General features: G+C 61.6%; 41 protein-coding genes and 1 pseudogene. 32 read left to right on the top strand and 10 right to left on the bottom strand.

From position 1 onward, the window contains the following. Nucleotides 1-255: 255 nt before the first annotated feature. The 17 genes from ABDK06_RS12080 (at nucleotide 256) to ABDK06_RS12000 (ending at nucleotide 15465) form a co-directional block, all read left to right on the top strand. Nucleotides 256-738 (top strand): SRPBCC domain-containing protein, encoded by a 483-nt coding sequence (locus ABDK06_RS12080; RefSeq protein ID WP_394941296.1) that lies wholly within the window; start codon nucleotides 256-258, stop codon nucleotides 736-738. Between the two features lie 192 nt (nucleotides 739-930). Beyond that, complete coding sequence (locus tag ABDK06_RS12075) at nucleotides 931-1767, top strand: hypothetical protein (protein ID WP_394941294.1); 837 nt, start codon at nucleotides 931-933, stop codon at nucleotides 1765-1767. Beyond that, entirely contained in the window at nucleotides 1764-2432 is a 669-nt protein-coding gene (locus ABDK06_RS12070) for a tetratricopeptide repeat protein (RefSeq protein ID WP_394941292.1), read from the top strand. Before ABDK06_RS12075 ends, ABDK06_RS12070 begins: the two co-directional genes overlap by 4 nt. After that, nucleotides 2425-3402, top strand: a complete 978-nt coding sequence (locus ABDK06_RS12065) for an HAD-IIA family hydrolase (RefSeq protein ID WP_394941290.1) — start codon at nucleotides 2425-2427, stop codon at nucleotides 3400-3402. The genes ABDK06_RS12070 and ABDK06_RS12065 overlap by 8 nt, the downstream gene beginning before the upstream one ends. A gap of 17 nt (nucleotides 3403-3419) precedes the next feature. Then, nucleotides 3420-3656 carry a hypothetical protein gene (locus tag ABDK06_RS12060; protein WP_394941288.1) on the top strand — a complete coding sequence of 79 codons (237 nt, stop codon included), beginning with the start codon at nucleotides 3420-3422 and terminating at the stop codon, nucleotides 3654-3656. Further along, nucleotides 3643-4464 carry a TlyA family RNA methyltransferase gene (locus tag ABDK06_RS12055; RefSeq protein ID WP_394941286.1) on the top strand — a complete coding sequence of 274 codons (822 nt, stop codon included), beginning with the start codon at nucleotides 3643-3645 and terminating at the stop codon, nucleotides 4462-4464. The genes ABDK06_RS12060 and ABDK06_RS12055 overlap by 14 nt, the downstream gene beginning before the upstream one ends. Beyond that, nucleotides 4461-5504: an NAD kinase gene (locus tag ABDK06_RS12050; protein WP_394941284.1), complete on the top strand. Its 1044-nt coding sequence runs from the start codon at nucleotides 4461-4463 to the stop codon at nucleotides 5502-5504. The genes ABDK06_RS12055 and ABDK06_RS12050 overlap by 4 nt, the downstream gene beginning before the upstream one ends. After that, on the top strand, nucleotides 5501-7204 hold the full coding sequence (gene recN / locus ABDK06_RS12045; RefSeq protein ID WP_394941282.1) for a DNA repair protein RecN: 1704 nt from the start codon (nucleotides 5501-5503) through the stop codon (nucleotides 7202-7204). The genes ABDK06_RS12050 and recN overlap by 4 nt, the downstream gene beginning before the upstream one ends. Before the next feature lie 62 nt (nucleotides 7205-7266). Further along, nucleotides 7267-9009 carry a CTP synthase gene (locus ABDK06_RS12040; RefSeq protein WP_394941280.1) on the top strand — a complete coding sequence of 581 codons (1743 nt, stop codon included), beginning with the start codon at nucleotides 7267-7269 and terminating at the stop codon, nucleotides 9007-9009. Continuing rightward, complete coding sequence (locus tag ABDK06_RS12035; RefSeq protein WP_394941278.1) at nucleotides 9009-9695, top strand: NUDIX domain-containing protein; 687 nt, start codon at nucleotides 9009-9011, stop codon at nucleotides 9693-9695. Before ABDK06_RS12040 ends, ABDK06_RS12035 begins: the two co-directional genes overlap by 1 nt. Then, nucleotides 9692-10669, top strand: a complete 978-nt coding sequence (gene xerD, locus ABDK06_RS12030; protein ID WP_394941276.1) for a site-specific tyrosine recombinase XerD — start codon at nucleotides 9692-9694, stop codon at nucleotides 10667-10669. The genes ABDK06_RS12035 and xerD overlap by 4 nt, the downstream gene beginning before the upstream one ends. 136 nt (nucleotides 10670-10805) lie before the next feature. Beyond that, complete coding sequence (locus tag ABDK06_RS12025; RefSeq protein ID WP_394941274.1) at nucleotides 10806-12122, top strand: sensor histidine kinase; 1317 nt, start codon at nucleotides 10806-10808, stop codon at nucleotides 12120-12122. After that, nucleotides 12115-12813 carry a response regulator gene (locus tag ABDK06_RS12020; RefSeq protein WP_394941272.1) on the top strand — a complete coding sequence of 233 codons (699 nt, stop codon included), beginning with the start codon at nucleotides 12115-12117 and terminating at the stop codon, nucleotides 12811-12813. Before ABDK06_RS12025 ends, ABDK06_RS12020 begins: the two co-directional genes overlap by 8 nt. Before the next feature lie 47 nt (nucleotides 12814-12860). Next, nucleotides 12861-13430, top strand: a complete 570-nt coding sequence (locus tag ABDK06_RS12015; protein WP_394941270.1) for a hypothetical protein — start codon at nucleotides 12861-12863, stop codon at nucleotides 13428-13430. A gap of 3 nt (nucleotides 13431-13433) precedes the next feature. After that, complete coding sequence (locus ABDK06_RS12010; protein WP_394941268.1) at nucleotides 13434-13934, top strand: 8-oxo-dGTP diphosphatase; 501 nt, start codon at nucleotides 13434-13436, stop codon at nucleotides 13932-13934. A gap of 81 nt (nucleotides 13935-14015) precedes the next feature. Then, on the top strand, nucleotides 14016-14543 hold the full coding sequence (locus tag ABDK06_RS12005; RefSeq protein ID WP_394941266.1) for an RNA polymerase sigma factor: 528 nt from the start codon (nucleotides 14016-14018) through the stop codon (nucleotides 14541-14543). 1 nt (nucleotide 14544) lies between these two features. After that, a complete protein-coding gene (locus tag ABDK06_RS12000) occupies nucleotides 14545-15465 on the top strand; it encodes a hypothetical protein (protein ID WP_394941264.1) in 921 nt (306 codons plus the stop codon). Nucleotides 15466-15556: 91 nt separating this feature from the next. Here ABDK06_RS12000 and ABDK06_RS11995 read toward each other — a convergent pair whose 3' ends face one another. From ABDK06_RS11995 to ABDK06_RS11965, 7 genes are all read right to left on the bottom strand, one after another. Next, complete coding sequence (locus ABDK06_RS11995) at nucleotides 15557-16675, bottom strand: bifunctional 2-methylcitrate synthase/citrate synthase (protein ID WP_394941262.1); 1119 nt, start codon at nucleotides 16673-16675, stop codon at nucleotides 15557-15559. A gap of 69 nt (nucleotides 16676-16744) precedes the next feature. Next, a complete protein-coding gene (gene prpB, locus ABDK06_RS11990) occupies nucleotides 16745-17662 on the bottom strand; it encodes a methylisocitrate lyase (protein WP_394941260.1) in 918 nt (305 codons plus the stop codon). A gap of 19 nt (nucleotides 17663-17681) precedes the next feature. Next, complete coding sequence (locus ABDK06_RS11985; RefSeq protein ID WP_394941258.1) at nucleotides 17682-19196, bottom strand: MmgE/PrpD family protein; 1515 nt, start codon at nucleotides 19194-19196, stop codon at nucleotides 17682-17684. A gap of 40 nt (nucleotides 19197-19236) precedes the next feature. Then, complete coding sequence (locus ABDK06_RS11980; protein ID WP_394941256.1) at nucleotides 19237-19887, bottom strand: GntR family transcriptional regulator; 651 nt, start codon at nucleotides 19885-19887, stop codon at nucleotides 19237-19239. Nucleotides 19888-20152: 265 nt separating this feature from the next. Beyond that, nucleotides 20153-20557 (bottom strand): RidA family protein, encoded by a 405-nt coding sequence (locus tag ABDK06_RS11975; protein WP_394941254.1) that lies wholly within the window; start codon nucleotides 20555-20557, stop codon nucleotides 20153-20155. Continuing rightward, nucleotides 20550-21314, bottom strand: coding sequence for an IclR family transcriptional regulator (locus ABDK06_RS11970; RefSeq protein WP_394941252.1), 765 nt, complete (start codon nucleotides 21312-21314; stop codon nucleotides 20550-20552). Before ABDK06_RS11970 ends, ABDK06_RS11975 begins: the two co-directional genes overlap by 8 nt. After that, nucleotides 21311-22324, bottom strand: a complete 1014-nt coding sequence (locus ABDK06_RS11965) for a sugar kinase (protein ID WP_394941251.1) — start codon at nucleotides 22322-22324, stop codon at nucleotides 21311-21313. The genes ABDK06_RS11970 and ABDK06_RS11965 overlap by 4 nt, the downstream gene beginning before the upstream one ends. Nucleotides 22325-22448: 124 nt before the next feature. Between ABDK06_RS11965 and ABDK06_RS11960 the strand changes: the two genes are divergently transcribed. Genes ABDK06_RS11960 through ABDK06_RS11945 form a run of 4 tightly spaced genes read left to right on the top strand, consistent with a single transcriptional unit; the run spans nucleotide 22449 to nucleotide 27464 of the window. Then, nucleotides 22449-23729, top strand: coding sequence for an alanine racemase (locus tag ABDK06_RS11960; RefSeq protein WP_394941250.1), 1281 nt, complete (start codon nucleotides 22449-22451; stop codon nucleotides 23727-23729). A gap of 6 nt (nucleotides 23730-23735) precedes the next feature. Beyond that, nucleotides 23736-25403: an N-acyl-D-amino-acid deacylase family protein gene (locus tag ABDK06_RS11955; protein WP_394941249.1), complete on the top strand. Its 1668-nt coding sequence runs from the start codon at nucleotides 23736-23738 to the stop codon at nucleotides 25401-25403. Then, nucleotides 25393-26073, top strand: a complete 681-nt coding sequence (locus ABDK06_RS11950; protein WP_394941248.1) for a bifunctional 4-hydroxy-2-oxoglutarate aldolase/2-dehydro-3-deoxy-phosphogluconate aldolase — start codon at nucleotides 25393-25395, stop codon at nucleotides 26071-26073. Before ABDK06_RS11955 ends, ABDK06_RS11950 begins: the two co-directional genes overlap by 11 nt. Further along, entirely contained in the window at nucleotides 26070-27464 is a 1395-nt protein-coding gene (locus ABDK06_RS11945; RefSeq protein ID WP_394941247.1) for a GntP family permease, read from the top strand. The genes ABDK06_RS11950 and ABDK06_RS11945 overlap by 4 nt, the downstream gene beginning before the upstream one ends. A 100-nt stretch (nucleotides 27465-27564) precedes the next feature. Here ABDK06_RS11945 and ABDK06_RS11940 read toward each other — a convergent pair whose 3' ends face one another. Next, entirely contained in the window at nucleotides 27565-28104 is a 540-nt protein-coding gene (locus ABDK06_RS11940; RefSeq protein ID WP_394941246.1) for a hypothetical protein, read from the bottom strand. Between the two features lie 905 nt (nucleotides 28105-29009). On the opposite strand from ABDK06_RS11940, the gene ABDK06_RS11935 reads away from it, so the two are divergent. Beyond that, a complete protein-coding gene (locus ABDK06_RS11935) occupies nucleotides 29010-29291 on the top strand; it encodes a helix-turn-helix domain-containing protein (RefSeq protein WP_394941245.1) in 282 nt (93 codons plus the stop codon). Between the two features lie 257 nt (nucleotides 29292-29548). Here ABDK06_RS11935 and ABDK06_RS11930 read toward each other — a convergent pair whose 3' ends face one another. Beyond that, complete coding sequence (locus ABDK06_RS11930) at nucleotides 29549-30247, bottom strand: response regulator (protein ID WP_394941244.1); 699 nt, start codon at nucleotides 30245-30247, stop codon at nucleotides 29549-29551. Beyond that, complete coding sequence (locus ABDK06_RS11925; RefSeq protein ID WP_394941243.1) at nucleotides 30244-31842, bottom strand: sensor histidine kinase; 1599 nt, start codon at nucleotides 31840-31842, stop codon at nucleotides 30244-30246. The genes ABDK06_RS11930 and ABDK06_RS11925 overlap by 4 nt, the downstream gene beginning before the upstream one ends. A gap of 150 nt (nucleotides 31843-31992) precedes the next feature. On the opposite strand from ABDK06_RS11925, the gene ABDK06_RS11920 reads away from it, so the two are divergent. The 10 genes and pseudogenes from ABDK06_RS11920 to cmk all read left to right on the top strand — a co-directional run bounded on the left by ABDK06_RS11920 (nucleotide 31993) and on the right by cmk (nucleotide 44568). Continuing rightward, on the top strand, nucleotides 31993-33363 hold the full coding sequence (locus ABDK06_RS11920; RefSeq protein ID WP_394941242.1) for a cation:dicarboxylate symporter family transporter: 1371 nt from the start codon (nucleotides 31993-31995) through the stop codon (nucleotides 33361-33363). An 88-nt stretch (nucleotides 33364-33451) separates the two neighbouring features. Continuing rightward, a complete protein-coding gene (locus tag ABDK06_RS11915) occupies nucleotides 33452-35122 on the top strand; it encodes a pyridoxal phosphate-dependent decarboxylase family protein (RefSeq protein WP_394941241.1) in 1671 nt (556 codons plus the stop codon). A 3-nt stretch (nucleotides 35123-35125) separates the two neighbouring features. Continuing rightward, the gene (locus ABDK06_RS11910) at nucleotides 35126-36565 is read left to right on the top strand and encodes a lysine N(6)-hydroxylase/L-ornithine N(5)-oxygenase family protein (protein ID WP_394941240.1); all 1440 of its coding nucleotides are present in this window, start codon (nucleotides 35126-35128) and stop codon (nucleotides 36563-36565) included. Beyond that, entirely contained in the window at nucleotides 36562-38979 is a 2418-nt protein-coding gene (locus ABDK06_RS11905; RefSeq protein WP_394941239.1) for a GNAT family N-acetyltransferase, read from the top strand. The genes ABDK06_RS11910 and ABDK06_RS11905 overlap by 4 nt, the downstream gene beginning before the upstream one ends. 162 nt (nucleotides 38980-39141) lie before the next feature. Next, nucleotides 39142-40050, top strand: a complete 909-nt coding sequence (locus ABDK06_RS11900) for a ParA family protein (RefSeq protein WP_394941238.1) — start codon at nucleotides 39142-39144, stop codon at nucleotides 40048-40050. Continuing rightward, nucleotides 40034-40987, top strand: coding sequence for a segregation and condensation protein A (locus ABDK06_RS11895; RefSeq protein WP_394941237.1), 954 nt, complete (start codon nucleotides 40034-40036; stop codon nucleotides 40985-40987). Before ABDK06_RS11900 ends, ABDK06_RS11895 begins: the two co-directional genes overlap by 17 nt. Further along, nucleotides 40984-41676 (top strand): SMC-Scp complex subunit ScpB, encoded by a 693-nt coding sequence (scpB, locus tag ABDK06_RS11890; protein WP_394941236.1) that lies wholly within the window; start codon nucleotides 40984-40986, stop codon nucleotides 41674-41676. Before ABDK06_RS11895 ends, scpB begins: the two co-directional genes overlap by 4 nt. Before the next feature lie 11 nt (nucleotides 41677-41687). Further along, the gene (locus ABDK06_RS11885; protein WP_394941235.1) at nucleotides 41688-42656 is read left to right on the top strand and encodes a pseudouridine synthase; all 969 of its coding nucleotides are present in this window, start codon (nucleotides 41688-41690) and stop codon (nucleotides 42654-42656) included. A 42-nt stretch (nucleotides 42657-42698) separates the two neighbouring features. Further along, nucleotides 42699-43837, top strand: a pseudogene (locus ABDK06_RS11880) (prephenate dehydrogenase). After that, on the top strand, nucleotides 43834-44568 hold the full coding sequence (gene cmk, locus ABDK06_RS11875; RefSeq protein ID WP_394941234.1) for a (d)CMP kinase: 735 nt from the start codon (nucleotides 43834-43836) through the stop codon (nucleotides 44566-44568). Before ABDK06_RS11880 ends, cmk begins: the two are co-directional and overlap by 4 nt. Nucleotides 44569-44592: the final 24 nt, after the last annotated feature.

Below are 44592 nucleotides of genomic sequence, written 5' to 3'. Positions count from 1 at the left end.
CATGGTACTGCACTCGGAAGGGTGTGGGAGAGTAGGACACCGCCGGACAACACCTCAAAAGGATCAACCCCTAGCAACGACGCTAGGGGTTGAACCACTTAAAACACAACACACCACCCGGGCACCCGGCCACACAACCCCGGAACAAAACCCCCACCACCCGCGCCAAACACCAAACCAAAGCCACAACGCGCGCACCACATCGGGACAGAACACCCACCACCCGCGCGAAACAACCGGATATCCTTGAACACTATGGATGGACTGTTCTCTCACCCAGAGCCAAACGATCCTCCGGCGACCTCAGCTCCACCGCCCCGTCAGGTCAATGTTCTGGTGCGGGTACCTCCAGAACAGGCCTTTGAAGCATTCACCGATCTGATCCATCTCTGGTGGCCGCTCGCTGATTACAGCGCTTTCGGGGTAGATTCGCACCTCGGTTTTGAGAGGCAATCCCTGCTCGAAGAGGCCCTGGACGGAAGGCAGCATCTATGGGCCAATGTGCTGGACTGGCAACAGCCAACAACGATCGCCTTGGACTTTTATCTCGGCGGTGATCCGACGATGCCCACCAGACTTTCGGTGCGCTTTGCAGCACAGCACGAGGGAACGACTGTCAGTCTGCTTCACGAGGGCTGGGCGGTGGGTTCCGCCGGACAAGAACAGTATGCGAAGTATGCTGATTGGCCCTTCATCATTGGCTGCTATGCCCGTTTCATGGGTGGGCCAGTTTCCTGAGCAGAGCGTTCCAGCGTGCCGCAAGAGTGCAGGACGCCGATGCAATTCGGAACACGCAGGAAGCCTTATTTTCGTGGAGCCGGCCCCAGATGTTGAAGCTAGGATGAGTCGACTAGAATAGAGATCTAATCAATAGGGGAGAGCGGACTACCAGTGCTGCTCGCGGGTGAGGAGTACTAATGGCTGAATACGGTGGCAACGACCGGAGCCGCGGATCTCGCGAAGGCGGTTCGCCTCACGGTCGCGGCGGTGAGCGGGCCTCTTCTCGTTCAGCCCACAACTCTCCCCGCAGCGGCGGAACACCTCGCAAAGATTGGCGAACTGAAGACGGAGAGCGCAGAGCGCCCCGTGAAGGCGGCTACCGTGGTGGTCAGAGTAGCAGCGGCCACAATAGAAATGACCAAAACAAAAATGGTCAGTCAAGAGAAGCGCAAAGCAGAGACGGCAGCGGTGAGCAGCGTCCTGGTAACGGACAGCCGGCCCGGGAAGGCTCTCGGGCAGACCGGCCTTGGGCGGATCGAAACAGCGCGGATCGCAATAGATCAGACAGCCCTCGCTCTGCTAAACCAAGGTTCGACCGCTCCGGAACCGACAGACCAAGATCCGAACGGACCCGCTCGGATCAACCGCGAAGCGACCGGTTTGGTGCTGCTCAACGTTCCGATCGAACTTCCGGAGGCGAACGCCGCGCTCCCTGGAAAGACCGTCAGGATCGTCCAGAGCGCTTCGAACGCCCGGATCGGCCAGGCTACTCGGCCCGCCCTGAGCGCAGCGACCGCCCAGAACGTTTCGAACGCTCTGACCGTTCGACGTCCGGAAGCCGTCCCGAGCGCAAGTTCCCCCAGGACCGTGACTCGAATGGTTACCGCCGGTTCAACTCCGGGGGCCCGTCTCGCTCTGCCGAAGGCGGTGAACGTGGGGAGCGCCGTGAACGGTCGGACGCTCCCGCTAAGGTTCACAACCCGCGGGATCTGCGCAGCGCGAACCGCCCTGACCGTGAGCGTTCGCCAGACATTGAGGAAGGCGTGACCGGTGCAGAGCTGGATAAAGTCACTCGCGCGCAACTGCGAACCTTGGAAACCCGCAACGGTGAATGGGTGGCAAAGCACTTAGTGATGGCCGGTCGTTTGATCGACGAGGATCCGGAACTGGCCTTCCAGCATGCCCTGGCGGCGAGCCGTCGCGGTGGCCGGCTCGCCGCGGTCCGAGAAGCCGTGGGTCTGACCGCCTATGCTGCTGGGCATTACGGCGAAGCCTTACGCGAGTTCCGCACCTTCCGAAGGATCTCGGGCTCGAATGTGCATTTGCCTTTGATGGCGGATAGCGAGCGCGGGCTGGGACGCCCCGATCGAGCGCTCGACATGGCACGTGGCGAAGAAGCCGCCGACCTGGACGCCGCAGGACAGGTGGAATTAGCCATGGTGGTCTCCGGGGCACGAGCCGATCTGGGCCAGCAGGACGCCGCCCTAGCTGCTCTGGAAATTCCACAGCTGGACAAGAACCGCGCCTTCTCTTACTCGCCCCGGCTATTCCGTGCTTATGCGGACGCTCTCGAAGCTGTGGGCCGCGCTGAGGAAGCCGCCTCTTGGCGCCGTCAAGCAGCACTCGCTGATCAGGCGCTGACCGGTGACGAAGATCCTGAGATCATCGATCTTGGTGACGAAGACGACGAAGACCAGCAGCCGAGTGACTGAAAACCTGATCAGCGCCTTCGACGCCTTGCTGAGCGATCTTGACGGCGTGATCTATGCCGGGCCGACGGCCATCCCGGGTGCTGTTGACACCTTGCAAAGCCTGCACCGGGCCGGGTTGGCACTCGGATACGTGACCAATAATGCTTCGCGCACTCCGGCTCAGGTGGCTCAGCATCTCAGCGATCTCGGTGCACCGGCTAATGCCGAACAGGTTTTCGGCTCAGCTCAAGCGGGTGCTGCGCTGCTTGCTGAGCAGGTTTCCCCGGGCGCCACGGTTCTGGTCACCGGGAGCCAGGCATTGATAGCCGAAGTGAAAAGCCAGGGTCTGACGGTGGTGAGCAGTGCAGATGATCGGCCGGACGCTGTGATTCAAGGCTTCGACCCTTCCCTGGGGTGGAAGGATCTGGCTGAGGCCTCTTTCGCGATCAGTGCCGGAGCAGTGTGGATTGCCACTAATACCGATCTGACCATTCCTCAGGCCAGGGGGATAGCCCCCGGTAACGGCTCTTTGGTCAGCGCCGTGAGCAATGCGACCGGGAAGACCCCGATCGTGGCGGGCAAGCCGCAGGCGGCGATGTTCAAACTCGCTGCGCGACGCTTGGGCGCCAGCCGCCCGCTGATGGTCGGAGATCGCCTGGACACCGACATCCTCGGTGGCAATAACGCAGGTATGCCGACCGCCCTGGTACTCACCGGGATCGACAGCGCCTGGCACGCCTTGATAGCGCGCAGTGCCGAGCGGCCCAGCTATTTACTGCCGGACCTTCCGGGGTTGCTGAAACCTTACCCCGATGTCCTCCAGCAGGGCGATCACTGGTGGTGCGCTCAGGCTAGCGCCGTGGTTCGGGGCACCCACATCACGGTGGACGCGCCACAGGACTCACTGGACGGTTGGCGAGCGGCCTGCGCTGCCTGGTGGGCGCAACACCCCGAGACGGAGCAGCCCACCGAGCCCCAGTTGAAGTGGTGACCGGCTAAACTGGCAGCATGGCTGAAACCGAAGAATTCAAGGCCCCGAGCGGGCAGAGTTCCTTGCTTGACGCGGAACCAGCGAGTTGGCCGGAAGCCGTCGCGGCAACCGGAGACTCAGCCGTTGACCAGCTTTTGAGCAGCTTGGCAGAGCTACCGACAAGCCCGGTCGCTGAGCACCCGGCGATCTACCAGCAGCTTCACGACGAGCTGCTCACCGAGCTCGAATCCGGCCCTGATAATGCCCCGTCTTGATCAGGAACTGGTCAACAGAGGACTGGCCCGTTCGCGGACTCAGGCTGCCAAATTGATCACCGAAGGCGCTGTTCTGATCGATGCCGAGCCGATCAGGAAAGTCTCCCAGCAGGTGACCGGCGAGCAAGCGATCGAGGTGAAATCCAGCGAATCAAACCGTTTCGTCTCCCGGGCGGCCCATAAGCTTCTTGGTGCTTTACAAGCCTTTCCCGAGGTGACCGTGGCAGGACAACGCTGTCTCGACGCCGGCGCTTCCACCGGTGGGTTCACCCAGGTGCTCTTGGAAGCCGGTGCGCTTGAGGTGTGCGCGGTGGACGTCGGCCACGACCAGCTGGTCAGCGAATTGCGTCAGGACGAACGAGTCAAGGTCTATGAAGGACTCAACATCCGGGATCTCAGCCCAGAGCAGCTCGGCGGCCGGGTCGCGCTCACGGTCGCCGACCTGTCCTTCATCTCCTTGACCTTGGTGATCGCTCAGCTGGCCGAAAGCACTCAGCCGGGCGGCGATCTGCTGCTGATGGTGAAACCGCAGTTCGAAGTCGGCAGGGAACGCCTGGCGAAGAGCGGGGTAGTGAGCTCCGAGGCCGAACGGCGTCGTGCGGTCAGCGGGGTGGTGCAAGCAGCGGTTCAGCAGCAACTCATGGTACGGGGACTGGCAGCCAGCCCACTCCCCGGGCAGGACGGGAATGTCGAGTACTTTCTCTGGCTGACCAAGCCGATGCCGGGGGAGCAGTCTAAGCTCGAAGTGCACGACTTTATCGAACAACAATGGCCCAGCGGCAGAGCAGCTGCGGAAGGAGAAGCATGAGCCAGGAGCGTCGGGTTCTGATCCTCGCCCATACCGGTCGGGAAGACTCGATGACGGCGGCCCTGCAGGTCTGCGAGCAATTGCGGGCCTCCGGCCTGCAAGCGGTGATGACCGCGGAGGACATCGCTGATCTATTGGCGCATTTCGGTCCGCTCACGGTGCCGGCGCGGACCCTGGGTGAAGGCGTTGAGCTGACCGACCTGGAACTGGTCATGGTGCTCGGCGGCGATGGCACCATTCTGCGTGCCGCCGAGCTGGTGCACGGCCTGGAAGTGCCGCTGCTGGGCGTCAACCTTGGCCATGTGGGTTTTCTGGCGGAGAGCGAGCGCGCTGATCTGGCGCAGACCGTGGAGTGGGTGGTTCGCCGGGATTACACCGTTGAAGAACGCATGACCATCGACGTGACGTTGTGGGTGGCGGGTGAGAAAGCCGCCCATACCTGGGCGCTCAACGAAGTCTCGGTGGAGAAGAGCGACCGGGAACGAATGCTCGAAGTCGTCACCGAAGTCGATGGTCGCCCGCTGAGCGCTTTCGGTTGCGACGGGGTTGTGATGGCGACCCCCACCGGTTCAACGGCATACGGCTTTTCCGCTGGTGGGCCGGTGATCTGGCCCGACGTCGACGCCATGCTGATGGTGCCGATCAGTGCCCATGCCCTGTTCGCCCGGCCCCTGGTGGTCTCTCCGCAGTCTCGGCTCGCCGTCGAAGTTCTGGAACGCAATGGTGCACACGGGGTGATGTGGTGCGACGGACGCCGATCCTGGCCGCTGCCACCCGGATCACGCATCGAAGTGACCCGGTCCAGCACCCCGGTGCGATTGGCCAGGATCTCTCATGTGCCCTTCTCAGCGCGATTAGTGCGTAAGTTTCAGCTCCCGATCCAAGGCTGGCGAGGGCCAGTACCGGAAGCCGATCGGGTCGGCACCAGGCCGATACCCGTGGTGCAAGCCAAGCGTCGCGTCCCCTTCGCCCAGAGCGGCCCCACCTCGGGCCCCACCGCGATCAATCCTGTCAGCCCGGAGGAAGAACCCGCGCCGTGATCGAAGAACTACGAATCCGCGACCTCGGAGTCATCGCCGAAGCCACTCTGCCACTGGAACCCGGGTTCACCGTGGTGACCGGCGAAACCGGAGCCGGTAAGACCATGGTGGTGACCGCCGTCGGCCTGTTGCTCGGTGCCCGTGGAGACTCTGGAACCGTTCGTTTGACGGCGAAAGCCGCCTCCTCTGAAGCGACAGTGCAGTTGCCCTCGGGACACCCCGCTTTGCTCCAAGCAGAGGAAGCCGGCGGAGAGCTGGAGAACTACGACGGCGGCTCCGAACTGCTGCTGACCCGGACCGTTTCGGCGGACGGCCGAAGCAGAGCTATCGTCGGTGGTCGGGCGGCACCCATCGCTGTGCTCGCTGAAATTGGTCAGCAGCTCGTGGTGGTGCACGGCCAATCCGATCAGATTCGGCTGAAGAGCGCCACGGCGCAACGCGAAGCCCTGGATTCCTTTGCCGGAGCGGACTTCACCGTGCTCCTGCGGGACTACCGTGGCAGGTACGAGCGCTGGCGAACGGTGCAGCAGGAGCTTGAGGAATTGCGCACTCAGGGCCGCGAACGGACTCTCGAAGCGGAGCAACTGAGCCGGGCGCTCGCTGAGATCGAGGCACTCGACCCGCAGCCCGGTGAGGACGCCGAGCTGAAGGCGGAAGCCATTAAGCTCTCCAATGTGGAGGCCCTGCGGCTGGCTGCCGGGCAGGCTCATCAAGCACTGATTTCCGAGGACTTCGGTGAGGCGCCCGATGCCACCACCCTCGTGGACAGCGCTAAGCGGGCCCTCGAACAGGTCGCCGAGCACGACGAGGTGCTGCGCGCCTCAGCAGAACGGGTTTCCGAGCTCGGGTATCTGTTAGCTGATGTGGCCGCGGAGCTGGCCAGCTACGTTTCAGGGTTGGACGCCGATGCGCCCGGCCGGCTCGCAGCGATCGAAGACCGGCGCGGTGAACTCGCAGCGCTCACCCGGAAATACGCGCCGAGTGTCGATGAGGTGCTGCTCTGGGCGGAGACTTCGCGGCGTCGGCTGGACGAGCTGCAGGACGATTCGGCCAGAATCGAGGAATTGCAGGCTGAGCTGGAGGCGGCGGATGCCGAGCTGAACGGGCAGGCCGCGGAATTGAGCGAACGGCGGCGTCAGGCCGCGAAGCAGCTCAGCGAACGGGTGACTGCTGAGCTGGCCGCCCTGGCGATGGCCGATGCGAAACTGCAGATCGAGGTCAAGGATGCCTCTCGCGGTCCGTATGGCGCTGATGAGGTGGCCTTCCTGTTACAGCCCCACCCCGGCGCTCCCGCCCGCGCGGTGGGCAAGGGCGCCTCCGGGGGCGAGCTCTCCCGGGTGATGCTGGCCATCGAGGTCGTGCTGGCAGCCGTTGATCCGGTGCCCACCTTCGTCTTCGACGAGGTCGACGCCGGAGTGGGTGGCAAGGCCGCGGTCGAGATCGGACGTCGGCTGGCGATGTTGGCGCAACACGTTCAGGTGCTGGTGGTGACCCACCTGCCTCAGGTCGCGGCCTTCGCCGATAGCCACATCCGGGTGCTGAAGACTTCCGATGGCGGGTTTACCTCCTCCGATGTGCACACCCTGGACGAGGCGGAGAGGGTGCGGGAACTGGCCCGAATGCTGGCGGGGCAGGAAGATTCCGCCAGTGCTCAGGCTCATGCTCAGGAACTCCTGGACGAGGCGCGGAGCTCGGCCTGACGGTCAGTTGCGGAATGCCCGGCGTTTCATTGCGACAAATCGGTACTCCACCGGCCGAGCACATGATAGGCTTGAATTCCGTGGTGCAGCGATCATTCTCCCGGTTCTCAAGTCCCTCCAACAGCTCTTCGGCGCCTATAACGCGCCATATTTTCGTCACTGGCGGTGTGGCTTCCTCTCTCGGCAAGGGATTGACTGCCTCCAGCCTGGGACACCTCCTTCGAGCTCGTGGTCTTTCGGTGACCATGCAGAAGCTCGATCCCTATCTCAATGTTGACCCCGGCACGATGAACCCCTTCCAGCACGGTGAGGTCTTCGTCACCGACGACGGGGCGGAGACGGATCTCGACATCGGGCACTACGAGCGCTTTCTGGATGAAAGCCTCGAAGGCTCAGCCAATGTGACCACCGGTCAGGTGTATTCCACGGTGATCGCCAAAGAGCGTCGCGGTGAGTATCTCGGCGACACCGTGCAGGTCATCCCGCATATCACCGATGAGATCAAACGCCGGATGCGTTTACCCGCCGCTGAGCAGCCGGACGGCTCCTCCTCGAGCAAAGCACCCGACATCATCATCACCGAAATCGGTGGCACGGTGGGCGATATCGAATCGCAGCCCTTCCTGGAAGCGGCCCGACAGGTCCGACAGGACATCGGCCGCGCCAATGTTTTCTTCCTGCACGTCTCCCTGGTGCCCTATATCGGTCCGTCCCAGGAACTGAAGACCAAACCCACCCAGCACTCAGTGGCCGCGCTGCGTTCCATCGGCATTCAGCCCGACGCCATCGTGATCCGTTCGGACCGTGAAGTGCCGGACGCGATGCGCGCCAAGATCGGCAGGATGTGCGACGTCGATACTGACGCGGTGATCAATGCGGCGGATGCTCCCAGCATCTACGACATCCCGAAGACCCTGCACTCTCAGGGCCTGGACGCCTATATTGTGCGCGCCCTGGACCTGCCCTTCACTGATGTGGACTGGAGCACCTGGGACAAGCTGCTCGACGCGGTGCACAACCCCTCGCATCAGGTCGAGGTAGCGCTAGTTGGCAAGTACATCGACCTGCCGGACGCCTACCTTTCGGTCACCGAGGCGCTGCGCGCCGGTGGCTTCGCCAATAGCGCCAATGTCAAGATCCGCTGGGTGCCCTCGGACCTCTGCTCCACCCCGGAAGGCGCGGCCAAGGCGCTGGAGAACGTGGACGCTATCTGCGTTCCGGGCGGCTTCGGCATCCGCGGTCTGGAAGGCAAGCTGGGCGCTTTGCGATTTGCTCGCGAGAACCAGCTGCCCGCGCTCGGTCTCTGCCTGGGCCTGCAGTGCATGGTGATCGAGTACTCGCGCAATGTACTGGGCTTGGAGGGCGCCTCGTCCTCCGAATTCGAGCCCGAAGCGCCGCACCACGTGATCGCCACGATGGAAGAACAGCTCGATATCGTCGATGGCAAGGGCGATCTGGGCGGCACCATGCGGCTCGGACTCTACGAAGCCAAGCTTCTGGAGGGCTCCGTCGTCGCTGAGACCTACGGTGCTACCACGGCGAGCGAGCGCCACCGGCACCGCTACGAAGTCAACAATAAGTATCGTCCTCAGCTCGCCGAAGCGGGTCTGGTCTTCTCCGGTACTTCACCCGACGGCAAGCTCGTGGAATACGTTGAACTGCCGCGTGAGGTCCACCCCTACTACGTTGCCACTCAGGCACATCCGGAGCTGTCCTCGCGACCCACCCGGCCGAATGCGCTCTTCGTCGGATTGGTCAAAGCTGCTCTAGTACGGCAGAGCGAAACCCGTCTTCTGGAGGTCTAGTGACCTTTCAGGACGAGCCGGATTTCCGCAAGGTACTGAGCAGGGAAGTCTCTTTCGATGGTCGGATCTGGGATGTGCTGACCGAGACCTTTGAGTTGAACGACGGCGGGGAGCAGCTCACCCGGGAGTACATCGATCACCCCGGAGCGGTCGCCGTCGTCGTGCTCGATGAGGCCGAGCAGGTATTGCTGCTGAAGCAGTACCGGCACCCGGTACGGGCTTCACTGTGGGAGATCCCCGCTGGATTGCTGGATATTGAAGGTGAGGATTTCCAGCTCGCCGCGGCTCGCGAACTCGCGGAGGAAGCGGATCTGCTGGCGAGCGATTGGCGGGTGCTGCTCGACGTCAATAACTCCGCGGGGTCTTCCTCGGAAGCAGTGCGGATCTATCTGGCGCGTGGGATTTCCGAGGTTCCGGAAGCCGAACGCCATGTCCGCACCGCGGAGGAATCGGAGATCCAGTTACGCTGGGTGCCCTTGGACGAGGCCGTAACGGCTGCTCTCACCGGCAGAATGCACTCCTTCAGCGCGATCAGCGGTCTGCTCGCGGCCGCAGCAGCTCGTTCCACCGGTTTTGAGCAGCTGCGCCCGGCGGACTCGGCGTGGCCAGAGCACCCCAGCCAGTGGCCCACCGAAGCGCAGCCTGCTCAGCCGCCATTCGGCCAGGGCGCTACCGCGAACCCATGACAGTGGCGGCCACGGCTGGAGCAACTCCGGAGCTCCCCGGGCCGCTTCGTCGCGCCCTGCGTGATTATCTGCAACACCTGGCGGTGGAACGTGGCCTGGCGGCCAATACGATGGCCGCCTATCAGCGTGATCTGAACCGGTATCTGACTTTCCTGGCGGCTCAGGGCGTCGGTGCTCCCACCGAGATCACCGCCAAGCACATCACCGCCTTCGCTCAAGCGATCGCCACCGGCAGCGACGGTTCGAGCGTGCTCGGAGTGCGCTCTGCGGCTCGCACCATCGTCGCTGTCCGGGGGATGCACAAGTTCTGGGCCTTAGAGGGAATCAGCCCGGCTGACCCGGCCAGTGAAGTCCATCCGCCGATGCCGGGGCGGCGGCTGCCCAAGGCGATCAGCGTGGATGAAGTAAGCCGGATTCTAGATGCTTCGGGGAATGACAGCCCCACCGGCCTGCGGGATCGGGCACTGCTGGAATTCCTCTACTCCACCGGGGCCCGGATCTCTGAAGCCATCGGGCTCGACGTCGACGACGTGCTTGGCTCCTCTCAGCAGGATCCAGAGGGCGCCGTGGTCCGGCTCTTCGGTAAGGGCTCCAAAGAGAGAGTGGTGCCCCTCGGCTCCTATGGGGCTCGCGCGGTGGATGCTTATCTGGTGCGTGGCAGACCGTTGCTCTCCGCCAAGGGAAAGGCGACTCCCGCGCTTTTCCTCAACGCGCGGGGCGGGCGGTTGAGCAGGCAGAGCGCTTGGAGCATTCTGAAAGCCGCCGCGGAAAAGGCTCAGATCACCAAAGACGTCTCACCGCACACCCTGCGGCACTCCTTCGCAACGCACCTGCTGGAGGGCGGAGCCGACGTCCGAGTTGTTCAGGAACTGCTGGGGCACGCCTCGGTGACCACCACTCAGGTCTACACCCTGGTGACCGTGGATACGCTGCGCGAGGTTTATGCGGCTGCGCATCCGAGGGCTCTGGGATGAGCTGTTCTAGTCTCAACCGGGCCGGCTCAGGGGCTCAGCTGCCGGATTCCACCACAGGGTTGAAATAGCTGGCTCAGAGGCTGAATTCGTTGGATTCGCAGCGAAATCGGCGATGAGCGCCCGTAGCCTTGTCGGTATGGAATTTGTGCATCGATGGGTATTCCCGCAGAAGAAATGGATGGCGGTTGGTATTGCCGCATTGTTCTTTGCGCTGTGGATTATAGGAGAAGCGGGAAGAATGTATCCCGGGTTTTTGGTGTGGTCAGGTTTTTGGCCGCTGGTGCTGATAACCCTGGCAATCGGAGTTTCGGCGCTGTGGCCGGTAATCTCGCTGAGCCTTGTAGGGGCACTCTTGATACTGCAGCTAGGGTTTGTGATACCTGTGCCAGCCGCCAATCACTGGGCAATTTATTTGGGCAGTTTCTTTGCCCTGACCTTCATACTATGGACAGCTCCGCCAAGGATTCAACGAGTGGCTGGGGTTGCCAATCTGGTGTACATCCTGCTGATGTCCTATTTGATGATGGCGCGCCGCTATGGGGCAGGTGTCGGTTGGCTTCAAACGCAGCCTTTTGGTGCTCCTAATTTCCGGGTTATGGGGCTCAAGGTAATGGATTACAACTACATTGTCTGCGCAGCTTGTCTTTTGGCGGTGACGATATTTTGCGCGTCGCTTGGCTTGTTGATGCGACTTTACGAAAATAAGTATCAGATGATGACCGAGCAAGCCGAGACTCAGGAAGCTCTTCAGAACGTGGAAACCGAGCTTACCGTACAGCAGGAACGCGTGCGGATCTCACGAGATCTGCACGATGTGCTGGCGCATTCCTTGGCCGTGATTGCCGCCCAAGCCGATGGCACCCGGTACGCCAGCATCGATCAGCCGAAGCCGGTGATTGATGCCTTGGAAAACATCGCCAGTTCCGCTCGGCGAGCTTTGCTCGATGCTCAGCTTGTCATTGAAGGCACCGCGGGCGACGACAGTAAATCTCCACAACCTGGTCTTCAAGAACTCACTGAACTTCTCGAGCAGACAGCCAGCGGAAACGTCAAGCTGAATCGGCTGGATTCGGGGGAACCCCAAGAATTGGCTACCGGCCAGCAAGTGGCGGTCTACCGGATCGTTCAAGAAGGTACAGCCAATGCTTTGAAACACGGCGCTCCTGAGGGTGACATCTCTGTCTACTTCGATTGGAAGGAACCGGGTCTGTTGCTACGAATCGTTTCGACCCTGCCTGAGGGCTCGGTAGCCGATGACTCTGATACCTCGAAAATCCGGATCGGTAAGGGCCTTCCCGGTATGCAGGAACGCGCCAAAATGGCGGGAGGCTGGCTATCAGTGCAAAGGGACGAAACAGAAGGCCTGTTCCGCCTGACCGCCTTCATCCCTTACCCCGCTGAGCAGAAAGTCCCCGTTCTGCTCAGCGCTCAGGGCGGAGGCAAGGATGGCTGAAACCAGCTCGGCGATTCGAGTGATGATGGTGGACGATCAGGAGCTTTTTAGAGCAGGAATCGGTATGGTGGTCAGCAGCCAAGCGGATATGAAGCTGGTGGGTGAGGCGGCCAATGGCCGGGACGCCATTGAGGTATCCGCGCAGTGTCGCCCCGACGTCATTCTGATGGATCTCCGCATGCCGGTGCTCGATGGCATCGCTGCGATTGAAAAGATTTTGCAACAACCTGCTGACCTCGAAACTCAACTGCCGCGCATCATTGCGTTGACCACTTTTAACCGCGACCAGGCGGTACTGGAGGCCGTTCAAGCGGGAGCCAGCGGGTTTCTACTGAAAAGCGCAGAGCCTGAGTTTCTGCTGGCCGCGATTCGCACCGTGCACTCCGGATACGCCGTCATCGCACCGAGCACGGTTCATGAGCTGTTCCAGCACGCCGCCAGGAGAATGCCCGCGGTGGCACCTGATCTATCCTCGCTGACCCAATTGTCAGCTCGTGAGGAAGAAGTTTTCCTGCTCGCCGCTAAAGCGCTGTCCAACGCCGAAATAGCACAGGAGCTGTTTGTTTCCGAAGCTACGGTCAAATCTCACTTACGTGCCGTTCTGATGAAGCTCGGTGTGCAGAACCGGCTTCAGCTAGTCAGTTTCGCCTACCAGCACGGCATCCTGGGTACGGGACATTCAACGGACTAGCCGTACACCGCCGCTGAATCCCTCACACTTCATGAGAGTATCGAATCATGGCTTCGACACCTTCCAGACGCTTCCTTCCCCTTGTCCTCGGAATGGCTCTGATCCTTACGGCGTGCAGTGCGGAGGGGCAGAGCCAGAGCAGCCAGTCGGTCTCGCACATTCAACTCAGCCCGAGCGCCAGTGAAACTGAAACCGCTGGCAATGTGGAGACTTCGCTCACCCAGCCGACCGGTAACTGGCACTACACCGGCGTCGCGGACGTCACTCGGGCTGCCATCCTCGATGGCACCGTCGCCTTGGAATTCTCGAATGAGCCCAGCCGCCGTGGAAAACGCGCCACGCTGTCCGATTTCGCGACGATATCGGATCCCGAGGCCGGGTTCGTCTGCCCTGGCGAGTGCAGTATCGGGGTCGCTATCAACAAGGCTGCGGAGCGCAAGATCTCTGCCTCTATGCCTGAAGGGGAGAGCAGCCTGACCTTGGAGAATCCGGTTGAACTCTGGAAAGAGCTGGCCGGAGCCAAAACGCTCACCCTGAGCTTTCAGACTAAAGCGGGTCCTCAGACTGCCACTTTTGATCTGACCGGTTATCAGCAAGACAAGCTCAAAGGCTTTTAGAAGGTGCCAGCCGCGAAAGTCACCCTGGTCTTCCTGCTCCGCGACGGCGAGGTGCTGCTCGGGCTGAAAAAGACCGGCTTCGGCCAGGGCAAGATCGTCGGTATCGGTGGCCATCTGGAAGCCGGTGAGAGTTCGACGTCGGCCGCGGTGCGTGAGGTCTTCGAAGAAACCCGGGTGCGGGTTGAGGAGAGCGCACTCGAATTTCGAGGCACCGTGAATTTCCGCTTCCCGAATCGCCCGGAATGGGACATGAACACCGCGGTTTTCCGCGCCTTCAGCTGGCATGGAACCCCGGAAGAAACCGAGGAGATCAAGCCCGCCTGGTACCCGCTGGATCAACTGCCGCTGGAACGGATGTGGCAGGATGCCTCACACTGGCTGCCCTGGATGCTCGATGACCTGACCGGGTATCCCGAAGGCGAAATGAAAGAGTTCACCGAACGGCATTTCACCGTGGTGATGGCCGCCGACCAGCAGAACGTGGAGTCGGTCTCGGAAAAATGAACCGTCTCCGGTAACCATCACTCACTACCCGGAAACTTCATAGCTAAGCAGCATCAGGATCATTAGCATCGAGGGGGTCTTGTGGAACCTGACCGAGAAAGCCGGTTCGTGGCGATCCACCACGACTACTACCCCTCGATTTACGCCTTTATCCAACGGCGGGTCAATGATCACGAAGCCAGCCAGGAGCTCGCCGCCGACGTGTTCCGCATCGTCTGGCAGAAGTGGGACGGCGGTCAGCCGAATCTTCCCTGGCTGTACTCGGTGGCCCGGAACTTGATCGGTAATACCTATCGCAGTAGACAGCGTCAGCTCAGGCTGCGGCACCGGCTGATAGAAGCCGAGAAGACCAGGGACCTGACAGCCTCTCTCGATGGCCGAGAAGAAAACCAGAACCTGGTTCTTGAGACCTTGGAGTGCCTCAAGGACCGAGATCGGGAGCTCCTGCAATTGGCTTATTGGGAGGAACTTTCCCTCGCCGAGATTGCGGTGGTACTGGGGATCAGTGCCAACACCGCTAAGGTCCGGGTGCACCGGGCACGTCAAGCGTTCCGCCGGGTGCTCTCCGGCCACGCCGTGCAGAATAACCCTGAGCAGATGGAGGCCTGAGATGCCTGATAAAGCTGAACTGGACGAGATCGGGCAACTGATCTCCTCGGCGGACCCGATGCGCGGCACTCGGCAGCGCATTCCTGATGCTGAGATGGAGCTGCGAAGAGTGGTCAGCGAGTCGCCGTCGCGGCCGCAAAAGATCGTGGGCGCCGCGAGCCCGGCGGTGCGATCGGCCCGCAGAATGCGCTGGGCTAGGATCTCGGTGCTCGCTCCACTGGCGGTGCTGGCTGTGGTGGCTCTATCCGCGGTCTTCCTGAACCTCGGTAACCTAACCCATCAGCCTGCTGCAGGTCCGCTGCCTGCCCTGCAGAATCCGGGTTGGCAGCAATACCTCGAGAGTTCCGGGCAACTGAGTTTCGAATACCCATCGGGGTGGAAAGTGCGGGAGAAGCCCTCAACCAATCAGGACGGCGGCCAGAGCCGTACCATGGAGGTGCGCACTCCAGCGGATCAGGTGATGGCGGTGCTGACCTTGGAAAAGGGAGTGGCCTTTCCTGAACTCTGCCAGCTGAGCCAGGGAGCCGTGGTGCTCGACTCAGTGGCTATGCCGCTGCCGAAAAAGAACTCGCAGCCGGTGGACCTGCTGCCCGGTGAACCAAGTTTTGTCTTCCGGGTCAGTCCGGAGGCCAACTCTTCCGGTGCGCACTCGCCCGACACCGTCCCGCCGACTCAACTGCACGGCACCATGCTGCTGCGGAATCAATCGTCCACTCCGAACACCGGCGGATGTCTCTCGCCGGATCGGATCTACGGCCCGGACGGCGTCACCCTGGTGGGCTTCGGGAACGGAGTCTCCGCGGGCCGGCTCGATGCCTCAGCGCCACTGGCTTTTAAGGACCTCGCCACCGCTCAGGACTTTCTCAAGAGCGAGCAATATCAAGTCCTCAAGAAGATCCTGACCTCGCTGCGTTTCCGTTAAACCCAGCGAGTGTGCAGTTCTACACCTTAAAACCACTTCAAAAGGTGTGGAACTGCACACTCGATACCAGGGGAAAGCTTTAGGGGCGCCTTCAGACCTGTCTCTCCGAAGGGCCGTTGTAGGCGCTCAGCGGCCGGATCAGCGAGTTCGACGCCGACTGCTCCATAATGTGCGCCGTCCAGCCGGTGATCCGCGAGGCCACGAACAGTGGAGTGAAGGTCGGGGTGTCGAAGCCCATTAGGTGGTACGTCGGCCCGGCCGGGTAGTCCAGGTTCGGTTTGATGTTCTTCGCCGCCCCCATCGCTTCCTCAAGACCCGAATACAGCTCGAGCAGGTCAGCGCGCTGATAGTGCGCCGACATCTTCTCCAGCGCGGCCTTCATGGTGGGAACCCGGGAATCGCCGTTCTTGTAGACCCGGTGCCCGAAGCCCATGATCTTCTTCTTCTCGGCCAAGGCCTCCTCCAGCCAGGCTTTCGCCTCGACCCCGGTGGACTGGATCTCCTCGAAGGTGTGCATCACCGCTTCGTTGGCGCCGCCGTGCAGCGGACCCTTCAAAGCGCCGATCGCACCGGTGACCGCGGAATGCAGATCGGCCAGCGTCGAGGTGATCACCCGAGCGGTGAAGGTGGAGGCGTTGAAGGAGTGCTCCGCGTAGAGGATCATCGAGACATTGAAGGCGTCTACTACCTCGGGGGCGGCTTCCTCTCCGAAGGTCATCCAGAGGAAGTTCGCCGAGTACCCCAGATCCTCTCGAGGTTCCACAACGGTCAGGCCGTGCCGGCGTCGCTGGTCATAGGCGACCACGGCGGGCATCGCCGCGAACAGCTCCTGTGCCTTACGCAGCTGAGCTGCGGGGGAGGAGTCCTCCGCCAGCGCATGATTCGCGCCGATCACCGAGGTCGCGGTACGGCAGACGTCCATCGGGTGGCAGCTGGTCGGCAGCAGATCGATAGCGGCTTTGACATTGCTGTCTAGCGCACGGTTCGCCCGTTCCAGGGCCTCGAACTCGGTGAGTTCGGCTTCACTGGGCAACTCGCCATTCCAGAGCAGCAGCGCGACTTCCTCGAAGCTCTTCTGCGCTGCGAGTTCCTGCACCGGGTAACCGCGGTAAAGCAGCGAGTTGGTCTCCGGGTTGACCTTGGACACCGCCGTGTAGTCGACGACGACGCCGGCCAGGCCCTTTTTGATCTCTTGGGTTTCTTCAGCCATAAATATCACTCTCCTTCGAGATTAGGTGGCCTTCGAGGTTGCTGTGGCTCACCAGGTTACTCCTGCGAGCTAGAGCTGGGTGGTGAACTGCTGCGGCGCGGAAAAGTTGAACACCGCAGAATCGAAGTGGTTGTATCCCTCGTAGTCTACGAGTTCGTAGAGCCTGGCGCGCGTTTGCATTTCAGCCACCGCTGGTTGCTGGGTTCCAGCGGCCAGAATGGTGTCCAAGGTGCGCTCAGCGGCGCCCATCGCACTGCGCAGCAGGGTGACCGGGTAGATCACCATATTGATGCCGACGCCGGAGAGCTGCTCAGCGGTGAAGAGCTCGCTCTTGCCGAATTCGGTCATATTCGCCAGGATCGGCACCTCGACTGCCTGCCGGATCGCCTCGAAATCAGCGAGGGTGTGCATCGCCTCCGGGAAGATCGCGTCCGCCCCGGCGTCCACCAGGGCCTTGGCCCGGTTGACAGCGGCCGCGGTGCCTTCCACGGCGGCCACATCGGTGCGGGCCATAATCAGGAAGTTCTCATCCCGCCGGGCGTCGGCGGCGGCCCGGATCCGCTTGAGCGCGGTGTCCAGATCGACCACGGCCTTGCCGTCGAGGTGTCCGCAGCGCTTCGGGTTGATCTGGTCCTCGATATGCAACCCGGCCAGACCGGCGTCCTCGAATTCCTGCACGCTGCGCGCCACGTTCATCGGCTCGCCGAAGCCGGTATCGGCGTCGACGATAGCGGGCAGGTCAGTCATCCGAGCGATCTGCTTGGCCCGCCCGGCCACCTCGGTCAGCGTGGTCAGGCCGATATCGGGCAAGCCCAGATCGGCCGAGAGCACGGCACCGGAGATGTAGACGCCGTCGAAGCCCTTGTCCTGAATGAGCTTGGCGGAGAGCGGGTTGAAGGCGCCGGGGAACTGTTGCAGCTTTCCCGAATTGAGCTTTGCGCGCAGATCGATTCGTTTCTGCGCCGCGGTGGTCTTGGCGTACAGCATTTAGACCAAATCCTTTCGTTTAGAAGAGGCCCTTTGTGGTGCCCGTGATGACAAAGCCGTCTTTAGCCTGGATATTCAGCTGATCCAGCTCGCCAGCCGCCAGTTCGGGCAAACGTTCGACGGCGGCCAGGAAACGGTCCAGCTCGACGGCGTCGACGGCTTCTGCTGCCAGGGTGCGCAGCTTATTGATGTAGTTCTGCCGGGCGAAGGGCCGGGCGCCGAGCGGGTGCGCATCGGCGACGGCGATCTCGTCCATGATCTTGCTGCCGTCGACCAGCTCGATTTCGACTCGGCCGCCGAAGGCCTTCTCTGCCGGGTCCAGCGAGTGGTAGCGCCGGGTCCACTCGGCGTCCTCGGCGGTGGTGATCTTGTTCCACAACTCCACGGTATCGGCGCGCTGAGCGCGTTCCGGGGTGTAGGAGTCAACGTGGTGCCAAGAGCCATCTTGGAGGGCCACCGCGAAGATGTAGGGGATCGAGTGGTCCAGGGTTTCGCGTGAAGCGGTGGGATCGTACTTCTGCGGGTCATTCGCGCCGGAGCCGATCACGTAGTGCGTGTGATGGCTAGTATGCAGCACCGCCGATTTAACGTTCTTCGGATCAACCAGTTCTGGGTGTTCGCCGTGCAGCTTACGGGCCAGATCGATCCAGGCCTGCGCCTGGTACTCCGCGGAGTGCTCCTTGGTGTAGGAGTCCAGGATGGCGCGCTTGGCTTCACCGGATTCTGGCAGCGGCACTTCGTAGGCGGCGTCCGGGCCGTCGAGCAGCCAGGCGATCACGCCGTCCTCGCCTTCGTAGATCGGCTCGGGGGAGGTCTGCCCGCGCATCGTGCGGTCAACCGCCTCGATGGCCATCTTGCCCGCGAAGGCCGGGGCATAGGCCTTCCAGGTGGAGATCTGACCCTTGCGGGACTGCCGGGTGGCGGTGGTGGTGTGCAGCGCCTGGCCGACGGCCTGGAAGATGGTCTCGGCGTCGAGGCCCAGCAGGGTGCCGATGCCCGCAGCAGCCGAGGGGCCGAGATGGGCGACGTGGTCGATCTTGTGCTTGTGCAGGCTGATCGCCTTGACCAGGTCGATCTGGATCTCGTAGCCGGTGGCCAGACCGCGGATCAGCTCTCGGCCGCTTTTGCCGGCGTGCTGGGCGACGGCCAGGATCGGCGGGATATTGTCGCCCGGATGCGAGTACTCGGCGGAGAGGAAGGTGTCGTGGTAGTCCAGTTCACGCACCGCGACGCCATTGGCAAAAGCCGCCCACTCCGGGCTGGACTTCTCTGCTACGCCGAAGAGGCCTGCGCCCTTGCCGTTCTTGGATGGCTGGTGGCTGAGCGCCTGGTCACGGGCGGCCACGATGGGGGCCCGGTTGAGCGAGGCGATGGCAACCGAGGCGTTGTCGATGATCCGGTTGATGATCATCTCGGTGACCTCGGTATCGACTTCGACCGGGTCGACGGCGACCTGAGCGATCTTGTAGGCGAGCTGATCCTCGCGGGCCAGGTTTTCTTCGCTCTTATACACGCGGACGTGGTGATTCTTCACGAGATATACCTTTCCGGCAGCCCTGAAGGCCGCCGCCTTTCTAGGAGTGGGTCTGCTGACGAGACTTGCTGGTGAGTAGGTGAGCTAAGGAGTTATTGAGATGGACGGTGGTGGCTGCGGCGGCCAGCCGGGGGTTCTTAGCCGCGATCGCGGAGCAGATCGCAGCGTGTTCAGCCGCGGTGGCAATCAGTCGTTGCGGGTGTTCCCGGGCCATCCGGCGGGCTCGGGCGAGCAGCGGTCGAAGGTTTTTTAGGGTGCTGACCAGGAAGGGGTTGCCGCACTGTTCGTCCAAAGCGGCGTCGAGATCGGCGGCGAGCCGGTAGTAGTCCTCGGTGGAGTCTCCGGCGGAGAGGGTTTCCCGGGCGCTTTCGAAACGGCCCTGGAGCGCGGCGAAAACCTCGGGCTGACCACGCTCCGCGCAGAGCGTGGCGGCCTTGGTCTCGAGGGTCTCACGGAGTTCGTAGAGTTCACGCACTGTCTCCAGCGAGACGTCGGTGACCACGATGCCGCGGCCGCCTTTCGTCGTGGTGAGACCTTCGGCGGTGAGCCGGGAGAGCGCTTCACGGACCGGGGTGCGGCTCACGCCGAGTCGTTCGGAGAGTTCCACTTCGGCCAAGACTGTGCCCGGAAGCAGCCGCCACTGGACGATGTCCTCGTGGAGCGACTGGTATGCCTTCTCGCTGGCCCGCATAGAATTTATTGTATACACAAATGCTGAATTTATCGATTATTTAAGATAAAAATCCCAGTTTCGTATACATTGCGTTTGCTTAGTACATTGATTCTCGGTACTCCGAGGCGCCTCCGCTTATCACCCGATACTGGAGCCCAGTGAATCGGGGTTTCAGTGGGGTATGCATAGTATGGCCCACCGAACCTGCTGATTCAGTGGGCCATACTGCGCAAGGCCGAGGGATAGAGCGCTCGCTGAGAGCTATCCCTGGCCTGCCGCCCGCTCAGCCAGTCACGGCGAGGGCGTCGATCTCCACCAACATCACCTCATGTGGCAGGTCAACGAAAACGGTGGTCCGGCTCGGCAGTGCGCCGGAGGGCACATTCTGCTGGATGAACTCGCCGTAGACCTCGTTCATCGCCGCGAAGTCCTCGCGTTTGGTCAGGTATACCCGGAACATCAGCACGTCCTCCACAGAAGCGCCGCCCGCGGTCAGAATTGCCTTGACGTTCTCCAGGGTCTGCCGGGTCTGCTCGCGCACATCGCCCTCACCAAGGTATTGATTGCTCTTCGGATCGACCGACCCTTGGCCGGAGACCTGGAACAAGCCACCCTTTTTAATGCCCTGGGAGAAAACGTGGGCCGGAGCCGGGGCGTTCTCGGTGAGTACAACTGTCTTTTCAGTCATGATGCTTTCCTTTCGAAGGGTGGTATCCGAGGTCGTGGGAGATTTTGTCGGTGCTGGCCTTCAGGCCGGGCAGCAGTGCCATCAGCCCTTCAGTGTTCAGCAGCATGGTCGGCACCGAGGTGGATGCAGCGGCGACCACTGCACCGCTGGCATCCCGGATCGGTGCGGCAATGCAGTGCACCAGCGGCTCGTGTTCGCAGTCGTCGTGGGCCCAGCCCTGAGCAGCGACCCGGTCCAGTTCGGCGAGCAGGGCCCGGGGAGAGTCCAAGGTGTTCTCGGTGGCTTTGACGTAGTCGATGTTTGCGGCGATTTCCTCACGGCGTTCCCGGGGGAGATCCGCCAAGAGAACCTTGGAGACCGCGGCGGAATGCAATGCGGCGGTGAGGCCGATCCGGGAGTACATCCGCACTTGATGCCGGGACTCGAATTTATCGATATAGACCACTTCGCCGCCCTCTAAATCCGCGAGGTGAATGGTGTGCCCGGTGACTTCGTTCAAAGCGGTGAGATGGGGGCGGGCGACGCTGCGGATATCGCGCTGCTCAAGAGCTCGACCGGAAAGTTCAAAGAGTTTGGAGCCCAGGCGGTAACGCTGCCCGGCGTCCCGGAAGACGAAACGACGGTCCTCCAGATCATGCAGCAGTCGCATGACGGTGGTCTTGTGCACCGCGGCGCGCGAGGCGAGTTCGTCGAGGGTGGCCGGTTGACGGGCTAATTCTGCGAGCAGATCTAGTCCGCGCAGCAGGCTCTGGCTCATCGAACTGCTTGCCCGGTGAGGGCGGGAGAGTCGATCCCGGTGGCGGAGACCGAGGTAGCCAGCCAATCTGCTTCCTCGCAGTTCAGCAGCGCTTCGAGTTCTGCCGCGGGCGGCAGCGGCCCGCGATCCCCGGGGACGGTCAGCGTGCAAGCGGCGGCCAGATGCCCGCGCCGGAGCTTGGCCCGCTCATCCAGTCCCAGCAGCAAGCCGCTCAAATAACCGGCAGCAAAAGCGTCACCCGCGCCGACTGGCTCCACCAGTTCTACGGCGAGGGCGGGGACTTCCTGCCGCCCGCCACTGCGGCACAGCGAGACGGTGCTGTGCTCACTATTCTTCAGTACCAGGGTCTGCGGGGCGGGTAGGATCTCGCGGAGTTCTTGTTCGTCCCGGCTGCCGAAAGCGGATTCGGCCTCGTCCAAGCCCAGCAGGACGATGTCGGCCCGGTTGGCCAGTTCGCGTAGCACCCGATGGTTTCGGCCCTGCCACAGGCTGGGGCGCCAATTCAGGTCGAAGCTGACGATTCTGCCCTCTCGTGGTGCACTCACCAGTTCCTCGCAGAGTTCCAGACAGCTCCCCGAAAGCGCTGCGGTGATGCCGCTGAAATGAATCAGCCCGACGCTGCGCAGTAGCTCCGAAGCGGCAGGGGAGTCCAGCAGGCTCGGAGACATCGCGGAGGCGGCGGAGCCTCGGCGGTAATACAGCATTTCACTGCCTGAGCCGTCGTCGGCTGGCGCTTTGAGATAGAGGCCGGTGGGCCGCTCCGGGTCGAGCTGCACCCCCGAGACACCGACCTGATGTTCCCTCAGAGTGCGCAAGATGCGGCGGCCGAAGGCATCATCGCCGAGCCTGCTCAGCCAATGGGTCGGCACGCCGAGTGCGGCCAGGCCCATCGCCACATTTGATTCCGCGCCTCCCACGCTGCATTGGAAGAGTTCGGCGGTCTCGAGCGAAGCGAGCGGAGAAGGGCTCAGAACTGCCATGGTTTCTCCCAGGCAGAGTGCTGATTGCATGGATCATTCCTTTGCTTCCCTGGCAGCGAGGGGCTTGACGGGCATTTCCCGACCATGTTAGACATAACACTAATATTTCTGCAACAAGCGTTGCACTATATGCAATTTGATCGAGAGGACTTGAATGAGCGGCTCTGCAATTGATGCCAGCTCGGTGGCAGCGCTCAATCGACGCAAGCTCGATTGGCGTTTCAAAGCCGTCCCCGCTGCTGTCAAGGGCTGCACTCCTCACGATTTTCTCGCCTACGGTCCAGAGCTGAAGGATCTGCAGACTCCGTTGCTCACTCTCGACGGGCAGGCCCTGGAAACCAATCTGGATCGCATGGCCCGCTGGTGCGAGGAGCACGGCGTGCAGTTGGCGCCGCACGGTAAAACTACGATGGCACCGCAGCTCTGGCAGCGACAGCTGGAGCGAGGAGCCTGGGGGATCACTCTGGCGAATCTGGCCCAGCTGCGAGTGGCTGCAGAATTCGGGGTGGCTTCGATGATGCTGGCCAATTCCCTGACCGATCCGCAAGCGATCCGCTGGGTCGCCGAGCAAGGGCGCTCGGGCACCCGGATCGTTTCCTGGGTGGACAATGTGCAGACCGTGGAGCGCATTGAGAAGACACTAGAGAATTCCGAGGCCGTTCTTGATGTACTGGTCGAATTGGGGGGACCAGGCGGACGCACTGGGGCGCGGGGAATAGTACCGGCCCTTGAAGTGTGCAGGTCAGTCGCGGCCTCGGAACGGTTGCGATTGATCGGGGTGAGCGGCTACGAGGGTTCTCTAGCGCATACCGCTGATCAAGCAGCGCTGGAAACGGTACGCGGTTATCTTTCCAGCATGAAGGAACTGCACCTGCGGTTGACCGCTGAAGGGCTCTATGCTGAGGGTCCGGTGATCCTGAGTGCGGGTGGTAGCGCCTACTTCGACGCCGTGGTGGAGGTACTGGCGGACTGCGCCGGCCCCGAAGTTATCGTGCTGCTGCGCAGCGGCGCCTATCTGGTGCACGACGACGGTTTCTACGCCAGGATCTCGCCCTTTTCCCGCTCGGGTGATCAGCCTTTGGTCGCGGGAATGCACGGCTGGGCGCGAGTGGTCTCGCAGCCCGAGCCGGGCTTAGCTATCCTCGATGCAGGTAAGCGGGACCTGCCCTTCGATGAAGGGCTTCCGATACCTCAAGGACTGGCCGATGAGCTCGGTGCTGCATTGCTCCCGCTCGAGGGCGCCCGAATCACCGCGATGAACGATCAGCACTGTTACTTGAGCTTTGACGCCGCCCAGCAGGAAGTGCGAATCGGCCAGGTCATCAGGCTCGGCCTTTCGCACCCCTGCACAGCCTTCGATAAATGGCAGTTGATCCCGGTGCTCGATACTGTGGATTCTGGCAATGTCATCGATCTCATCCACACTTTCTTCTAGGCGGCCATGGAGACCCTACTGAGCAAGGCAACGGTGGTGGACGGCAGCGGCTCACCGCGCCGCCAGGCCGATGTGCTGATCGCTCAGGGGCGGATCCAGCGGATCGCCGAGCCAGGTGCGCTCACGGTTGGGGGAGTCAGTTCAGAAAGCTCCTTTTCGAAAGCCGTTCACGACGTCGGAAACCGGCGAATTGATGCTGAAGGGCTCGTGCTGGCGCCCGGCTTCATCGATATGCACGCGCACTCCGATCTGCATCTGCTCACCGAACCTGACCATTACGCGAAACTCAGTCAGGGCGTTACCACCGAAGTGCTCGGTCAAGACGGTCTTTCCTATGCGCCGGTGGACGAACCGACACTCGACGTGATCCGACAGAAGATCGCCGGATGGAACGGCAATCCGACAGACCTCGATTTCGATTGGCGCAGTGTCGGCGAATACCTGGGTCGGCTCGATCGCTCCCAGATCGCCGGGAACGCCGCTTATCTGGTGCCGCAGGGCACCGTGCGGGCGCTGGTGATGGGATTCGCCGAAGGCGCCCCGGACGCAGCTCAACTGGCCCGGATGCAAGAGGTGATCGCCGAAGCCATGCAACAGGGCGCCGTCGGAATGTCCTCGGGACTGACCTATACCCCTGGCATGTACGCCGACAGCGCGGAACTCACCGCGCTCTGTGAAACGGTGGCCGAGTTGGGCGGTTTCTATGCACCGCACCACCGCTCCTATGGCAAGGGTGCGCTCGCCGCCTACGCCGAGATGATCGAGCTGAGCAAAGCGAGCGGCTGCCCCCTGCACCTTTCGCACGCCACCATGAACTTCGCAGAGAACAAAGGCCGAGCGGGGGAACTGCTGGCCTTGATCGACGAGGCCCTGGAGTGCGGAGCGGATATCACTCTGGACAGCTATCCTTATCTGCCCGGAGCCACCACGCTCTCCGCGCTCCTGCCCAGCTGGGCCTCCTCCGGAAGCCTGGAACAGACTTTGCAGCGGTTGGAAGAGCCAGAGACCCTGGCTCGGATCCGGCAGAGCGTGGAGATTTACGGTTCAGATGGCTGCCACGGAGTGACCGCCGAATGGCACACCATTGAAATCAGCGGAGTGCAGAACCCGGAGCTGTCGGAGTGTGTCGGCAAGACCATCGAACAGCTCTCGGGTGAACAGCGCCGTGAACCCTTTGAGGTTTTCATTGAATTGCTTCGCCGTGATCGGCTGGGCACCGGAATCCTGCAGCATGTGGGGGATGAACCGAATGTCCGGCAGATCATGCAGCACCGGGCGCACACCGGAGGCAGCGACGGCATTCTGACCGGGGCTAAGCCGCACCCCCGTTCCTGGGGCACCTTTCCACGCTATCTGGGACACTACAGCCGAGAGCTCGGACTGCTCAGCCTGGAAGAGATGGTCCATCATCTGAGCGGCCGGCCGGCCGCCAGGCTTCAATTGCATCAGCGAGGGCTGATCAAAGAGGGCTATGCGGCCGATCTGGTGCTCTTCGATGCGGAACAGATCGCCGATCGAGCCAGTTTCGCGCAGCCGCGGCAGCCCGCCGTCGGGATCCACTGGGTTTTCGTCAACGGCCAACCGGCCATCGCGGCGGGGAAACCCACCGGGGCGCGGGCAGGCCGGGCGCTCCGCAGACATGCCACCGATCAAGGAGTCATCGATGTCCGTTGAGACTTTCCTACGGCAACTCGAAAAGGATCGCAGCGTTGCCGTGGTTCGAGCCGCCAAGATTCCCGATGCACCGGCGCTCTGCCACGCGCTGGTGCAAGGCGGCATCGGTAGCGTCGAGCTGACCTTCACCACGCCCGGGGTACTGAAGCTCATTCGGAAAGCCCGTGATGCGGAGGCTGAGCATGGCGCCCTGGTGGGGGCCGGTACCGTGCTCGACGCCGAGCAAGCCCGAGCAGCGATCGACGCCGGGGCTCGGTTTCTGGTCACTCCCGGCTTGCGGGCTGAGGTCGCTGAGGTCGCCCTCGCCGCCGGGGTGCCGATCTCGCTCGGTGCAATGACTCCCAGTGAAGTCGCCCAGGCGGTGGACCTGGGCTCCAGCGTGGTCAAGATCTTCCCGGCCCGGAGCCTGGGCCCGGCGTATCTGAAGGACCTTAGCGGGCCCTTCCCGGAACTCAAGCTCTTCCCTTCGGGAGGGATCGATGCCTCGAATGCGGCCGAGTACCTGGCCGCCGGTGCCTTCGCGGTGGCCTGTGGCACTTCGGTGGTTCCGCCAGAGGTCGTGGCCGCCGGGGACTGGTCGGCCATCGAGACCCTGGCCGCCGCCTTTACCGCAAGCCTTAGCCCCTTCGGCCAAGGGCAGACCGACAAACAACGGGAGATGGAACGATGAACCAGTTTATCGATTGGCTGCACCACGACACTCTGGGACTGCTCCTGCTCGCGGCGGCGGGCATAGCGCTGCTCTTGTTCTTGATCATCAAGGTCAAGGTGGAGCCTTTCATCGCGCTGCTCGGCGTCGGAGTGTTGGTCGCCCTGGCCGGAGGGGTTTCGGTCGAAGCGCTGGTCGGCACCGCGACGAAGAGCAGCGATGCACTGATCGAAAAGGGCTTCGCCGGAATTTTGGGCCACGTCACGGTGATCATTGGCCTGGGCACCGTGCTCGGCGCGATCCTGGAGCGCTCGGGCGGTGCCGAGGTGCTGCTGGGCAGGCTGGTGCGCATCTTTGGTGAAAAAGGTACTCCGCTCGCGATGGGGATCACCGGTTTCATCCTGGGCATCCCAGTTTTCTTCGATATCGGTATTTTTGTGCTGGCGCCACTGGTGTACGTCGCGGCCATCCGGGGCGGCAAGTCCTTAGTGCTCTACGCTTTGCCTTTGCTGGCGGGGCTTTCCGTCACCCACGCCTTCCTGCCGCCGCACCCCGGGCCGGTAGCCGCCGCGGGTGCATTCCACGTGGATCTGGGCTGGATCATCCTGATGGGCCTGGCTTGCGGCATTCCAGCCTGGTTTGTCTCCGGCGTGCTCTGGGGCAAATGGATCGGCCGACGGGTCAACATCGCGGTGCCCGCTGAGCAGGTCATCGAAGAATCAGCGGATGCCGCAAAGGGCCGGGAGCCATCAATCGGTCTGGTGCTGCTGTGTATCGGCCTGCCGATGGTTCTGATTCTCGGGGGAACCTTCGGCAATATCTTCTTACCGGAGAGCGGCTTCCGCTCAGCCCTGCAGTTCTTCGGCAATCCCGCGATCGCGCTGACCGTCGCAGTACTGCTCTCTATGTGGCTGCTGGGCATCCGCCGGGGGATGAGTTCGAAAGAGCTCTCCAACGTCACGGCGGCCTCGCTCCGGCCGGTCGGCATGATCCTCCTCGTGGTGGGCGCGGGAGCTTTCTTCGGTGCGGTGCTGGCGGCTACCGGGGTCGGCAAGGCAGTGGCCGGTTCGCTGGCTCAGGCCGGTTTACCGCTTATCGTCTCTGCCTATGTGATCTCAGCTGGCCTGCGGCTCGCCCAGGGTTCAGCCACCGTGGCCATCGTCACCACGAGCGGAATCCTGGCACCGACCCTGGCCTCCGGTGGCTTCTCTCAGCCGCAGCTCGCGCTCATTGTGATCGCCATCTCAGCCGGCTCGATCATCGCCAGTCACGTCAATGACGGCGGCTTCTGGATCGTTTCCAAGTACTTCAATATGTCGGTCAAGGACACCTTGAAAACCTGGACCGTGCTGGAGACGATCCTTTCCCTGGTCGGCTTCGGCATGGCGGTTCTGATCTATCAGTTCGTCTGATAAATATGGCCTCGATGCCTAAGGAAGTAGTCAGCAAACGCCTCTGCCCAAAACCGTATTTGGTCTTGGGCAGAGGCGTTTGCTGACTAAAAATCACTGCTTAGTTGTGGGTAAAGTAAGCGTTACCCGTTGCTCCAGTGATGGTGTCTTTCTTGTCAATCACCTGAGTACAGGGGGACTTGTAGTGGTACTTGGTGTACGAGATACGGTAGCCGTGAGCGCCCATTTCAATGTAACCAGTGCGTCCAGCGGGCACTGTCCAGCTGTAACCAACTGGGGTTGTTGCTGTCTTTGACAGCGCAATAGACATTCCCGCAGAAGCGCTCACCTTTCCAAAGACAAAGTTGGCATCAGCGCTGACAGTTGTAGAGAGAGTCCCCGTCACCGAAGCGGATTCTCCAGCATCAAATTTGAGTGTGCCACCGCCAGATCCATAAACTCGCTTACTCGGATTGCCGAGATAGACGTCCGAGTGAGTCTCGTCGTAGAAAGTCCCGCCCTCGCACACCATCGGGTGCGCGGTCCCTGGACCCGTCACTGGATCGTCCCCCTGAGGAATTGCATTGGCCGGACCTACCGCGGCTCCCAGAAGAACAACAGTCAGTCCGACAGATGCAATAGCAGTTCGAGCAAATTTCACTATATATTCCTTATCTATTTTTCTTGATTGGTTAGGAAACTGGAGGACTAGGAATGCCGTACACAGAGAGGTAATAATTCGTATCTGCTGGCGTCTCTACTTGGATATAGCTGGGAACTTGGGCAGCATTTTTGGGATCATAAGCTGGCATGATGTAAGTATTTATCGTCGGCCCTCCGCAAGAGCCCCCCATGTTCCTGGAAGTTTGGCAGTTGAAGTATTTCCTGGGGTAACGCTGTAAGCGACTTCTTTGTCGCACACGAGCACGAGCATAATCTTCTGAAACTTTGCAGCATTTTCAAGCTCGAACTTATGCGATCCGCTGCTTTTCTGGTCGATCAGAAGTTGTCCAGTTTTCGACTCTTCACTCCCGAGTCCTGGATGCTTTTTCCAGAAAGTAGCAGCGCTCGAAAGAGGATGAAATACCGAATCACCCGTGGTAGTCGCGGCTGTGGGGTCCGATGGTATTTGACTAGTAGTCACCGTTGGAGCTGAAGAGTTTGAAGAAGGCGCGCTAGGAGTGCTACTGCACCCCGAAACTCCGATAATAGCCACTGCTATTGCTGCCACGAGCCATTTATTCTTTTGCATTTCCTAAATATCTATGAGGGGTCTTTGAACTAGCAATAGCTTTGTTGAAAATGGCAGGTAACTCCCAGAAATGAAGATCACTGCCTCGGTAGTTTCCTGACACCACAGGGGGAATGTTGGTGCGGTGCAGCAATTTGACCGACAGATTTAGCGGCATCAATAACCCCACTCCCTAAAGGTGCCGTAGTGTTCGTTGCCGGTTGCACCACACAAATCTCTTGATGACGGCCGGGAACGCCCAGCTCCACCTGCATGCTCAATAATGCATTATTTATCATGCAAGCGCAAGAGTGAGCGTGCTGAATGTTGGATAGATGGCTAAAAATGATCCAGACGCAGCATGGGCCAACTACATTACCGAGGTAGGACTCCGCCTCAACCAATTCCGAACCGCAGCAGGCCTCAGCCAAGAAAAGGTTGCTAACCAAGTCGGCATTACTCGAAACCACTACCAACTACTCGAAAAGGGCAAGTCATCCCCAACGGCAGTTGCCAACCCGCAGTTACGAACTATTGCTGCACTAGCCGAGGTGCTAGGAGTCGGCATTGGTGACATCATGCCGGATAAGCCGAGAGGTATCACTACGGGAGCCTAGTGCATTGTTTTGTTCGAGGTTTTATTCTTAGATTTTTGTGTGGTTAGCGCTTGCCTTCTTCAGCTCAGCCGTGGATAAATGACGATCATTTCCTGCTTCGCTGGGTTTGGTGGTCCAGGGCTGGTCGGGTTTTTCTTGGATATTTTTGCGCCAGTCCGGCATTTTATCGTTACTTACTTGACTTGTTTCAGCCTGTATCACGGACGTCTTGCGTGATGGGTCAGGTTGCGTTGATCGACTCGGCCCGGACGGCGTCCTCAATTCCAGCTGTATTCGTTCTCCGGGCGCCCCGGGCTGCCGTACCGCGGCGCCCGCCGCACCGATCCCTGATCCGCGAGGTATTCCAGATAGCGTCGGGCGGTGACCCGGGAGATGCCGGTGGCCTCCGTGAGTTGCTGAGCCGAGATCGGCTGCTTCGTGGACTTCAGGAATTCCACCACGACGTGCAGCGTACCGCTGGAAAGTCCTTTGGGCAGGCCTCCGGCCACCGGGGCCCGCAGGGTGGCGAGCGCTTGGTCCACCTGTTGCTGTGAGGGTGCCGTGCCGGTATCGAGTTGCTCACGGAATTGCCGGTAGTTCTCCAGCTTCTCGGCGAAAGCAGCGTAGCTGAAGGGCTTGATCAGATATTGCACAATGCCCACCGAGATCGCACGTCGCACCACCTCCAAGTCACGCACCGCGGTGATTGCGATGATGTCCACTGGTTGACCAGAGGAACGCAGCCGCCGGGCGACGTCCAGCCCATGCAGATCGGGCAGATTCATATCCAACAGCAGCACATCCACCGGATGACCAGCGGCTGAGGCCTCATTGACGAATCGCAGAGTGTTCTGCCCGTCATGGGTCACTCCGGCGAGTTCGAAACCTGCCAGCCGATGCACATAAAAGGCATGAGCCTCCGCCATGATCGGCTCATCGTCAACCACCAGCACCCGAATTGCCTGAGTCTCGCTCATAAGGCAGCTAGGGGTAGCCGGACGGTGAACACGGCCCCCGCCTCACCGGAATCCAAAGAGAGTTCGCCGCCGAGTCGCAGCACTGTCTGACGTACCAGCGCCAGGCCGATCCCACGGCCGGTTTCATCGGCCTCCTTGGTGCTGAAACCTCGCTGGAAGATCATCGAGGCATCGCTCAGTTCCACACCGGGGCCGCTGTCGCTCACTCGGAGCAGTGCCTGGTCGCCTTCACGGCGCAGCTCCAGGGAAACCCAGCGAGCGGCTGCACTACTCGGGGTCAGTGCTGCGGCGTCCATGGCGTTATCCAGCAAGTTCCCCACGATGGTGAGTACGTCATGCGGTGCTACCTGTTCCAGTGAGACGCTTTCGTCCCAAGAGACCCGCAATTCAATGGCCAACTCAGCGGCTTGCGCCAGCTTGCCCATCAGCAGCGCGGCGAGCACGGGTTCCTTCTCGGCGTCTATCACCTCGTCCACCAGGTGCTGACTCAGGCTGAGATCCTCGGTGGCGAAGGCCAGGGCCTGCTCGGTGCGGCCCAACTCCAGCAGAGAAACCACCGTGTGCATCCTATTGGCGTGCTCATGAGTCTGCGCGCGCAGCGCATCGGTGAAAGTCTGAGAGGAACGGAGCTCGTCTCCTAGACGGCGTAGATCGGTATGGTCCTGCAAAGTGGTCACAGTGCCTCCTGTGCGGTGCCCGCCGGGCAAGGTCGCCGGTTCCTGGCTGACTACCAGCAGGCGGTCCGCGGTCAGATGGATCTCGTCGCGGACGCTGCGTCCACTGGCCAGCAGCTCTTTGAGCGAGTCCGGTAATTCCAGGCTCTCCAGGGCGGGTGGCTCTGCTTTTTCGGCCGGGCGAGGAACCCCGAGCAGATCGGCCGCCTGATCGTTGTACATCACCAGTTCACCCCGCTGATCCACCAGCACCAAACCGTCCCGCACCGAGTGCAGCACAGATTCGTAGTAGGAGAACAGCTGGCCGAGGCGTTTCGGCCCCCAGCCCAGAGTGATCCGGCGCAGATAGCGCCCCAGTAACCAGGAGACCAGGCCACCAACCGCGAGCAGCGTGAGTCCTAAGCCGATGATCAGCGGGATCCTGGCATTCAGGGTGATCTCCACCGTGCTCACGGTCACTCCGACGGAGACCATGGCCACCACTTTGCCGGCCGAATCCTTGACTGGCACGATACTGCGCACGGAAGGGCCGAGGACGCCGGCCGCGATTTCGGTGAAGGTGTGCCCGGCGAGCGCCTGATCGACTGAGCCGATGTAAGGTTTGCCGATCTGGCTCGGGTCGGGATGCGTCCAGCGGGTACGATCCGGAGCCATGATGGTGATGAAATCGACCTTGGTGCCGACCAGTACCGCCTCAGCGTAGGGCTGCAAGATCGCCGAGGGGTCGGCGGAGGCGGCGGCTGTTTGCAGCAGCGGCGAATCCGCCAGGGTGGTGGCTATTGCCGTGCTATTCCGCTCGGCCTGAGCATAGGCATGATCCCGCGAATCGAGGAAGGCCAGCAGTACGACGAGGCTGGTGATCACCGTGACGAAGAGTAGGGATCCGAGGAAGAGCTGCCGAGCAATGCTCCAGCCTCGCATAGCTGCCTCCCCGAAAACCTCGGCCGCAAATGGATAATGGCCATGAACAATATGAACGCAATAGTGACCCCAGTCACAATCATAGGCAGGCTGAGAGTTGCGCGATCACCAGCCTAACTGAGGCCGAAGAGAGAAAGGCAAGAGGAAGACATGAGTTCTCAACGTGGAGAATCAACAGCAGCCAAGCCGCAGACGGGGCGGAAACGCGGCTTGGACAAAACCCATTGGCTCTATATCGCGGTTATCGCTGCGGTACTGCTCGGTGTGGTGATCGGACTGATCGGTCAGGCCACCGCGGATCCCAAGACCCCGACCAGCAACTTCGCCACCGCGCTCAAGCCGCTCGGTGATATTTTCGTCGATCTGATTAAGATGCTCATCGCACCTGTGATCTTCTGCACCATCGTGACCGGCATCGGCTCGATCGCCAAGGCGGTGACCATCGGCAAAGTCGGCGGTCTGGCATTGATCTACTTCCTGGTGATGTCCACCTTTGCGCTGGCGATCGGCCTGGTGGTGGGCAACTTCCTGCACCCGGGGGAGGGCCTCAAACTGCAGGCCTATAAACCTTCCGGCAGCGGTGGCACCGGCAATGCGCTCTTCGACTTCCTGATCGAGATCATTCCGCCGGGCATCCCGGTGCTGCCGACCCTCTTCGTGGCGATCCTGGTTGGCTTCGCCGTCCAGCGGATGGGCAAATCCGGGGAGCCGATCCTGCGCGCCGTCAAAGTCGCCCAGGCCCTGGTCTTCCGGATCCTGATGATGGTGATGTGGCTCGCTCCGATCGGAGCCTTCGGCGCCATTGCCGCTGTGGTGGGCGCTACCGGTTTCCAGGCTGTGCAGTCAATGCTTGTACTGATGATCGGCTTCTATCTGACCTGCATCGTCTTCATCGCGGTGGTGCTCGGTGGGGTGCTCTACCTCTTCACTCGGGTGAACATCTTCAAGCTGATGAAGTACCTCGGCCGTGAGTACCTGCTGATCTTCTCCACCTCTTCCTCGGAGGCGGCGTTGCCCCGGTTGATCGCCAAGATGGAGCACCTCGGGGTTTCCAAGCCGGTGGTCGGCGTCACGGTGCCCACCGGTTACTCCTTCAACTTGGATGGCACCGCGATTTACTTGACCATGGCCTCGCTCTTCGTGGCCAATGCCATGGGTGTGCAGATGGACATGGGGGAACAGATCTCCCTGCTGGTCTTCATGATCATCGCCTCCAAGGGTGCCGCCGGCGTGAGCGGGGCCGGCTTGGCCACCCTGGCTGCCGGGCTGCAGGCACACCGGCCGGACTTGCTGAACGGCGTCGGTGTGATCGTCGGCATCGACAGGTTCATGTCAGAAGCTCGGGCGCTGACTAACTTCACCGGAAATGCCGTGGCCACCGTGCTGATGGGTACCTGGGTGAAGGAGATCGATCGGCCTAAGGTGGATCGGGTACTCAGCGGAGCAGAGCCCTTCGATGAAGCCACCATGAACACCGATGATCACTTCGAGCAACCGGCCAAGGAACCCACGGCTGTGTGACTCCTCACACTTTGCGTCGCGGCATTGCCCAGCACTTTTAAATTAAGTAAGGATAGTCTTACCTAACTTAGAAGGCGAAGGTTTCCCCGTGCCAGGTTCATCCGCGCATCAGAGCACTCTCGATCCGACCGAAGCTAGTACCTCTTACCGCGTCGCTGCGGAAGAGGTGGACGTCACCGACCACCTCTTCCAGCAGCGCACCAGTTCTGGATATCTCTCCAGCGTGATCCAAGCAGCGACCATGGTCGCGGAGAAGATCGCGCAGACCGACAGGCCCTTTACCGGGCGTTCCCCACGACAGGTCCAAGAGGTGGTGGACCGGGTGGATCTCGACCAGCCGTTGCACAGTCTGGAACCGGCCCTGGAGGAACTCAAGGACACCTATCTGCGCGATGCCGTGTATTTCCACCCCCCGCGCTATGCAGCTCATCTGAATTGCCCCGTGGTGATCCCGGCGCTCGCCGGAGAGACGGTGCTGAGTGCGCTGAACTCCTCGATGGACACTTGGGATCAAAGTGCCGGGGCAACCCTGATAGAACGCAAGTTAATCGACTGGACCGCCGCCCGGCTGGGCCTCGGTGAGCAGTCGGACGGCGTCTTCACCTCAGGGGGTAGCCAGTCGAACCAGCAAGCTTTGCTGATGGCACGGAACCACGCGGTCGCCGGAGTTCGCGAGAAGTACGACGCCGGTCTGCCGGGTTTTGAAGGTGAAGCGCCGCGCCTGCCGCTGATCCTGGATAGATTCCGAATCTTCGCCTCAGAGCTGGCGCATTTCTCAGTGCAGAAATCCGCCTCCATGCTGGGCCTGGGCTACGACTCGGTGGTTCCGATCAAGGTGGACGCCGAGCAGCGGCTGGATCTCGCGGCGCTGCGCCAAGCGCTCGCCGAGTGCGAGGCCGCAGGCTTGCAAGCGATGGCAGTGGTGGGCACCGCGGGTACCACCGATTTCGGTTCGATCGACCCTTTGCCGGGGATTGCCGAACTCGCTGAGCACTACGATGCGTGGTTCCACGTCGACGCCGCCTATGGCGGTGGTCTGATCACTTCGGTGAAGCACCGTGACTGTTTATCCGGTATCGAACTGGCAGATTCGATCACCGTGGATTACCACAAAACTTTCTTCCAGCCGGTGTCCTCCTCCGCGGTTCTGGTGCGAAGCCGGGAGTCCCTCTCCTATGTCACCTACTACGCCGACTATCTCAACCCGGCTTCTGCTGCTCGGGCAGAGATCCCGAACCAGGTGGATAAATCAATTCAGACCACCAGGCGCTTCGATGCGCTCAAGCTCTGGTTGACCCTGCGAGTGCTGGGTGCCGAGGGGGTGGGGGCGATGATTGACCGGATCGTGGAGCTGAGCCATCAGGTCTACCGCCTGCTGCAGGACGACCCGGAATTCGAAGTCGTCGCCGAACCCGCGCTGAGCACCCTGGTCTTCCGCTACCTGCCCCGCCCCGAAGGTCCGTCCAGCTCTTCACCGGCTGCCTTCTGGAGCGGATCCCAGCTCGACCGGCTCAATCAGCAGATCCGGGCCAGGCTCTTCGCCTCCGGCGAGGCGGTGGTGGCTGGCACCGTCTTCAAGGGGGCTGCCTATCTGAAATTCACCCTGCTCAACCCTGAGGCATCGGCAGCGGATCTGCGCGCTGTCATTGAATTGCTCCGCGGCCACGGCAGGACCTTGAGCCATGCCGCGAGCCTCAACTCGTCCACCGAACCGAGCGCTTCCCCCACCGATTCCGCTCCCGTCTCGAAAGAATCCTGAACCGTGACTACTTCTGCTTCCGGAACCGCGTCCGAAGCCCCCGTTGTGTACGACTTGCTCGGCATCGGCGTCGGGCCTTTCAACCTCGGCCTCGCCGCGCTCACCGAACCCATCGCCGAACTGAGGACGGTGTTCTTGGAACGCTCCACCGGTTTCGACTGGCACCCCGGCATGATGCTCTCCGAAGCGCATCTGCAAGTGCCTTTTATGGCCGATCTGGTGACGATGGCCGATCCGACGTCGCCGTATTCGTTCCTGAACTACCTCAAGAACGCAGGGCGGCTCTACCCCTTCTACATCCGGGAGAACTTCTACCCGCTGCGGGCGGAGTACAACAAGTACTGTCAGTGGGTGGCTGCCCAATTGCCCAGTGTGCGATTCAGCAGCGAAGTGACCGCGGTGGATTATGCCCAGGGGCGCTACACCGTCCAGGTCACGGGGCCTGATGGGCCGCAGCTCTTGCAGGCTCGCAAGCTCGTCCTCGGGACCGGATCGGTGCCCTTCCTACCGGCCGCGCTGCGGGCGTTGAACTCAGAGCTCGCGGAGCACGACGTCGCGCTTCCCGGCGCGCTGGCACTGCACAACGCCGACTATCTGAACCGCAAGGCCGAACTGCAGAAACTGAGTTCGATCACCGTGGTGGGCTCCGGGCAAAGCGCCGCCGAAGTGTACTTCGACTTGCTCAGCGAGCAGCCCGCGCATGGTTATCAGCTCAACTGGGTGACTCGCTCGCCCCGTTTCTTCCCGCTGGAGTACACCAAGCTGACTCTGGAGATGACCAGCCCTGAATATGTGGACTACTTCCACGCGCTGCCACTGAGCGAACGGGACCGACTCGGCGCCGAGCAGAAGGGTCTCTACAAAGGCATCGATGCCGAACTGATCAACGCGATCTACGATCTGCTCTACCAGCGTTCACTGGATGGCCCGGTGCGCACCCGGTTGATCACGAATTCCTCGGTCGAGGCAGTGCAGGCAGCGAGCTCGGAGCAGGCTGGCTTCCGGGTGCGGCTCCGGCAGATCGAACAGCAGAGCGACCTCGAACTGGAGACCGCGGGACTGGTCTTCGCCACCGGCTATTGCTACCGTGAGCCGGAATTCCTCTCGGGGGTGCGGGAGCGGATCAACTTCGACGAGGAAGGTCGTTTCGAGGTGGACCGCTGGTACTCGATCTCCGCCGAGCCCGGCGAGATCTTCGTGCAGAATGCCGAACTGCACAGCCACGGTTTTGCCGCTCCGGATCTGGGCATGGGCGCTTACCGTAACTCTTGCATTATTCGGGAAGTGCTGGGCTGGGAATACTACGCCGTGGAGCGGCGGATCGCCTTCCAGGAGTTCGGCGCCGTTGATCAGCCTTCCGCCTTCACCCAGAACACTCCGGCCAGAATGGCAGCAGAGAACGCCCGATCAACCAGGACTTCACTAGCAGAGGTGGCCCGATGAACGCCCCCAAGCCAGAGACCGTTTTGGATCGAGTGCCAGTTGCGGAGGAGACTCGGCCGAACGCGCTGCGCTTTAGCCTACGACGCTTCAGCCCCGAGCACGACGCCGAGCTATTGCACTCCTGGGTGTCCCAGGAGCGCGCGCGGTTCTGGGGAATGCTCGGTCACAGCGTTGAGCAGGTGCGTGAGGCCTACCGGCAGATCGACGAGTCCTCGACCCATCATGCCTACCTGGGCTTTGTCGACGATCGTCCGGCGTTCCTGCTCGAACGCTACGATCCAGCCAGCGATCCGGTGGGCAAGGCCTATCCGGTGCAGCGGGGCGATCTCGGCATGCACTTCCTGGTCGCCCCCGCAGAGGGGCTGGTCAGGCCGGGTTTCACTACCGAGGTGCTGCACTTCATCATGGCCAATACCTTCAGCGACCCAGCGGTGCGCCGCGTAGTCGTGGAACCCGATGTGCGCAATGAAAAAGTTCAGGCTCTCAACGCTAAAGTCGGCTTCGTCAAGCAGGCTATGATCCCGCTGCCCGATAAAAAGGCCTGGCTGAATTTCTGTACCCGGCAGAACTTCGCCGCCTCTCGGGCCGCACAGGCACTCTCGGGCAAGACCTCACCCGGGCTGACCGAGAGCGCAGAGATGCTCGCCGATTACCTCACTCCGGAGCGCTGGCAGCGCGCCAACCGCCATCTGGTGCGCAAAGCCATCGCGGAGTTCTCCCATGAACGGATCCTGCTCCCGGTGCACCACGGGGAACACTACGAGCTCAGCTCGCCCTCCGGGCAGCAGTACCGGTTCAAGGCCCGCCGAATGCGGCTTGAGCACTGGTCGATCGTGGAATCCAGCCTGCAAAGGTTCAATGCCGAGGGTGCCGAGTTGCCGCTCGATGCTCTGGAATTCATCACCGATTTCGCCGAGACGCTCGGCATCAATCCGGTTCAATTGCCGATTTATCTGGAAGAACTCAGCAGCACGCTCACCTCGCACGCCTTCAAACAAGCGCGCTCCACACTCAGCGCGGCTCAGCTCGCGGCAGCCGATGGACCGGCGGCCTTCCAGAACATCGAGCGTTCGATGACCGAAGGGCACCCTTGCTTCGTCGCCAATAACGGCAGGCACGGTTTCGGGGGCAGCGATTTCCTGGCCTTCTCCCCGGAGGCTGGCTCCGCCGTCCAACTGGTCTGGGTGGCCGTGGCGCGCAGCCACGCGGTGTTCTCGGTCTCTGCCGGGCTCAGCTACCAGGAATTGATGGAAGCCGAGTTCAGTGAGGTGCAGCGGCTCGGGTTCGAGCAGAAGCTGCTCTCGCTGGGTCTCAGCCCGCAGGACTATTTCCTGATGCCTGCGCATCCCTGGCAGTGGGAGAACAAGCTGCAGAGCACCTTCGCCGCCGAAATTGCCCAGCAGCGTATCGTCTTCCTGGGACGGAGTGAGGACGAGTACCAGGCGCAGCAGTCGATCCGGACCTTCTTCAACACGTCCAAGCCCGAGCGCAGCTACCTGAAGACAGCCATCTCAGTGCTCAATATGGGTTTCATGCGCGGGCTCTCGCCGGAATACATGGTGGACACCCCGGCGATCAACGACTGGCTGCACGAGCTGGTGGCCAAGGACCAGACGCTGCAATCACGGGGGCTGGTGATCCTGCGGGAGATCGCCGCTATCGGCTATCACAATCGCTATCTGGAAGCTGCCGCGCCGGCGAGCTCGGCTTACCGGAAGATGTTCTCAGCCCTCTGGCGGGAGAGCCCGCTGTCGCAGCTCGGATCGGGGGAGACCCTCGCCACCATGGCTTCCTTACTGCATCTCGATGCGCGAGGTGAGAGCCTGGTCGGGGCTTATATCCGGCGCGCAGCGGTACGCCCGGAAGAGTGGCTGCAAGCTTATTTGCGTGCTTATCTTCAGCCTTTGGTGCACTGCTTGGTCTGCTACGAGCTGGCCTTTATGCCGCACGGCGAGAACGTCATCCTGGTGCTCAAAGACGGGCTGCCGGTGAGGGCGATTATGAAGGACATCGCCGAGGAGATCTCGTTGCTCGATGACTCTCTTGAGGTACCTGAAGCGGTTAATCGGATCAAGCATCAGATTCCGCTGACGGAGCGCCCACTAGCCATCTTCACCGATGTCTTCGACTGCTTCTTCCGCTTCCTCGCCGAGATCTTCGACCGTGAAGGGTTGCTCAGTGAGCAGGCCTTTTGGGCTCAGGTGGCGGAATCGCTGAGAAGCTACCGGAAGGAGATCCTGCTGGAGCGGCCGGAGTTGCTCACGGCTTTCGAGCGCTATGACTTCTTCATCGAGGAGTTCGACTTCTCCTGCCTGAACCGCTTGCAGCTGAGGAATAATCAGCAGATGCTCGATCTGACGGACCCTTCAGGAGGCTTGCAGTTCTCCGGGAAGATGGCGAATCCGCTGCTGTGAGCCGGTGGCGATCCAGGCCGCAGAAAGCCTAACCTTCGACCTTTACTGGAGCTTCAAGGCTCGCGGTGCTTGCGAATCGAATTACCGTGGATGCTCTTCCTCGGACGGTAACGTAGCACTCAGGAGCATGAGAGTCAGTACAACCGAAGAAAGCGTGATCAGGTGAGCAGCGAACAAGGATCCGACACTCTGGCGGGAGCCAATACCGCCACAGGCATCGATCTGGAAGCCGTGCTCGGCCCCACGGGCCGTCCGATAACCGAGTTTCCCGAACCCCCCGTGCTGGTTTCCCACGGCCCGGCCCGGGTCATCGCGATGGTCAATCAGAAGGGCGGGGTGGGCAAGACCACTTCGACGATCAACCTCGGTGCCGCCCTCGCCGAATTGGGACGCCGGGTGCTGCTAGTGGATTTCGACCCGCAAGGGGCGCTGTCCGCTGGCCTCGGCACGAATCCGCACGAACTGGACCTGACGATTTACAACGTGCTGATGGACCGCAAGGTGGATGTGCACGATGCCATCCGGCGCACCGAAACTGAGAACCTCGATCTGCTGCCCGCCAATATCGATCTCTCCGCAGCCGAAGTGCAATTGGTCAATGAGGTCGCCCGGGAACAGGTCCTCGATCGGGTGCTGCGCAAGGTCGAGGACGAGTACGACGTGGTGCTGATCGATTGCCAGCCCTCGCTGGGCCTGCTTACGGTCAATGCGCTGACCGCCGCGCACGGTGTGATCATCCCGCTGATCTGTGAGTTCTTCGCGCTGCGTGCGGTAGCCCTGCTGGTGGAGACCATCGAGAAAGTGCAAGACCGGATCAATCCGCGCTTGCAGATCGACGGTGTGCTGGCCACGATGTACGACGCGCGGACCCTGCACAGCCGAGAGGTGATCTCCCGGCTCGTGGAAGCCTTCGGCGATAAGGTTTTCGAGACAGTGATCAAGCGGACCATCAAATTCGCCGACGCCACGGTTGCGGCTGAGCCGATCACCTCCTACGCCGGCAATCACCAAGGGGCAGAGGCCTACCGCCGGTTGGCTAAAGAGCTGGTGGCCCGTGGCGGAGCCCCGTAACTCGCCGCAGGCGGCTGAGCCACCTGAAGGATCGGCGCAATTCGAGGAGTTGCGCCCTGAGCTGCAGGCCAAGAAGCCCGGCTTCGAGGTCCGGCTGAAGAACTTCACCGGTCCCTTCGATCTGCTGCTCGGTCTGATCGGCAAGCACGAACTGGATATCACCGAAGTGGCCCTGGCCACCGTGACGGATGAGTTCATCTCCTATATCCGTGCGCTGCAAGAAGCCGGTGAAGAATGGGCGATCGACGAAGCCAGCGAATTCCTGGTGATCGCCGCCACCCTGCTGGATCTGAAGGCAGCCCGGCTGCTGCCCTCGGGTGAGGTGGAGGACGAAGAGGACATCGCACTGCTGGAAGCACGCGATCTGCTCTTCGCGCGATTGTTGCAATACCGAGCGTTCAAGGATGTCGCCGCACTGATCGGCAGCACTCTGGAGAGCGAAGCTCAGCGATTCCCGCGGCAGGTAGGGCTGGAGCCCGGGTTCGCCGCTTTGCTTCCCGAGCTGATCTGGCGGCACAGCCCGGAGGACTTTGCCGCGCTCGCCGCCAAGGCACTGACTCCCCGGGAAGCTGCCCCTACCGAAGTCGGCCTGGCGCATCTGCACGCCCCGCCGGTGAGCGTCAAAGAACAAGCCGAGCTGATCGGTCAGCGGCTCAAGGCGGGGAAGCCGCTCTCCTTCCGCACCCTGGTGAGTGACGCCGAAAACACCCTGGTCGTCGTCGCACGCTTCCTGGCCTTGCTGGAGATGTTCCGGGACGCCGTGATCGCCTTCGAACAGGCCAGTCCGCTGGGTGAGCTGACTATCCGCTGGACGGCTGCTCGCGAGGACTGGACGGCGGAAAACCTCAGCGAAGAGTATGAAGACAGCGAGCAATCCGGCCCAGTGAATAGTCCGGCCAGTGAGCAAACGAGCAGGGAACGATGGAGCAGATCATGAATGAACCGAGCGAGGAACCACTGGAAGCCGCAGCGCCAACAGGGGCTGAGCCTCTTGACGCCGAGTCCTTTGACCCCGCAGAGCTGCCCGGCGGGTTGGCTGCTGCCCTTGAGGCTGTGCTGATGGTGGTTGACGAACCGGTGAGCGAAATGGAACTAGCCACCGCTGTCAATCGCTCGGTGGACCAGGTCAGCCAGGCGCTGCGCGAATTACAGCGCGAGTATGACGGGTATACTGGAACAGCCGTTCTTCATCCTGAGAACTCCGATCCCGAAGCTGCTGAATCGTTCAGACCGCGGGGATTTGAGCTACGCAGCGTGGCCGGAGGCTGGCGATTCTATTCGCGAAGCGAGTTTGCACCGCTGGTGTCTCGTTACGTTTTGGAAGGTCAGACCGCCAGGCTCACCCAGGCAGCTTTGGAAACCTTGGCGGTGATCGCTTACCGCCAGCCGGTTTCCCGAGCGCGAATCTCGGCGATCAGAGGTGTCAATGTTGATTCTGTAGTGCGCACGCTGACTCAACGCGGGCTCATCGCAGAGCTGGAAACCGACCCGGAAACCGGGGCGATTCTCTATGGCACCACGAGCTACTTCTTGGAGCGGCTCGGCCTGAAGAGCGTTGAAGAACTACCCAATATTGCACCACACTTGCCAGGGCTTGAGAATCTGGCCGATTTCGCTGATAACTAAGGACTTTGCTGATGACACCGACTCCCCGCTCAGGTTCACACGGACGTGGAGGCTCCTCGGGTGCGCCCAAAAAGCCGCGCTCCCAAGGTGCAGGAGCCAAAGGTGCAGGTGCCAAGGGCAGCGGAAAATCGCCCAAGACCCCGGCTCCCAAGTCGCGAGCCTTCGGTCGTGAGCGCTTCGGGCAGAGCCTTGGCCCGGTCAAGCAGAACCCGCCCGCCCGCACTCAAGCCGAGCGGGATGTGCACGATCCGGACGGTATCCGGCTGCAGAAGCTGATGGCTCAGGCCGGGGTGGCTTCTCGCCGGGTCTGCGAGGAGATGATCCTGGAAGGCCGGGTTGAGGTGGACGGCCAGATCGTCACCGAACTCGGTCTGCGCGTTGACCCAAAGAGCTCCACCGTTGCGGTGGACGGCATTAGCCTGCAACTCAAAGAAAACATGATCTACCTCGTCTTCAATAAGCCCAAAGGCGTGGTCTCCACGATGGATGATCCCGAGGGCCGGAAGAACATCAGCGACTTCCTGAAGAACAAATACGCCCATGAGCGGCTTTTCCATGTGGGGCGGCTCGACCAGGCCACCGAGGGCTTGCTGCTGCTGACCAATGACGGCGAGCTGGCCAATCGGCTGACGCACCCCAAATACGAGGTCCCGAAGACCTACCTGGTGCAGACTAAGGGACCGATGGAATCCGGGATCAGCAATCAGCTCAAACGCGGTATTGAGCTAGAAGACGGCGTGACCAAGGTCGATGCTTTCAAACTGGTGGACTCCACCCCCGGTCATGTGCTCGTTGAGGTGGTGCTGCACTCCGGCAAGAATCGGATTGTGCGCCGCCTTTTCGACGCGGTGGGCTACCCGGTGGAGCGACTGGTCCGCTTACAAGTCGGACCGATCCGGCTTGGCGATCAGAAACAGGGCACTATTCGTGTCTTAGGCAACCAAGAGGTGGGTCATCTGCTCGCTTCAGTGGGCCTATGAGACCGCACGCCGCAATGCCTGAATCCTCTGAGCAGCACTCCAATGAGCGCCGGAATGGCTCACGGGATACTTACCTTCGGGGACCTGTGGTGGTCTTCGGCACCGGCTTGTTGGGCACCAGTATCGGCCTCGGGCTGAGCCATCGGGGGCTTCAGGTGCTGCTTTCCGACCCATCTCCTTCCGCCCTTTCGGTGGCCCTGGATATTGGCGCCGGGCGGCCGCTCAGCGAACAGCCCGAGGTCTGGCCCGAATTGGTGGTCGTCGCTGCGCCGCCGGATATCTGTGCGCGTGTGGTGGCGGATGCGCTGGAACGGTTTCCGGCCGCCGTCGTGATTGACGTCTCGAGTGTCAAGGGCGCGATTCTGCGCGAGTTGCGCGAGCTTTCTGCTGAAGCGCCGCTGGATCTGAGCCGCTATGTCGGCACCCATCCGATGGCCGGGCGGGAACGCGCCGGAGCGGTTTCAGCGCGCGGCGAGCTGTTCAATGCGATGCCGTGGGTGGTCTGCCCACACGAAGCGACCGAGACCACACCGGGTTCCAGTGTGCTGGCGATTCAGCTGGCGCAGAATCTCGGCTTGGATCTCGGCGCGGTACTCAGCCGGTTCAGCCCGGAAGAGCACGACGCCGCGGTAGCCCTGGTGTCGCATTTCCCGCAGATGATGTCCTCCCTGGTGGCGGCTCGGCTGCAGGACGCTGAACCGCACGCCCTCTCACTGGCTGGTAACGGCCTGCGGGATGTCACCCGGATCGCCGCTTCCGACGCCGGAATGTGGGTGCCGATCATGTCGGCCAATGCAGAGTCGATCGTTTCGATTCTGCACGCTGTGCATGAGGATCTGATCAAGCTGATCAGCACCTTGGACGCGCCCGACGCTCCTGGATCGAGTCTGGCGATGGCTAAGGTGATCAGCGCGGGTAATGCCGGACAGGCCCGGATCCCGGGCAAGCACGGCGGCCCGGCGCAGCCCTATGCCTGGATGAGCATTCTGGTGGACGACGAACCAGGTCAGATCGCCCAGCTACTCACCGAGATCGGCGAGATCGGCGTCAATCTGGAGGATCTGCGCTTGGATCACTCCTCTGGCCGAAATGCCGGCATCGCGGAGATCTCGGTGTTGCCGAGCAAGCGCGATCTGCTGATCGAAGAGCTCACCGTGCGGGGCTGGAAGGTGCTGCAATGAGCGACGGCGGCGTGAATAAAACTGCTCAGCTGCGGATCGGTAAGTCTCTGGTGATCGCGATTGACGGCCCTTCTGGTTCCGGAAAGTCCTCGGTGGCGCGCGAAGTAGCTCGTCGATTAGGCCTGGCCTACCAAGACACCGGTGCGATGTACCGGGCGCTGACCTTGGTCTGCCTAGAGAACAGGGTGGCTGTGCAGAACCAAGCCGCCGTCGAGGCGCTGGCCAAGCGGTTCTACTACGAGCAATGGTTTGATCCGGGCGTCGACATGGTGGCCGCCGGGGTCGACGCCGAAGATGCCCTTGATGTCACCGACGAGATCCGTGAACCACGGGTTTCCGAGGCGGTTTCCGCGGTAGCGACTAATTTGGGCGCCCGCACTGAACTGATTCGTCGGCAGCGCGCTGCGATCGACTCCGTGCGGCACCGGATGGTGGTGGAAGGCCGTGATATCACTACCGTAGTAGCCCCGCAGGCCGAAGTCAGGCTCTTGCTGACCGCCTCTGAAGAAGCCAGGCTAGCCCGTCGTGGCGCTCAACTGGCGGCTAACGGGGAAAAGCAGAGCACCGAGCAGCTCGCCGAGCAGGTGCTGGCGCGTGATGCGAAGGACTCCACCGTGGTGGACTTCCAACGCGCGGCGGACGGCGTGGTGACCTTGGACTCCTCTGATCTGGATTTCGAGCAGACGGTGCAGGCAGTGCTTCGTCTAGTGCAGGAGAGCGTCGGTGGCTGAGTCTCGAGAATCGAAGCGCCCAGG

This window comes from Psychromicrobium ferritrahens (assembly GCF_043789415.1).
GTDB lineage: Bacteria > Actinomycetota > Actinomycetes > Actinomycetales > Micrococcaceae > Renibacterium.
This window is presented reverse-complemented; position numbering and strand designations above follow the sequence as displayed.

Excerpts from the sequence above, each read along its gene's own strand:
- ABDK06_RS12080 (WP_394941296.1), top strand. The coding sequence starts at position 256 with ATGGATGGACTGTTCTCTCACCCAGAGCCAAACGATCCTCCGGCGACC.
- ABDK06_RS12060 (WP_394941288.1), top strand. The coding sequence starts at position 3,420 with ATGGCTGAAACCGAAGAATTCAAGGCCCCGAGCGGGCAGAGTTCCTTG.
- ABDK06_RS12055 (WP_394941286.1), top strand. The coding sequence starts at position 3,643 with ATGCCCCGTCTTGATCAGGAACTGGTCAACAGAGGACTGGCCCGTTCG.
- ABDK06_RS12050 (WP_394941284.1), top strand. The coding sequence starts at position 4,461 with ATGAGCCAGGAGCGTCGGGTTCTGATCCTCGCCCATACCGGTCGGGAA.
- ABDK06_RS12040 (WP_394941280.1), top strand. The coding sequence starts at position 7,267 with ATGATAGGCTTGAATTCCGTGGTGCAGCGATCATTCTCCCGGTTCTCA.
- xerD (WP_394941276.1), top strand. The coding sequence starts at position 9,692 with ATGACAGTGGCGGCCACGGCTGGAGCAACTCCGGAGCTCCCCGGGCCG.
- ABDK06_RS12025 (WP_394941274.1), top strand. The coding sequence starts at position 10,806 with ATGGAATTTGTGCATCGATGGGTATTCCCGCAGAAGAAATGGATGGCG.
- ABDK06_RS12020 (WP_394941272.1), top strand. The coding sequence starts at position 12,115 with ATGGCTGAAACCAGCTCGGCGATTCGAGTGATGATGGTGGACGATCAG.
- ABDK06_RS12015 (WP_394941270.1), top strand. The coding sequence starts at position 12,861 with ATGGCTTCGACACCTTCCAGACGCTTCCTTCCCCTTGTCCTCGGAATG.
- ABDK06_RS12000 (WP_394941264.1), top strand. The coding sequence starts at position 14,545 with ATGCCTGATAAAGCTGAACTGGACGAGATCGGGCAACTGATCTCCTCG.
- ABDK06_RS11995 (WP_394941262.1), bottom strand. The coding sequence starts at position 16,675 with ATGGCTGAAGAAACCCAAGAGATCAAAAAGGGCCTGGCCGGCGTCGTC.
- prpB (WP_394941260.1), bottom strand. The coding sequence starts at position 17,662 with ATGCTGTACGCCAAGACCACCGCGGCGCAGAAACGAATCGATCTGCGC.
- ABDK06_RS11980 (WP_394941256.1), bottom strand. The coding sequence starts at position 19,887 with ATGCGGGCCAGCGAGAAGGCATACCAGTCGCTCCACGAGGACATCGTC.
- ABDK06_RS11975 (WP_394941254.1), bottom strand. The coding sequence starts at position 20,557 with ATGACTGAAAAGACAGTTGTACTCACCGAGAACGCCCCGGCTCCGGCC.
- ABDK06_RS11970 (WP_394941252.1), bottom strand. The coding sequence starts at position 21,314 with ATGAGCCAGAGCCTGCTGCGCGGACTAGATCTGCTCGCAGAATTAGCC.
- ABDK06_RS11965 (WP_394941251.1), bottom strand. The coding sequence starts at position 22,324 with ATGCAATCAGCACTCTGCCTGGGAGAAACCATGGCAGTTCTGAGCCCT.
- ABDK06_RS11960 (WP_394941250.1), top strand. The coding sequence starts at position 22,449 with ATGAGCGGCTCTGCAATTGATGCCAGCTCGGTGGCAGCGCTCAATCGA.
- ABDK06_RS11955 (WP_394941249.1), top strand. The coding sequence starts at position 23,736 with ATGGAGACCCTACTGAGCAAGGCAACGGTGGTGGACGGCAGCGGCTCA.
- ABDK06_RS11950 (WP_394941248.1), top strand. The coding sequence starts at position 25,393 with ATGTCCGTTGAGACTTTCCTACGGCAACTCGAAAAGGATCGCAGCGTT.
- ABDK06_RS11945 (WP_394941247.1), top strand. The coding sequence starts at position 26,070 with ATGAACCAGTTTATCGATTGGCTGCACCACGACACTCTGGGACTGCTC.
- ABDK06_RS11935 (WP_394941245.1), top strand. The coding sequence starts at position 29,010 with ATGGCTAAAAATGATCCAGACGCAGCATGGGCCAACTACATTACCGAG.
- ABDK06_RS11930 (WP_394941244.1), bottom strand. The coding sequence starts at position 30,247 with ATGAGCGAGACTCAGGCAATTCGGGTGCTGGTGGTTGACGATGAGCCG.
- ABDK06_RS11925 (WP_394941243.1), bottom strand. The coding sequence starts at position 31,842 with ATGCGAGGCTGGAGCATTGCTCGGCAGCTCTTCCTCGGATCCCTACTC.
- ABDK06_RS11920 (WP_394941242.1), top strand. The coding sequence starts at position 31,993 with ATGAGTTCTCAACGTGGAGAATCAACAGCAGCCAAGCCGCAGACGGGG.
- ABDK06_RS11905 (WP_394941239.1), top strand. The coding sequence starts at position 36,562 with ATGAACGCCCCCAAGCCAGAGACCGTTTTGGATCGAGTGCCAGTTGCG.
- scpB (WP_394941236.1), top strand. The coding sequence starts at position 40,984 with ATGAATGAACCGAGCGAGGAACCACTGGAAGCCGCAGCGCCAACAGGG.
- ABDK06_RS11885 (WP_394941235.1), top strand. The coding sequence starts at position 41,688 with ATGACACCGACTCCCCGCTCAGGTTCACACGGACGTGGAGGCTCCTCG.
- cmk (WP_394941234.1), top strand. The coding sequence starts at position 43,834 with ATGAGCGACGGCGGCGTGAATAAAACTGCTCAGCTGCGGATCGGTAAG.